Source organism: Enterobacter sp. Li2LvB3 (genome assembly GCF_056156645.1).
In genome coordinates this window covers 1-45,705 of record NZ_JBSICG010000035.1, presented here as the reverse complement: position 1 = coordinate 45,705, position 45,705 = coordinate 1, and the positions used below count along the sequence as shown (strand labels likewise).

The window sequence follows — 45,705 nt, the reverse complement described above, 5'->3', positions numbered from 1 at the left end:
CAAAGGGGCGAGGGGACTTAAAACACCCTCTCCCCAGGGAAGAGGGTATTAAGGACAATTACTCTTCGTGCTCTTCCCACGCCAGGGCGCGTTTCACCGCTTTTTTCCAGCCGCTGTAACGGACGTTACGCTCGGTGGTTTCGATCCCCGGACGGAATTCGCGTTCGATCACCGCTTTTTCCTGAAGTTCGTCCAGGTTCTGCCAGAAGCCCACTGCCAGACCCGCCAGGTATGCCGCACCCAGTGCGGTAACTTCACGGACTTCCGGGCGTTCTACACGTGTACCCAGAATGTCGGCCTGGAACTGCATCAGGAAGTTGTTGGCAACTGCGCCGCCGTCTACGCGCAGGGCGTGCAGACGAATGCCGGAGTCAGCCTGCATCGCTTCAAGAACATCACGCGTCTGGTAGGCGATGGATTCCAGCGTGGCGCGGATGATGTGGTTGGAGTTCACACCACGCGTCAGGCCGAAAATCGCGCCGCGAGCATACGGATCCCAGTATGGTGCACCCAGGCCGGTGAACGCAGGTACCACGTACACGCCGTTGGTGTCCTTCACTTTGGTCGCGAAGTATTCGGAGTCGAACGCATCGCTGATAAGCTTCATCTCGTCACGCAGCCACTGGATTGACGCACCCGCCATGAACACCGCACCTTCCAGCGCATAGTTCACTTCACCGCGCGGGCCACAGGCGATGGTGGTCAGCAGACCGTTTTCTGATTTCACCGCTTTCTCGCCGGTGTTCATCAGCATGAAGCAACCTGTACCGTAGGTGTTCTTCGCCATCCCTTCCTTAACGCACAGCTGGCCGAACAGCGCCGCCTGCTGGTCACCGGCGATACCGGCGATAGGAATACGCGTGCCGCCTTTACCACCGATGTTGGTCTGACCGTACACTTCAGAAGACTTACGCACTTCTGGCAGCATGGCGCGCGGGATGTCCAGCGCGTCCAGCATTTTGTCATCCCACTCCAGGGTGTTGATGTTGAACAGCATGGTGCGTGAGGCGTTGGTGTAGTCGGTTACGTGGACACGTCCCTGGGTCATCTTCCAGATAAGCCAGGTATCAACGGTACCAAACAGAAGCTCGCCACGTCTCGCACGTTCACGTGAGCCTTCCACGTGGTCGAGGATCCATTTTACTTTGGTCCCTGAGAAGTACGGGTCAACCACCAGGCCGGTTGCGCTACGCACATATTCTTCCATACCGTCGCGCTTGAGCTGTTCGCAGATTTCTGCGGTACGGCGACACTGCCAGACGATCGCGTTGTATATCGGCTTGCCGGTTTCGCGCTCCCACACCACGGTGGTTTCACGCTGGTTGGTGATACCGATAGCGGCAATTTCGTCGGAACTGATATCAGCTTTCGCCAGCACTTCTACCAGCGTGGAGCTTTGCGTAGCCCAGATTTCCATTGGGTCGTGCTCTACCCAGCCTGGACGAGGGTAGATTTGCTCAAATTCGCGCTGTGACACGCTGACGATATTCGCGTCATGATCCATTACGACAGCGCGGGAGCTGGTAGTGCCCTGGTCGAGCGCAACAATATATTTTTTTTCGGTCATGGTTTGAGTCCCGTAGTCAGATTACAGCGAAGCTTTTTGTTGTGCGGCAGAAGTCGTTTCCTTCTCCTCTTCCACACAGGTGTCGCACGGTAAGTGGCGACCAATTAATTTGCGATAGCCAAATGCACCCAGTGACGCCCCCACGATTGGCCCGAACAGCGGAACCAGGAAGTAAGGGATGTCTTTGCCACCGGTGAAAGCGACGTCGCCCCAGCCAGCGATAAAGGCAAAGGCTTTTGGCCCGATGTCACGCGCCGGGTTCATGGCGAAGCCAGTCAGTGGACCCATGGATGCGCCGATAACGGCAATCAGCAGGCCAATCAACAGCGGCGCCAGTGGGCCACGCGGAATGCCGTTGCCATCGTCGGTCAGCGCCAGGATAACGCCCATCAGGATAGCGGTAATCACCATTTCAACCACGAACGCCTGCACAAAATTGATATGCGGGTTTGGATAAGTTGAGAAGATGCCAGCCAGATCCAGACTTTCGACACTGCCGCGCACCATATGATGCGTCTGTTCGAAGTCGATGAAAAGATTGTAATAAAGCCCGTAAACTAATGCTGCTGCGCAAAACGCGCCAGCAAATTGAGAAATGATGAAAGGGACAACTTTGCGTCCATCGAAGCACGCGAACAACCACAACGCGATGGTCACCGCCGGATTAAGATGTGCACCAGAAACGCCTGCGGTCAGGTAAATGGCCATCGCCACGCCCAGACCCCAGATGATACTGATTTCCCACTGACCAAAACTGGCACCCGCCACTTTCAGTGCAGCGACACAACCCACTCCGAAGAATATCAACAACCCGGTACCAAGGAACTCGGCGATGCACTGGCCTTTTAAGGTTGATGTCTGACTCATAATCGGAATCCTGAAGAAATTGATGTTTATTGTTAGCATGGCCGCCCGTGACAGCCACGATGTCCTGTAGACATAGTGTTAATTTATCGTTAACGAGCAAAAACGAGAAATATCGAAATCAAAATGTGTGGTCTGTGTCAATAAAATGAGCGTTTTCGCGCTACAAAGCACATTTTTAACTCAACGGCGAAATGAGAGCTGAATCATTTCATTAACGAAAGAGTTAACAATTTAGGGGTATATGACGCGAACGCACCAGGACGAGGCCGAAAAGTGTTGCAAACCGCGATCTGCGCGGCATGTCGCTGGACAGGGGCGGCGGGGCTTCATACAATCGGCATATATGTTGTGCGCGTTTACGTTAAAGCGTCGCCTTGCAATTCAGGAGAGGTAGGATCATGTCTTTAGAAGTGTTTGAGAAACTGGAATCGAAAGTACAGCAGGCGATTGACACCATCACGCTGCTGCAAATGGAAATTGAAGAGCTGAAAGAAAAGAACAACAGCCTGGCACAAGAAGTTCAGACCGCGCAGCACGGCCGTGAAGAACTGGAGCGCGAAAACAACCAACTGCGCGAACAGCAGAACGGCTGGCAGGATCGCTTACAGGCGCTGCTGGGACGTATGGAAGAAGTTTAATTCCAGTCGGGAATGAACTGAACAGGCCGGGTATGGCGTCATCGCTACCCGGCTTTTTTGTGGTCGTTGCTTACTGGCGACAATGAACGCGATACAGATATAGCGTTTCATTATGCGGTCCCTGTGACTAACCGCTCCACCGTTCACCACCGGTGATAAGTCGGTGGACACAATCCCTGGTGCGGGCTGCTTTTATAGGGCGGTATGATAAATGTCCCTGGTGTGGGTCTGTAAGACCTCCCAACGGACCGCGAATCCCGAGGGACAAAAAAACCGCCACATTGCTGTTGGCGGTTTTTTTATGCTTCGCGCTTCCTGCGGGAAACGCGTTTATTACTCGATATCCAGCGGGTCTTCGGAAAGGATAATGCCGGTGTTATCGGCATAGAGATGGTCGCCGGAGAAGAAGGTTACGCCGCCGAAATTAACGCGAACGTCGCTTTCACCTATACCTTCACCCGCAGCACCCACCGGGATGGCCGCGATGGCCTGAATACCGATATCCAGCTCTTCCAGATCGTCGACCTGGCGCACTGAGCCGTACACCACTATCCCTTCCCACTCGTTTTGCATGGCCAGGCGGGCAAGGTCGGCATCAATCAACGCACGGCGCATAGACCCACCACCATCGACCAGCAAAATACGGCCACGACCGTTCTGTTCGAGCAGATCGTACAGCAACCCGTTATCCTCGAAACATTTCACCGTGATAATTTGTCCGCCAAACGACGACCGCCCACCAAAGTTGGTAAACAGGGGTTCTACGACGTTGACATCTTCCTGGTAGATGTCGCAAAGCTCGGAAGTATCGTATTTCATAGGCTTAATGTTCAGTTGCTGCGAGTGCTTTCAGTATATCGCGCGAAACGCATTGTTGGCAAAATCATCAATTGTTAATTGATATTTGTCAGTTAACGTAACGCCTGACTCAGAATAATACCCACTACGAACAACAGGTTAGTCAGTAATGCCCCTTTTACCGTTCGTTCGAGCATGGGCGGCATTGCAGCTGGATCATGTTCGCGCAGGACATACCGCGCCTGTTTTACCAGCAGCGGCGCGGCCAGAATAAACAGCCAGCCCCACAAACTGTGCAGTGAAATCAGGTTAAACAGCGCCAGACACACCAGCGCGCCCATCAGCAGACAGGCGTGGTAACGACGCGCATTAACCGTCCCCAGGCGTACCGCCAGAGTGTTTTTCCCGTTTTCGCGGTCGCTGTCGATATCGCGCAGGTTATTAATATTGAGTACCGCCGTCGCCAGCAGGCCACATGCCGTAGCAGGCAGGAACAGGGCAGGGATGAGCGTATGCGCCTGTAAATACCAACTGCCCATTACGCTCAGCCAGCCGAAGAAGACCAGCACGGAAATATCACCCAGGCCAATATAACCGTAAGGGCGCGTGCCGACGGTGTAGGTAATGGCGGCAATAATGGCAAGCAAACCCAGCACCATAAAACCAATGAAATCAGCCGTGGTTTTACAGGCGACAGACACCAGTGCCAGGCCGGACAAACAAATCAGTACCACGGTGATAATCAGCGCGCGTTTCATCTGTGCCTGGGTGATCACCCCCTTTTGCATCCCGCGCAGCGGCCCAATCCGATCGGGTTTATCGCTGCCTTTTACGGCATCACCATAATCGTTGGCGAGATTAGAGAGGATTTGCAGCAGCCCGGCGGTGACGAGTGCCAGACCGGCGACCAGAGGGTCGAAATAACCTTGCCACCATGCGAGGGCAGAACCAACGATAATCGCGGCAAAGGCCAGAGGAAGCGTTTTAGGGCGCAGACTTTCGAGCCACGCCTGAGTACGGCTGATATCAGTCATAGTTATTTAGCCAATAAAAATGGGGCTTTTCAGCCCCATTAACAGTGATGAGAATGCAGTAACCGCGATTATAGGATAAAACGGCTCAGATCTTCATCTGCCACTAACGCATCCAGATGTTTACTCACATATTCTGCGTCAATGGTAATGCTTTGACCGTTCAGGTCGCTCGCATCATAAGAGATATCTTCCACCAGGCGTTCCAGTACTGTGTGCAGACGACGCGCACCGATGTTCTCGGTGGTTTCATTCACCTGCCATGCGGCCTGGGCGATACGTTTGATACCGTCTTCGGTGAACTCAAGGTTAACCCCTTCGGTCGCCATCAGCGCTTTGTACTGTACGGTAGCAGAGGCGTTTGGTTCGGTCAGGATACGTTCGAAATCTTCCGTAGTCAGTGCCTGAAGCTCTACACGGATTGGCAGACGACCCTGCAATTCCGGGATCAGGTCGGACGGGCTGGCAACCTGGAATGCGCCTGACGCGATAAACAGGATATGGTCAGTTTTCACCATACCGTGCTTGGTGGAGACGGTGCAGCCTTCAACCAAAGGCAGCAGGTCGCGCTGAACGCCTTCACGGGACACATCCGGGCCGGAACTGTTGCCGCCACGCTTACAGATTTTGTCGATTTCGTCGATAAACACGATACCGTGCTGCTCAACCGCATCGATTGCATCTTGCTTCAGCTCTTCCGGGTTCACCAGTTTTGCCGCTTCTTCTTCGATAAGCAGCTTCAGTGCGTCCTTGATTTTCAGCTTACGCGCTTTCTGCTTCTGGCCGCCCAGGTTCTGGAACATGGACTGCAATTGGCTGGTCATCTCTTCCATACCTGGAGGTGCCATGATTTCAACACCCATCGGCGCGGCAGCAAGATCGATCTCAATCTCTTTGTCGTCCAGTTGCCCTTCACGCAGTTTTTTGCGGAATGCCTGGCGTGCGGCAGATGGCTCAGCTTGCTGTTCAGACTGGCCCCAGTTGTTTTTAGCCGGTGGGATCAGCACGTCGAGAATGCGCTCTTCAGCCATCTCTTCGGCACGATAGCGGTTTTTCTCGATGGCCTGGACGCGCACCATCTTGATAGCGGAGTCGGTCAGATCGCGGATGATAGAATCCACTTCTTTACCAACATAGCCCACTTCGGTGAACTTGGTCGCTTCCACTTTGATGAACGGCGCGTTGGCCAGCTTCGCCAGACGGCGGGCGATTTCGGTTTTACCGACACCGGTCGGGCCGATCATCAGAATGTTTTTTGGGGTCACTTCGTGACGCAGCTCTTCATCGAGCTGCATACGACGCCAGCGGTTACGCAGGGCGATAGCCACGGAACGCTTCGCGTTATCCTGGCCGATAATGTGTTTGTTCAGTTCGCTGACAATTTCGCGTGGGGTCATTTCAGACATGGGAGATCCTTACGCTTTGGAGGTCAATTCTTCGATGGTGTGGTTGTGGTTGGTATAGATGCAGATATCACCTGCAATATCCAACGCCTTCACCGCGATATCGCGTGCGTTCATGTCGGTATTTTCCAACAGCGCGCGGGCAGCAGCCTGGGCGTACGGGCCGCCAGAGCCGATAGCAATCAGGTCATTTTCGGGCTGAATAACGTCACCGTTACCGGTGATAATCAGCGAAGCGGTTTCATCGGCCACAGCCAGCAGGGCTTCGAGCTTGCGCAGCATACGATCGGTACGCCAGTCTTTCGCCAGCTCAACGGCGGCTTTCACCAGATGACCCTGGTGCATTTCCAGTTTGCGTTCAAACAGTTCAAACAGCGTGAAGGCATCAGCGGTACCGCCTGCAAAACCGGCGATCACTTTGTCGTTGTAGAGACGACGCACTTTCTTCACGTTGCCTTTCATGACGGTATTACCCAGCGTGGCCTGGCCATCACCGGCGATTACCACTTGGCCGTTACGGCGTACACTTACTATTGTTGTCACGAGCAGACCCCCTGGTTACAGATTCGGGAAACAGAAGCCCTGAGCCAGTGCTCAGGGCTGAATTAAATGATAAATGGGGGGGATTTTGGGGGTTTCAACCCCCGGAAGCGAGTCGAATGCAGTTTGTGTGACCGGCAACTTTCAAACGGGAGATAGTGCCATCGGCATTTTCTTTGCCTTTGACCGGGCCAATCACCACGCGGTTCCAGCCATTGTTGGTGGTGATGCGTGAATCAAATCCTTCAAATGCCAGCTGAGCACGTACCGTTTCGGCCTGCTCTGCACCTTTAAACGAACCGCACTGAACCATCCAACGGCGCTCGTCTTTTTTCTCAGCCGTTTGCTTAGGCGCTTCCGTCTCTTTGGTCACCGGGGCGGCCTGTTGCGTCTTCGGTTGCTGTGCCGTGGTGTGCGTAGGGGTCTGCAACAGATCCTGATACGCCTGGGCCTGAGTCGCCTGTTTCTGCGTTTGTGCCTTAGGCGCCTGAACAGGTTGTGCCTGTGCGGTACGCGTTTGCTGCTGTGGCTGCTGGTAAGGCTGCTCTGCCACACGCGGCTGCGTGCGAGGCTGCTGTACTGGCTGAGTTTGCGTCCACTGCTGTTGTGGTTGCTGCTGTTGCTGCTGTTGGCTCAGCAACTGTGCCTGGCGCTGACGTTGCAGCGTTTGCTGGCGTTGTGCTGGCGTTTGTTCATTCCACGGCACTTCGTTCAGCTGTGTCGGCTGCTGGCGCATGTCGGCCTGCATCTGGGCCAATAATTGACGCTGTTCGTCGGTCAGCTGATTTGCGTTCACGACTTCACCACCGGCAGAAGGCTCAGTAGGTGCGCGAACGCCTGGCTGGCGACTTTCCAGCTCTTTGATATAGCGCCAGCGCTCTTCAGGTTTTGGCGGTAAGCCATTCCCGGCAACCTTGTTGCCCTGAAGCGCCTCGGCATCTTCTTTCTTATGGTGAGTAATAAAGTACAGGCCACCGATAAAGGCTACCACTACGGCCGCGGCAATAGCGACCATCGCCGGGGAGACAGCAGGCAGGCTACGTTGCTTATTCCTTGAGCTACTCTTTTTGCGTCGCGAAGGTGCCGGCTGGCCGCGACGTACATAATCTCGTTGTGCCACTATCGTTTCGCTGTATTTATTCGTTCGTCAGCCCGCCATGTTACTTAAGCGGCGGGGCTTTGACCAGATAAGGGTGTCCTAAAGGCGTTTACTTTAAGTCAATGCCTGGGTAGTGCCGCGCACAATCAGTTCGCAATCCAGCAGACGTGACCCGCTACTAACTGTCTGACCATGCAGCTGATCCAGCAGAAGGAGCATCGCTTCGCGACCAATCTGGTAGCGCGGTTGCGCGACGGTTGAAAGCGGTGGATCGCAAAATTCTGAAAGAGAAATATTATCGAACCCGATAATTGACAGATCTTTTGGCACGCGCAGACCACGGCGTTTGGCATAAGACAACGCACCCAGCGCCATCACATCACTGTGGCAGAATACCGCCGTTGGCGGTTCCGGCAGCGCCAGCAGTTTTTCCAGCGCCAGCCCACCGGCTTCAAAGGTGAAATCACCGCGCGCAATATAATGCGGGTCGACCGTCGCGCCGGTACGGCGCAGAGCCTGAACGTAGCCTTGTAAGCGGTAGTGACACAGCGGCATCTCTTCTGGCCCGGCGATACAGCCAATACGTTTGTGCCCCAGATCCTGAAGATAGTTCACCGCGTTAAAGGCTGCGGTGAGGTTGTCGATATGCACCGTCGGCAGTTCCAGCTCTGGGGCGAATTCGTTCGCCATCACCATCGGCGGTAAATTGCGCTGTTCTTCAATGCTGGCATCAAAGGGCAGGCGTGAGCCGAGCAGTAACATTCCGTCGATCTGCTTGGTGATAATGAGGTCAATAAAGGTTTTTTCCTGCTGATTCTGGTGAGCGCAGTCCCCAATCAGCACCAGATAGCCTTGTTCGGCAGCGGTCACTTCAATACCGCGGATGATTTCGCTAAAGAAGGGATCGCAGATGTCCGGCACTATCACCAGTATCGTGCGCGATTCATTGCGCTTAACGTTACGTCCCATTGCCTGCGGGAAATAGCCGACTTCCAGCGCCGCCTGCTCTACCCGATTGCGTGTCGCCTGGGAGACTTTATCCGGGTTCATTAATGCGCGGGACACGGTTGCCGTAGATACCTGTGCTTTCTGGGCAACGTCTTTCATGGTCGCCGTGGCAACCTCTTTCCTGGACTTCACGTCTTCTCCTCGCATGAACACCGAACTTCTGACACCTCATTTTTACAGATAGTTTATGAGAGCGGTTACAGAATTTTCATAAAAAGTGTGAGGAAGGTTAAATTTTTTCGATCCGTCTCGCAACAGAGGCTTAGCCTTCAATGGGATCAACATCCAGGACCCACTTAACCTTACGCGCTTCCGGCAGGGTATTTATCAATGCCAGCGTACTGCTGACAACATGTTGTAAGCGTATACGCGAGGGGTGCTGCAATAAAATTTGCCAGCGGAAACGCCCACCCCGCTTGGGTGCCAGCGCAGGAACAGGCCCTAAAATCCACAGCTGGTTATCCACCAGTGGGCTGGCTTGCAGCAGATTGCGGAGCTGCTGGAGGAACAGCGGTGCCTGCTGATTATTATGATCTTCCGCGCGGATGATCACGTGGCTGGTCCACGGCGGCAGTTGCAGGGTCTGACGCTCAGCCAGGGCTTGTTCGGCAAACGCGTCATAGCCTTTATGCAGCAAAGTTTGCAATAGAGGGTGTTCCGGGTGGTGGGTTTGTAGCACCACTTCTCCCTGCTTCCCGGCGCGACCGGCGCGACCGGCCACCTGGGTATAGAGCTGGGCAAAACGTTCGGCGGAGCGGAAATCGGCAGAGAACAACGCGCCATCCACATCCAGCAGGGCGACCAGCGTGACATCCGGGAAGTGGTGCCCTTTGGCCAGCATCTGAGTCCCAATCAATATACGCGCACCACCGCGATGCACTTCCGCGAGCTGTTGCTCAAGCGCGCCTTTGCGGCTGGTGGTGTCCCGGTCGATACGTGAAATGGGAACATCCGGGAAGAACGGGGCCAGTGCTTGCTCCAGCTGTTCCGTCCCCAGGCCGACCGGCACCATGTGCGTCGAGCCACAAGACGGGCATTGGCGCGGGATAGGTCTTTGGCTGTCGCAGTGGTGGCAGCGTAAATGGCGTTGTGCCTGGTGAAGCGTGTAGTAGTGGTCGCAGCGTGGGCACTCCGCAATCCATCCGCAGTCATGGCAGAGCAGCGCCGGGGCAAATCCGCGTCGGTTCAGGAACAGGATCACCTGATTCCCGGCCTGCAAATGCTGGCGCATTCGGGTGATCAATGCAGGCGCTAACCCGGCCTGCACCTGCTGACCTTTCAAATCCAGCACATGCTGAATGGCCGGGCGGGCGTTCCCCGCGCGGCGTGTCAGGCGCAGCATGTGATATTTACGCTGGCGGACGTTGTGCAGCGTTTCCAGCGCAGGCGTGGCGGAGCCGAGAATAATCGGGATCTGCTCGCTGTGAGCGCGATAAACGGCCAGGTCGCGAGCATGATAGCGCCAGCCTTCCTGCTGTTTATAGGAGCTGTCATGCTCTTCATCTATTACGATGACGCCCAGATTTTTAAACGGGGTGAACAGCGACGAGCGCGTGCCAATGACAATGGCAGCTTCACCGTTTTTCGCTTTGAGCCACGCGCTGAGGCGTTCGCTGTCGTTCAGGCCGGAGTGCAGGACTTCCACCGGCGCATTAAAACGTTCACGAAAACGGGCGATGGTTTGAGGCGTCAGGCCGATTTCCGGCACCATGACCAGCGCCTGCTTGCCCTGAGAGAGCACATTTTCCAGCACGCTAAGATAGACTTCGGTTTTGCCGGAACCCGTAACACCTGCCAGCAACCAGGCGGAAAAATGGTCGGCGGCGCTGTGAATCGCCCCCACGGCGGTAGCCTGTTCGGTATTCAGGCGCAGACGATCCCCGGAAACGGAAAAACTGTCGCGCCAGTCATAAAGGGCGGGCGCTTCGCTTGCCAGCTCGCACAACCCTTTTTTACGCAGTGCCTGAAGTGCCGCGTCAGTAAAGTCCAGCTCTTCAACCTGATGGCGCCAGATGCGCCTTTGGCGCCAGATGCGCCTTTGGCGCAGGGCTGCCAGCGCCTGTTGCTGTTTAGGGGAACGCTTCAGACTGTTAATGTCTACCGCTTGCCCCTGTTCGGTGGCGAACCAGTACCACATCGGCGCGTGGCTGGCGCTCTTACCCTGGCGCAGTAAAATGGGTAGGGCATGGAACAGAACATCGCCAATCGGGTGGTGATAGTATTCCGCCGCCCACAGCAACAGCCGCCAGGTGCTCGTTGAGTAGACCGGCTCGTTATCCAGCACTTCTGCAACGGCTTTCAGCTCATTAACAGGAAGCTCACTTTTATCGCTGACGGAAACCACGATCCCCACGCGCTGCTGCTTGCCAAAGGGCACGGTCACGCGACAGCCCGCTTTGGCATTCATGCTGTTGGGCAGCAGATAGTCAAAGGTGCGGGGAAGCGGAACGGGCAGGGCAACGTGAGCGACGGGCATCGAATCTTCCTGACTTGAAAAGTGGCGCGTTAGTATACACATTAGTAAAAGCGGCGTGCGGATCAGTTTGCATACGCTGGTCAAATTCTGTATGATTCGCCGCCTTTGATGCGCTTTATGCAGTGTCAAAACCTATACTATTAACATCGCGTGGTGTCTGGCGTTAGGGCTGGAAGAGCGACGCGGCCTTAACTGAGGTTCTCCCATGAAAAAAGATATTCACCCGAAATACGAAATGATTACTGCAAACTGCTCTTGCGGTAACTCTATCCAGATCCGCTCCACCGTGGGTCACGATCTGAACCTGGACGTGTGCGGCAAATGCCACCCGTTCTTCACTGGTAAGCAGCGTGATGTTGCAACCGGTGGCCGTGTTGACCGCTTCAACAAGCGTTTCAGCATCCCGGGCGCTAAATAAGTTTCCCGAAAAAAAGGCACCGAAAGGTGCCTTTTTTGTCTCTGCAAATCAGTATTCCCACGTATCCGGGTCGATACCCAGTTCACGCATAATCACCTTTGCCTCTTCCGGGATTTCATCGCTGCGCTCTTTACGCAGGTCTTCATCATTCGGCAACGGTTGACCGGTAAACGCATGTAAAAATGCTTCACACAGCAATTCGCTGTTGGTCGCGTGACGCAGGTTGTTCACCTGACGACGCGTACGTTCATCGGTGAGGATCTTCAACACCTTCAGAGGAATGGAAACCGTAATTTTCTTTACTTGTTCACTCTTCTTACCGTGCTCAGCGTATGGGCTGATATATTCGCCGCTCCATTCAGCCATGAGATACCTTTAATCCTCTCAGTCATTAATCTAAAGGTGCAAAACCCTGTAATAAGGAGTGTTTTGGACCGTAATCTTGCGTAGTTTACCGTAGAGACACTACCGTGGCACGGATATTGGCACTGCGGCGTGCACTAAAGCATATAATTTTAACGGCTATTTGCGCATTGCTCAATCTATACGCAAAGAAGTTTAGATGTCCAGATGTATTGACGTCCATACTTTCAATGTTTACTCTGGTGGCTGACTTTTCACCTAATAAGCCAGGAAGCCTTCACCATGACGCGTAAACAGGCCACCATCGCAGTGCGTAGCGGATTGAATGATGACGAGCAGTACGGCTGTGTTGTCCCGCCGATTCATCTTTCCAGTACTTATAATTTCACCGGATTTAATGAACCCCGTGCGCACGACTATTCCCGTCGTGGCAACCCTACGCGCGATGTTACCCAGCGCGCGCTGGCGGAGCTGGAAGGTGGCGCAGGTGCGGTGTTAACCAACACCGGTATGTCTGCCATCCATCTGGTGACAACGGTCTTCCTGAAACCTGGCGATCTGCTGGTTGCGCCGCACGACTGTTATGGCGGCAGCTATCGTCTGTTCGACAGCCTGGCAAAACGGGGCTGTTATCGCGTGTTGTTTGTTGATCAAAACGACGAACAAGCCCTGAAACAGGCGCTGGCAGAGAAACCAAAGCTGGTTCTGGTGGAAAGCCCAAGCAATCCATTGTTGCGCGTTGTCGATATTACCAAAATTTGTCAGCTCGCAAGGGATGCGGGAGCGATAAGTGTAGTGGATAATACGTTCCTCAGTCCGGCCCTCCAGAACCCACTGGCACTGGGTGCAGATCTTGTATTGCATTCATGCACTAAATATCTGAATGGGCACTCTGATGTGGTGGCGGGCGTGGTGATTGCAAAAGATCCCGACGTTGTCACCGAACTGGCATGGTGGGCCAATAACATTGGCGTCACCGCAAGCGCCTTTGATAGCTACCTGTTGTTACGTGGCATTCGCACGCTGTCGCCGCGCATGGAAGCGGCTCAGCGTAATGCCCTGGCGATTGTCGATTTCCTGAAAACGCAGCCGCTGGTGAAAAAATTGTATCATCCATCGCTGCCGGAAAATCAGGGGCATGAGTTTGCCGCGCGTCAACAGAAGGGTTTTGGCGCGATGTTAAGCTTTGAACTGGATGGCGATGAGCAAACGCTGCGTCGCTTCCTGAGCGGGCTGTCATTGTTTACGCTGGCGGAATCATTAGGTGGGGTCGAAAGCTTGATCTCCCACGCCGCGACCATGACGCACGCAGGGATGGCACCCAAAGCACGTGCCGCCGCCGGTATTTCTGAAACGCTGCTGCGTATTTCAACCGGTATTGAAGATTCTGAAGATTTAATTGCCGATCTGGAAAATGGCTTCCAGGTCGCAGCCAAGGGGTAATCATGAGTGTGATAGCGCAGGCAGGGGCGAAGGGTCGTCAGCTGCACAAGTTTGGTGGTAGTAGTCTTGCTGATGTGAAATGTTACCTGCGTGTCGCAGGGATCATGACAGAGTATTCACAGCCGGGTGACATGATGGTTGTCTCTGCGGCTGGCAGCACCACCAACCAGTTGATTAGCTGGCTGAAATTAAGCCAGACCGATCGCCTTTCTGCGCATCAGGTTCAACAATCCTTACGTCGTTACCAGAGCGAACTCATTGCCGGCTTGCTGCCAGCCGAGGTCGCTGATGGGCTGATTTCCGCATTTACCCATGACCTTGAGCGCCTGGCTGCCCTGCTTGATAGCGGCATTACCGATGCGGTGTATGCCGAAGTGGTGGGTCACGGTGAGGTCTGGTCTGCGCGTCTGATGGCGTCCGTTTTGCAACACCAGGGTGTTGAAGCCGCGTGGCTTGATGCGCGCGACTTCCTGCGCGCTGAGCGTGCTGCACAGCCGCAGGTCGACGAAGGCTTGTCTTATCCGTTACTGCAACAGCTGCTGGTGCAGCACCCGGGCAAACGTATTGTGGTGACCGGCTTTATCAGCCGCAGCAACGCGGGTGAAACCGTGCTGCTGGGGCGTAATGGCTCTGACTACTCTGCAACACAAATCGGTGCGCTGGCCGGTGTTTCCCGTGTGACTATCTGGAGTGACGTGGCGGGTGTTTACAGCGCTGATCCGCGCAAAGTGAAAGATGCCTGCCTGCTGCCGTTGCTGCGTCTGGATGAAGCCAGCGAGCTGGCACGTCTGGCTGCTCCGGTGCTGCACGCCCGTACGCTTCAGCCGGTTTCGGGCAGTGATATCGACCTGCAACTGCGCTGTAGCTATACCCCGGATCAAGGTTCAACTCGCATTGAGCGTGTGCTGGCCTCCGGCACAGGCGCACGTATCGTTACCAGCCATGACGACATCTGCCTGATTGAGTTCCAGGTGCCAGCCGGCCAGGATTTCAAACTGGCACACAAAGATATCGACCTTATTCTGAAACGTGCGCAGGTGCGTCCGTTAGCCGTTGGCGTGCATAACGATCGCCAGCTGCTGCAATTCTGCTACACCGCAGAAGTGGCCGACAGCGCACTGAAAATTCTTGATGAAGCTGGCCTGCCGGGTGAACTTCGCCTGCGTCAGGGGCTGGCGCTGGTCGCGATGGTGGGCGCAGGTGTCACCCGTAATCCGCTGCACTGCCACCGCTTCTGGCAGCAGCTGAAGGGCCAGCCAGTTGAGTTTACCTGGCAGTCGGAAGAGGGCATCAGTCTGGTGGCCGTTCTGCGTAAAGGACCAACTGAGAGCCTGATTCAGGGTCTGCACACCTCTCTGTTCCGCGCGGAAAAGCGTATCGGCCTGGTGCTGTTCGGCAAAGGGAATATCGGTTCTCGCTGGCTGGAGCTGTTCGCGCGTGAGCAAGAGACGCTTTCAGCGCGTACCGGGTTTGAATTTATTCTCGCGGGCGTAGTGGACAGCCGCCGTAGCCTGCTGAATTACGAAGGTCTGGATGCCAGCCGCGCACTTGCCTTCTTTAATGATGAAGCAGTTGAACAGGATGAAGAGTCACTGTTCCTGTGGATGCGTGCGCACCCGTATGATGACCTGGTCGTGCTGGACGTCACGGCCAGTGAACAGCTTGCCGATCAGTATCTGGATTTCGCCAGCCACGGCTTCCATGTCATTAGTGCCAACAAACTGGCGGGCGCGAGCAGCACCGATAAATACCGTCAAATCCATGACGCGTTCGAAAAAACGGGCCGTCACTGGTTGTACAACGCGACAGTTGGTGCGGGCCTGCCGGTTAACCATACCGTGCGCGATCTGATTGAAAGCGGCGACAGTATTCTGGCGCTGAGCGGAATTTTCTCCGGCACGCTTTCCTGGTTGTTCCTGCAATTCGATGGCACGGTTCCTTTCACCGACCTGGTGGATCAGGCGTGGCAGCAAGGGCTGACCGAGCCAGACCCGCGCGTGGACCTGTCCGGGAAAGACGTCATGCGTAAACTGGTTATCCTGGCGCGTGAAGCTGGGTATGACATCGAGCCGGGCGCAGTGCGCGTGGAGTCACTGGTACCTGCGGGTTGTGAGGAAGGTTCTGTCGACCACTTCTTCGAAAACGGTGACGAGCTGAATGACCAGATGGTGCAACGTCTGGAAGCGGCACAAGAAATGGGCCTGGTGCTGCGCTATGTGGCGCGCTTCGAGGCGAACGGTAAAGCGCGAGTCGGTGTTGAAGCGGTGCGCCCTGAGCATCCACTGGCGGCCCTGTTGCCGTGCGATAACGTTTTTGCGATTGAAAGCCGCTGGTATCGCGATAACCCGCTGGTGATCCGTGGCCCGGGTGCTGGTCGCGATGTGACCGCCGGGGCAATTCAGTCCGACATCAACCGTCTGGCTAAGCTGCTGTAATCTCAATTATTCCCTCTCCCACCGGGAGAGGGACTTCTCTTCATCATGAACTTCCCTCATCTTCCCTGAGCAATCCTCACCGTTATTGTTGATTATTTCTGTTGACGCCACTCCGCTTTTCCGTCATTTTTACATCTGGACGTCTAAACGTATAGAAGTTCGAATCACAACAAACAACGACACGCGATTGATGAGGTAAGGTATGAGCTTTTTTCACGCCAACCAGCGGGAAGCCCTGAATCAGAGCCTGGCCGAAGTAAACGGCCAGATTAACGTCTCTTTTGAATTTTTCCCGCCGCGCACCAGTGAAATGGAGCAAACCCTGTGGAGCTCTATCGATCGCCTGAGCAGCCTGAAACCGAAATTTGTCTCCGTGACTTACGGTGCAAACTCCGGTGAGCGTGACCGCACGCACAGCATTATCAAGGGCATCAAAGACAGAACCGGTCTGGAAGCGGCTCCGCACCTGACCTGCATCGATGCTACCCGCGATGAACTGCGCGCCATCGCCCAGGACTACTGGAACAACGGGATTCGTCATATCGTCGCCCTGCGCGGCGACCTGCCGCCGGGCAGCGGCAAACCGGAAATGTATGCGGCTGACCTGGTGACGCTGCTGAAAGAGGTGGCGGACTTTGATATCTCCGTTGCCGCGTACCCGGAAGTTCACCCGGAAGCGAAAAGCGCGCAGGCGGATTTGCTCAACCTGAAACGTAAAGTGGATGCCGGGGCAAACCGCGCCATCACCCAGTTCTTCTTCGACGTAGAAAGTTATCTGCGTTTTCGTGACCGCTGCGTTTCTGCGGGCATCGACGTTGAAATCATTCCTGGCATTTTGCCGGTGTCTAACTTCAAACAGGCGAAAAAATTCGCTGACATGACCAACGTGCGCATTCCGCTTTGGATGTCTAAAATGTACGAAGGGCTGGACGATGACCCGGAAACACGCAAGCTGGTGGGCGCAAATATCGCGATGGACATGGTGAAGATCTTAAGTCGTGAAGGGGTGAAGGACTTCCACTTCTATACTCTGAACCGCGCGGAAATGAGTTACGCCATTTGCCACACGCTCGGCGTTCGACCTGGCGTGTAACAAATAAAAGCCCTCTTCGGAGGGTTTTTTGATTTATAAGGGTTTTATTTTCCTGCCAGTTCAGCAATGCTGCCTTTGACGTACAAAAGTCACATATTTTCAATGTAAAATTAAACGGAATTAACTATCGAATCTGTGGGTTATCCCAACTATACCTTATCAATAAGGGCGTATATCGTAACAGTAATACTGTAAAGGGAGCACAACGATGAGCACGTCAGACGATACCAATAAAGCGGCATCAGCCGGTAAGTGTCCGTTCCATCAGGGCGGCGTTGATCTTAGCGCGGGTGCTGGCACCGGCAGTAAAGAGTGGTGGCCTAAGCAACTTCGTGTTGATCTTCTGAATCAACATTCCAGCCGTTCGAACCCACTGGGTGAAGACTTCGATTACCGCAAAGAATTCAGCAAGCTCGACTACTCAGCCCTCAAGGGCGATCTCAAAGCACTCTTAACCGACTCCCAACCGTGGTGGCCTGCCGACTGGGGCAGCTATGCGGGCCTGTTTATTCGTATGGCCTGGCACGGTGCTGGTACTTATCGCTCCGTTGACGGACGCGGTGGTGCAGGACGCGGTCAACAGCGCTTTGCGCCGCTGAACTCCTGGCCAGATAACGTTAGCCTGGATAAAGCACGCCGCCTGTTGTGGCCTATCAAACAGAAATATGGGCAGAAAATTTCCTGGGCTGACCTGTTTATCCTGGCGGGTAACGTGGCGCTGGAAAACTCGGGCTTCCGTACCTTTGGCTTTGGTGCCGGGCGTGAAGACGTTTGGGAGCCAGATCAGGATGTGAACTGGGGTGATGAAAAAGCCTGGTTGACCCATCGCGATCCTGAAGCGCTGGCGAAGCGTCCTTTAGCTGCCACTGAAATGGGTCTGATTTACGTCAACCCGGAAGGGCCAAACGCCAGCGGCGAACCGCTGTCTGCGGCTGCGGCGATCCGCGCAACCTTCGGCAACATGGGAATGGACGACGAAGAGACTGTCGCCCTGATTGCCGGCGGCCATACGCTGGGTAAAACACACGGTGCCGGTGAAGCAACGCATGTGGGTGCCGATCCAGAAGCCGCACCAATTGAATCTCAGGGCCTGGGTTGGGCAAGCAGTTTTGGCAGCGGAGCAGGGGCTGATGCGATTACATCTGGCCTGGAAGTTATCTGGTCGCAAACCCCGACCCAGTGGAGCAATTACTTCTTCGAGAACCTGTTCAAATTCGAGTGGGTTCAGACCCGCAGCCCGGCAGGGGCGATTCAGTTTGAAGCCGTTAACGCGCCAGACATCATGCCTGACCCATTCGACCCGTCGAAAAAACGCAAACCAACTATGCTGGTCACCGACCTGACCCTGCGTTTTGACCCTGAGTTCGAGAAGATTTCTCGTCGCTTCCTCAACGATCCGCAGGCCTTCAATGAAGCCTTTGCGCGTGCGTGGTTCAAGCTGACCCACCGCGATATGGGGCCAAAATCACGTTACATTGGCCCGGAAGTACCGAAAGAAGATCTGATTTGGCAGGATCCGCTGCCGCAGGCGGTGTTCAATCCTTCTAAGGAAGACATTGAGAGCCTGAAAGCGGAAATCGCGGCATCCGGGCTGTCCATCAGTGAACTGGTTTCTGTTGCCTGGGCGTCTGCGTCGACCTTCCGTGGTGGTGATAAGCGCGGCGGCGCCAACGGTGCGCGTCTGGCGCTGGCACCACAACGCGACTGGGATGTTAACGCTGCAGCGGTTCGTGCCCTGCCAGCGCTGGAAGCTATTCAGCGCACGACCAACAAAGCTTCACTGGCCGATATCATCGTGCTGGCGGGTGTGGTCGGTGTTGAGCAGGCGGCGAAAGCCGCAGGGGTTTACGTTAACGTACCGTTTACGCCGGGCCGTGTTGATGCGCGTCAGGACCAGACGGATATCGAGATGTTTACCCTGCTTGAACCGATTGCCGATGGCTTCCGCAACTACCGTGCGCAGGTTGACGCTGCGACAACAGAATCGCTGCTGATTGATAAAGCCCAGCAGCTGACGCTGACTGCGCCTGAACTGACGGTGCTGGTGGGTGGTTTGCGTGTGTTGGGTGCTAACTTTGATGGCAGCAAAAACGGCGTGTTCACTGACCGTGAAGGTGTGCTGAGCAATGACTTCTTCGTGAATCTGCTGGATATGAATACCCAGTGGAAAGCGACTGATGCGTCCAGCGAGCTGTTTGCCGGTAGCGATCGCGCCAGCGGTGATGTGAAATACACCGCAACCCGCGCTGACCTGGTATTCGGTTCTAACGCCGTCCTGCGCGCACTGGCTGAAGTGTACGCCAGCAGCGATGCCAGCGAGAAGTTCGTTCGCGACTTCGTTGCTGCATGGGCGAAGGTGATGGATTTGGATCGTTTTGACCTGAAGTAAATAAAAATCCCCGCTTCGGCGGGGATTCTTTTGCCCGGCGGCTACGCCACCCGGCAATTTTTGTTACTCCCACTCCTGTAAGAACCGCTGTCCGTACTGGTCTGCAACCAGCAGCGCGGCGTAAACCTGATCCGGCGACACACCGCCCGGCATGTTGTGAATGGTTTCACCTTCGGCACAGGCCGCTTCAGCGATCAGACGCATTTTCGCCGGAATATTCTCTTTGATATCCAGCTGCGCCAGGGTAATTGGCAGCCCTACGCTGTGGCAAAGCGCGGCAACGGTTTCTATCTCTTCAACCGGTGCGTTTTCCAGAACCAGCTGTGTGAGTGTGCCGAACGCCACTTTTTCACCGTGATAGAAGTGGTGGGCTTCTGGTACTGCCGTCATCCCGTTATGAATGGCATGTGCTGCTGCCAGCCCGCCGCTCTCAAAACCGACGCCGCTGAGATAGGTATTGGCTTCGATGATGCGCTCCAGCGCCGGTGTGACCACGTGCTGTTCCGCTGCCAGCATCGCTTTTTCACCCTCTTCAACCAGCGTGTTGTAGCACAGTTCCGCCAGCGCTAAAGCAGCCTGGGTACATTTGCCGCCCGCCATGGTGGTTGCGCCGCTGCGGGAACAGGCGCGAGCTTCAAACCAGGTGGCCAGTGCATCACCAATACCCGCCGCCAGCAGGCGTGCTGGTGCGCCCGCCACCACTTTGGTATCGACAATCACCATGTTCGGGTTGTGTGGCAGCATCAGGTAGCGATCGAACTCACCGCTGTCGGTATAGATAACGGAAAGGGCGCTGCAAGGTGCATCGGTGGAGGCAATGGTTGGGGCGATAGCAACCGGCACGTCCATAAAGTGAGCCAGTGCTTTAGCGGTATCCAGCGTTTTACCGCCGCCAATACCCAGTACCGCCATGCAGTCGGCGCTGTCGGCCAGCTTTTTCAGACGGTCGATTTCATTTTGCGAACATTCGCCGCCAAATGGTGCGATTTCGACGTGCAGTTCCGCTTTTTTGAAGCTTTCACGCAGGGTCTCTTCGGCAAAACCCAGTACAAATTTATCGCCAACTACCAGCCAACGTTTTGCCAGCGGTTTCAGATAGTCGCCCAGACGGGTGAGAACATCAGCGCCCTGGATGTATTTCCCCGGCGATTGAATGATACGGTCCATAACATTTCTCCCTTAGAGGTTGAGGTTACCAAACGCGTTTTTCCAGTCTTGCTCGAACTTCTCTATGGCTGACTCTACCGCCGGAGTGCCGAGCATTTGTTGCGCTACATCTAAAGGAAGTGTGATTGCTTCACATCCGGCAAGCAGGCAGTCCAGCGCCTGTCGTGGTGTTTTAAAACTGGCGGCCAGCACCATGCTTTCTGGCGCGTGCAGTTCCAGCAGAGTCTGCAGCTCCTGAACCATGCGAATGCCATCACCGCCCTGTGCATCAACGCGGTTGACATACGGTGCGACATATTTCGCCCCTGCGAGTGCGGCCAGTAAACCCTGCGCGGCGCTGTAAACGGCGGTGCCTAGCGTGGTAATCCCCTCTTTTTTCAACGCTTTGATCGCGATAAGCCCCTGAGCGGTCACCGGGATTTTCACTACGATATCCGGTATGGCGTTACTCAGGCGTTTGGCCTCTGCCACCATGCCCTCTGCATCACGGCTCATGGTCTGGGCGAACAGCGTGCCTTCCGGCCCGATAGCTTTTTGCAGACGTGGCAGCACGTCCCAGATAGATTCACGGCTGGCAGCCACAATACTTGGGTTGGTGGTAACACCCGCAATCGGGAAGATGCGCGCCAGGCGTTCAACTTCCGCCACGTTGGCGGTATCCAGATACAGTTCCATTACTCTTCCTCGTTAAAGTTCTAATTCGTGCTGTAACAGGGAGGCGATTGCCTCTTCTGAGCTGGCGTTAACCAGTGCGCTGCGGAAATCTTCATGCATGATGCGACGAGCCAGGCGGGAGAAAATACGCATATGCTGGTCGCCTGCGGCGTGTTTGTTCAGTGTGAGCATAATGATGAATTGCGCTTCTTCATCGCCCCACATAACCGGGGATTTCAGGCGTGCAACGCTGATGGTGGATTGCTCAATATGTTCGGATTTGCTGTGCGGAATGGCGAAACTAAAGCCAAGCCCGGTGGAGAATACGGCCTCGCGTGCCCACAAATCGGCCTCCAGCTTGCGGGGATAGCGGCAACGCCCTGCGAGCAGCAGGTTGTCGGTCATTCCTTTCATGACCTCTTCCTTACTGTTCCAGTCGTTATGCAGTGAAATGCAGCGCGGCGTCACCAACGGTGTGTCCTGTTGATTCATGCGGAACTGCGCCAACAGGTGTTCTACTTCGAGTGAGGTGCGGCAAGCCATCGCCTGGTTCAGCAGCTGCCGACAGGCGCGGCTATCAAGTTGTGCCAGACGGGCTTTGGTGGCAGGGATGGCAGGCGAGCCCATGCTGAGTTCGTCCAGCCCCAGGCCAACCAGCAGTGGCAGCACCGAGCCTTTCGCACCCAATTCACCACACAAGCCAATCCATTTTCCCTGGCGATGAACGGCCTGCACGGCGTAATCCAGCGCCCGAAGAAATGCCGGGTTCAGACTGTTGTAATGCCGTGTGACTTTGGCGTTGTCGCGGTCGACAGCCAGCAGATACTGCGTCAGGTCATTGCTGCCGATGCTAAAGAAATCAATCTCTTCGCAGCACTGGTCAATGATGAACATCACCGATGGCACTTCCAGCATGATGCCGAGAGGGATTTTCTCATCAAACGGAATATGTTCGGCGCGAAGTTGCTGTTTCGCTTCGGCGAGTTTTTCTTTTACCCACAGGATCTCTTCCATGGAGGAGATCATTGGGATCATGATTTTTAGTTTGCCATGCGCGGAGGCACGCAGGATTGCCCGCAGCTGGGTAGCGAAAAGCACAGAGTACTCTTCATAAATGCGCACGGCACGGTAGCCGAGGAAGGGGTTGTTCTCTGCCGGAATGTTCAGGTAATCCACCGGCTTGTCGCCGCCGATATCCATGGTTCGCACAATAATGCTGCGCCCGTTTGCACATTCAAGCGCCTGACAGAAAATGTTGTATAGCTCATTTTCGCCGGGTGCGCTGGTGCGATCCATATACAGCATTTCGGTGCGGAACAGGCCAACCCCCTCTGCGCCGTTGCCGAATGCCGCCTGAGCCTCTGCCGCATGGGCAATGTTGGCGGCAATCTCGATTCGCAGTCCATCGGCTGTTCTGGCCTCACGGTTAAGCCAGAGACTTTGCTGCTCGCTTATCTTTTGTTGCACGCGCTCTTCCTGGCGGTAGTAGCGTGCCACTGCATCGCAGGCATTGACCACAACAGCGCCAGCATTGCCATCCACAAAGACGGGCTGGTTACGCCACTGAAGCAAGCTTTCACTATCAACGCCGACCAGCGTCGGGATATTAAAAGAACGCGCAAGGATCACGGTATGCGAGGTTGTTCCGCCGCTTTTTAACAGCAGCCCTTTGAGCATGGTTTTATCAAGTTCCAGAAACTGGCCGGGCGTTAAATCATCCGCGAGGCAAATGGTCGGCTGGATGAGTTGTCCCGGCGTTGGGAAACGCTGTTCCCCGTAGATTTGCTGTAAAAGCTGATAGCAGACATCGCGGACATCCAGCACACGTTCCTGCAAATAACTGCTGCTGGAACGGGAGAATTCGCCGCAGAAATGGTTCGCTGTTGCGATAGTTGCCATCGCACAACTCAACCCCTGGTTCACTCCTGCCAGCAGGTGTTGGCGTAGCGACGTGTCCGTAGCCAGCGAACGATGTGCTTCCAGAATGGCGCTGGCAGTACTGTCGGTGTCCAGCGCACGTAGCTCAATGTTTTTCACCAGCAGAATCAGGCCGTTATCCAGCGCAGACTGTTCTTCTTCCGGGCTTTTTGCATCGGGTAAATCGGACAGGGCGTTGAGATCCAGCGACGTTAATAATGTCAGGATGCCCTGTGCACTGCCGCTGCATACGGGCAGTGCACGGAACAGCGTGGGGTTAAGGCGGGTGAGTGATTCCGGCAATGGGTCAAGTTCGGTATTGATGGCTTCAGCAAGCGGGGCATCACAGTGCGGAAACTCATCCCGCAGCCATTGTGCCAGCCGCTGATGGGCGCTTTGTTCATCTTCGCCGCTGATAATCAGACGACAGGCATCGCCTGCCAGGGTATCAGTGCCAATAAGAGCCAGTGCACTCCTGGCATCGCCTTTACGGTCGTTACGCAGGTTGTGCCACTCAATTTGCGAGATAAACGTATTGCACAGCGTTTCAACATGACTTGCCGGACGCGCGTGAACGCCGTTAGGCAGTTCACAGGTAAATTCCACAACCAGAGCCATACACACACTCCTGAAACCAATAGTCATTTATTGCAGACAGCATACGAGTGTGGTGATGAAGAGCGCCATGTGACAAATCTGCCAAAAGCTGGACAAATGTAATATCCATTCGAAAGTGAGATTTGACTCACAGGTTGTGATGGTTTGCTTAATAGGACCTGGGTATGAAATGTCGAGGCGGATCGCATTTTTATTTCGACATTACAAAAATCCAGTAAATGGCCTTTTTGTCTCCTGTCCGGCCTCTTCCTGATTGCCTATTGTTTGCCACAACATCTTTATGGATATAGTCCAGGAGCGGCATATGAAAGAGTTGGTGCATATTCTCAAGAACACGCGGCAGCATCTGATGACCGGGGTGTCACATATGATCCCGTTCGTGGTCGCGGGCGGCATTTTGCTGGCGGTCTCGGTCATGCTGTATGGCAAGGGCGCTGTACCGGATGCCGCAACGGATCCCAACCTGAAAAAACTGTTCGATATCGGCGTTGCGGGGTTAACGCTGATGGTCCCCTTTCTGGCGGCTTACATAGGCTATTCCATTGCGGAACGTACTGCGCTGGCTCCCTGCGCCATAGCGGCCTGGGTCGGTAACAGCTTCGGCGCTGGTTTCTTCGGGGCCATTATTGCCGGGATCCTCGGTGGGATTGTTGTCTGGTACCTGAAAAAACTGCCGGTGCCAAAGATCCTGCGCTCCGTTATGCCTATTTTCATTATCCCTGTCATCGGCACCTTTATTACTGCGGGCATCATGATGTGGGGGCTGGGCGAACCTGTGGGTGCGTTAACGGCGGGCTTAACACAATGGCTACAGGGAATGCAGCAAGGCAGCATCGTGGTGTTGGCCGTCATCATCGGACTCATGTTGGCCTTTGATATGGGCGGCCCAATAAACAAGGTGGCTTATGCCTTCATGCTTATTTGCGTCGCTCAGGGTGTCTATACCGTGGTGGCGATTGCAGCGGTCGGTATTTGTGTTCCACCACTGGGTTTAGGCCTGGCGACGCTGATTAACCGTAAAAATTTTACTGATGAAGAACGTGAAGCGGGTAAAGCGGCGCTGGTGATGGGTTGTGTGGGTGTCACCGAAGGGGCTATTCCGTTTGCCGCTGCCGACCCTTTGCGTGTTATTCCTTCCATCATGCTGGGCTCTGCGTGTGGTGCGGTAACGGCTGCCGTGATGGGGGCACAGTGTTATGCCGGATGGGGTGGGCTGATCGTTCTTCCTGTGGTGGAAGGCAAGTTTGGCTATATCGCAGCGGTTGCAGTGGGGGCATTGGTGACGGCCATTAGCGTCAACGTGCTGAAGAGCCTTGCCCGCAGGAATGCGAAACAGGTCGAGAAAAAAGAGGATGACCTGGATCTGGATTTCGAAATTAACTGAATGAGGAAGAGAACATGGCCCGAATTATCGCAGTAACAGCATGTCCGTCTGGCGTTGCCCATACCTACATGGCCGCCGAAGCGCTGGAAAGCGCGGCTAAAGCCAAAGGTTGGGAGGTGAAGGTTGAAACACAGGGGTCGATTGGTCTTGAGAACGAGCTGACGAGTGAAGATATTGCCGCGGCGGATATGGTTATCCTGACCAAAGATATCGGCATTAAATTTGAAGAGCGTTTTGCCGGGAAGACTATCGTTCGCGTCAATATCAGTGACGCAGTCAAACGCGCCGACGCCATCATGAACAAAATTGATGCCCATCTGGCGCAAACCGCCTGATGCTCTCCCGCCCTTTGGGGCGGGCTGGTTTCCCGTTACAGGAGTTCCCTCATGACGAATCGTACCCAGCGTTTGAAAGACGCACTCTTTGCCAACCCGCGTGAAATCTCACTAGAACGTGCTTTGCTCTACACTGCCAGCCATCAGCAGACGGAAGGTGAGCCAGCGATTATCAGGCGCGCGAAAGCCACGGCGTACATTCTTGACCACGTGAATATCGCGATTCGTGATGAGGAACTGATTGCCGGGAACCGTACTGTCAAACAGCGTGCAGGTATTATGTCGCCTGAGATGGATCCCTACTGGCTCCTTCAGGAACTGGATCAGTTTGCTACCCGGCCACAGGACCGCTTCGATATCAGTGATGAAGATAAGCAGACCTACCGGGATCTGCTCTATCCCTACTGGGAAAAGCGGTCGATGAAGGATTTTATCAACAGCCAGATGACGGACGAGGTTAAAGCCGCGGTGGGGACGCAGATTTTTAGCGTTAACCAGACGGATAAAGGGCAGGGGCATATCATTATTGATTACCCGCGCCTGTTGAATAACGGCCTGGATGCACTGGTGGCAGAAATGCGTGACCACTGCACCCGCGATACCAGGAACACCTTCTATGCTGCGGCGCTGATCCTTCTTGAAGCGTCCCAGCGTCATATTTTGCGTTATGCATTACTGGCTGAGGAGTCGGCAGAACTCAGTGAAACCACCCGGCGTGAAGAATTACTGAAGATTGCCGAAATCTCGCGTCATAACGCACATCATAAGCCGCAAACCTTCTGGCAAGCGTGTCAGCTATTCTGGTACATGAACGTCATTTTACAGTACGAATCCAACGCCAGTTCCCTCTCAATCGGGCGTTTTGACCAGTATATGTTGCCGTTTTATCAGGCATCACTTTCGCAGGGTGAAGAGCCTGCATTCCTTAAAGAACTACTGGAATCACTGTGGGTGAAGTGCAATGACGTGGTGCTCTTACGTTCGACCAGTAGTGCCCGCTATTTCGCTGGTTTCCCGACTGGCTATACCGCGCTATTGGGCGGGCTGACCGAAAACGGGCGAAGTGCCGTTAACGTACTTTCTTTCCTGTGTCTGGATGCCTACCAGAGCATTCAGCTTCCGCAGCCGAACCTTGGCGTACGGGTGAATGAGCTTATCGACAGGCCATTTCTGCTCAAAACCGCCGAGACAATCCGCCTGGGCACCGGTATTCCGCAGATTTTTAACGACGAGGTTGTTGTTCCTGCCTTTTTGAATCGGGGAGTGTCGCTGGAAGATGCGCGTGATTACGCGGTTGTCGGCTGCGTTGAGTTGTCGATTCCGGGTAAAACGTATGGCCTGCACGATATTGCCATGTTTAACCTGCTGAAAGTAATGGAAATTGCCATGCAGGATAATGAGGGAAATACCGAGCTGACTTATGAGGGGTTGCTTGAGCACATTCGCGCGAAGATTAATCACTACATTGCGCTGATGGTTGAGGGAAGCAATGTCTGTGATATTGGCCATCGTGACTGGGCGCCGGTACCGCTACTCTCTTCCTTCATAAGTGATTGTCTGGATAAAGGAAAAGATATTACTGAGGGGGGGGCGCGCTATAACTTCTCTGGTGTTCAGGGGATCGGGATAGCGAATCTAAGCGATTCGCTTCATGCCCTGAAAGGACTGGTCTTTGAACAGCAACGCTTAAGTTTTGATGAACTTCTGGCAGTGTTAAAAGCTAACTTCGCCACCTCCGAAGGGGAAAAAGTACGTGCCCGCCTGATCAATCGCTTCGAGAAATACGGTAATGATATCGATGATGTCGATAACATCAGCGCTCAACTGCTGCGCCACTACTGTAAAGAGGTAGAAAAATACCGGAATCCGCGCGGTGGGCAGTTCACGCCGGGATCTTATACCGTATCGGCACATGTGCCACTGGGAGCCGTAGTTGGCGCGACACCTGATGGCCGCTATGCCGGTGAGCAACTGGCAGATGGCGGTCTTTCGCCGATGCTTGGGCAAGATATGCAAGGCCCAACGGCGGTACTGAAATCGGTGAGCAAGCTGGATAACTATCTGTTATCTAATGGTACGCTATTGAACGTGAAGTTCACCCCTGCGACGCTGGAAGGGGATGCCGGGCTGCAAAAATTGGTCGATTTTCTTCGCGCATTTACCCAGCTAAAACTACAGCATGTCCAGTTCAACGTGGTGAATGCGGATACATTACGAGAAGCGCAGTCACGCCCGCAGGATTTCGCCGGGCTGGTAGTACGCGTTGCTGGGTACAGCGCCTTCTTTGTTGAGCTGTCGAAGGAGATCCAGGATGACATTATCCGTCGTACAGCGCATCAGTTGTAACGTGGTTGAAGCGCGCGCCGATATGGCGCGCATTTTCAACATCCAGCGCTACTCGTTAAATGACGGACGTGGTATCCGCACGGTCGTCTTTTTTAAAGGCTGCCCTCACAGCTGCCCCTGGTGTGCTAATCCGGAATCAATCTCGCCGAAAATCGAGACGGTACGCCGGGAAAGTAAGTGTCTGCATTGTGCCCCCTGTCTGCGTGATGCTGATGAGTGCCCGTCAGGTGCGTTTGAGCGTATCGGCAGGGATGTGACCCTGGATGAGCTTGAACATGAGGTGATGAAGGACGATGTCTTCTTTCGCTCTTCGGGCGGTGGGGTCACGCTTTCCGGTGGCGAAGTTCTGATGCAGGCCTCTTTTGCGACCCATTTTTTCCAGCGACTGCGTCGCTATGGTGTACATACCGCCATTGAAACCGCAGGTGATGCGCCTTTGTCACGATTACTGCCTCTGGCCCGACAGTGCGATGAAGTGCTGTTTGATTTGAAGATGATGGATCCCGATCAGGCACGTGCCTCGCTGGCAATCAATTTGCCCAGAGTCCTGGATAACTTCTTACAACTGGTGGCAGCGGGTGTGAACGTAATCCCCCGCGTACCTCTTATTCCAGGCTATACGCTCAACGACACCAACATGGCGCGGGTGCTCGCGTTTCTGATACCTTCAGGGATACGGCAACTGCACCTGCTACCTTTCCATCAGTACGGAGAACCAAAATACCGTCTGCTGGAGCAGGAGTGGGGGATGCGGCAGGTGACTCCTCCGACAGAGGATGAGGTTGCATCGATGCGTCAAATGGCTGAACGTGAAGGGTTCCAGGTCACCGTAGGAGGTTAGGAATGACAGTGATAACGGGGCGTTATTTGGTGGCGGTGACTGCCTGTGTCAGCGGTGTGGCACATACCTATATGGCCGCAGAACGACTGGAAAAGTTATGTCAGCAGGAAAAATGGAACGTTCACATTGAGACTCAGGGCGCTCTGGGCGTGGAAAGTACGCTCACGGAAGACGATATTCGCCGTGCAGATGTCGTGTTACTCATCACTGATATTGAACTGGCGGGAAGCGAACGTTTTGAACATACCCGCTATGTGAAGTGCGGGATTAACGCTTTTCTGCGCGATCCGCAGAAGGTCATGGTTGCGGTGCGTAAAATGTTATCAGCACCGCAGCACACTCAGGTCATTCTGGACTAGCCGCTTTTCCGGTGAGCTGGCTGTGGTACTGGCGGCGATATTCTGATGGCGAGCGCTCCGTGTTTTTACGGAATAACCGGCAGAAGTAGTTACTGTCGACAAAGCCGCAGGCGTGAGCCACCTCTTTCACTTTTAAATCATACCCTTTCAACAACTGACGTGCGTGCTCCAGCCGGGTGTGTGTCAGGTATTCGTTAAAGCCCACTGCACCTGTTTTCTGAAAAAGATGCGACAGATAATTGGGTGAGATGTAAAACGCCTGGGCGACCGATTCACGGGTGAGTGGTGCGGCGTAATGTTCATCAATATAAATGCGAATGGCTTCAAACAGGGCCTGACTGCGGGAGGCGGTTTGGATCTGACTGCCCAGCAGGTCGATACAGTGACTCAGCAGGCTAGCCACAATCAGTCTTGCTGTTTGTTGCTCGTTCGGCTGCATTTGCATTTCATGGAGTGTTTGCAGCAGGAAGGAGCCAATCCGGGGGCCACGGCGGGCAACATGTTGCTTCGCGAGATTGCGGATTTCCACGCCGTCCCAGTGCAAAAGGCTAAACCCAAGTTGTTGTTTACCAAACAGAATGCTCAGCGTTGTCGCGGGTTCTTGCCAGTGTGGGTCATTCCAGCCTCCTGGCGGAACGTAGAGGACATCACGTGGCTGTAGAACGGAGGCCGCGCAATCTTCAACAGACCCTTCAAGAACAATCTCCAGACGTGGAAAATCGACCTGTAAGGCAAGTTCGGGTGCACTGGATGCCTGGGTTGAAAAATGCACCTGACCCAGCGGTAATACACCGTTAATCAGGTTAGTCAGGATCTGGGTGATATCGTGGTGCATGGTGTGGATACCGAAATTTGCCAGGCGGCGCAGCGCCGCCTGGCATCAAGCATTAGCCGGTGTTACGCATCCCTGCCGCAACGCCTGCAATTGTCACCATCAACGCCTGCTCAACGCGAGGATCAGGCTCTTTACCTTCCTCTTCGGCCTGGCGGGAACGGTGCAGCAGCTCAGCCTGGAGTACGTTCAGCGGGTCGGTGTAGATATTACGCAGCTGGATAGACTCGGCAATCCACGGCAGGTCTGCCATCAGGTGCGAGTCGTTGGCGATATCCAGTACCACTTTGATGTCGCCTTCCAGCAGTTCGCGCAGCTCTTTGCCCAGCGCCCACAGCTCAGGTTTCACCAGACGCTGATCGTAGTATTCCGCCAGCCACAGGTCGGCTTTGGAGAAGACCATTTCCAGCATCCCAAGGCGTGTGGAGAAGAACGGCCAGTCGCGACACATGGCTTCCAGCTCGCTCTGCTTGCCATCTTCCACCACTTTTTGCAGCGCCGCACCGGCACCCAGCCAGGCTGGCAGCATCAGGCGGTTTTGCGTCCAGGCGAAGATCCACGGGATAGCACGCAGAGACTCTACGCCACCGGTAGGGCGACGTTTGGCCGGGCGTGAACCCAGTGGCAGTTTACCCAGCTCCTGCTCAGGTGTCGCTGAACGGAAGTAAGGCACGAAGTCTTTGTTTTCACGCACGTAGCCGCGGTACAGATCGCAGGAGATATCTGACAGCTCGTCCATGATATGACACCAGGACTCCTTCGGCTCTGGCGGTGGAAGCAGGTTGGCTTCCAGAATGGCGCTGGTGTAAAGCGACAGGCTGCTGATAGTCACTTCCGGCAGACCGTACTTGAAGCGGATCATCTCGCCCTGTTCGGTTACACGCAGGCCACCTTTCAGGCTTCCCGGCGGTTGAGAAAGCAGTGCCGCATGAGCTGGCGCACCGCCACGGCCAATGGAACCACCACGACCGTGGAACAAGGTCAGTTCGATACCGGCTTTCTCGCAGGTCTTGATCAGTGCGTCTTGCGCCTGGTACTGAGCCCAGGATGCCGCCATCACGCCCGCGTCTTTTGCGGAGTCGGAATAGCCAATCATCACCATCTGTTTGCCCTGAATAAAGCCGCGATACCAGTCGATGTTCAGCAGCTGCGTCATGACATCGTTGGCGTTGTTCAGGTCATCCAGGGTTTCAAATAGCGGTGCCACCGGCAGGGCGTAGTCGATGCCGGCTTCTTTCAGCAGGAGGTGAACACCCAGCACATCGGACGGGGTTTTCGCCATCGAGATCACATAGGCCGCCACCGATCCTTTCGGCGCATCAACGATCGCTTTACAGGTGTTGAGCACTTCGCGGGTTTCGTTGCTGGGTTCCCAGTTGCGTGGCAACAGAGGACGTTTGGAATTCAGCTCGCGGATCAGGAAGGCTTGTTTGTCGGCTTCGGACCAGCTTTCGTAGTCGCCAATACCGAGATAGCGGGTTAGTTCACCCAGCGCTTCAGTGTGGCGGGTGCTTTCCTGACGAACATCGATACGTACCAGCGGCACGCCGAAGCACTTCACGCGGCGCAAGGTGTCGAGCAGTTCACCGTTGGCGATGATGCCCATACCGCAAGCTTGCAGAGATTTATAGCAGGCGTACAGCGGGTCCCAGAGCTGTTCGTTCTGGCTCAGCAGGCCTTCCGGCTTCGGCAGGCGCTGGCCTTTGAGGCGCGCTTCCAGCCAGGCCTGAGTTGCCATTAGCTGACCACGCAGCTTTTTCATCAGATAGCGATACGGCTCGCTGGCACCTTCTTCACCGGCCAGTTCACGCAGTTCTGGTGTCGCTTCAACCATCGACAGCTCAGAGATCAGCACCTGAATATCTTTCAGGAACAGGTCGGTGGCTTTCCAGCGGCTTAACAGCAGGACGTGGCGGGTGATCTCTGCGGTCACGTTCGGGTTACCGTCACGGTCACCGCCCATCCAGGAAGTGAAGCGCACCGGCACAAAATCCACCGGCAGGCGGTAGCCCAGGTTTTCTTCCAGCTGTTCGTTCAGCTCGCGCAGGTAGTTAGGAACACCTTCCCACAGGCTGTTTTCCACCACCGCAAAGCCCCATTTGGCCTCATCGACTGGGCTTGGGCGGTTCTTACGAATTTCGTCAGTGTGCCAGGACTGGGCAATCAGCTGGCGCAGACGGCGCATCAGCTGGTTACGTTCGTAGTCGGCGATGTCTTTGTTATCCAGCTGCTTCAGGCAGTTGTTCACTTCCACCATTTTGTGGATAAGCGTACGACGGGTGATCTCGGTTGGGTGAGCAGTCAGTACCAGTTCCAGAGAGAGCGACTCCACCGCTTTTTTGATGGTCGCTTCGTTGAGGTCTGGCTGGTCTTTCAGTTTACGAAGTGTACGGGCAATAACTTCCGGGTTGCTGGCCGCTTCGCCTTTTGGCGAAATGCTGTGGTATTGCTCAGCGGTGTTCGCCAGGTTCAGGAACTGGCTGAATGCGCGTGCAACAGGCAGCAGCTCATCGTTAGACAGGTTCTGCAAGGTGGTAAGCAGCTCCTGACGATTGGCCTCGTTTCCTGCACGGGAAGATTTAGACAGCTTACGGATTGTCTCAACGCGGTCGAGAATGTTCTCACCCAACGCATCCTTGATGGTATCTCCCAGCACCTTGCCGAGCATACTGACATTACTACGCAACGCGGAATATTGTTCGTTCATAAAAACCCAGTCACCCCATCATTTTTGTTTATGCCCAATCGAAAATCTTTTGGACAATATTTTGTCATCTCCCTTTATAAAGCCACGTAAAACCCCTGTCGTCAATTGCTGCGAAAACGGTTCAGCAAACGAATAAATGTGGGCAATTTACGAAATTTAATTCGCTTCGCGTCAGATAAGTGATGCTTATGGAAATGTGACGAAGATCGCGAGATTTTCCCCTCTCATTCGAGAGGGGAAAGGTCATTAATGCCAGCAGAAGTGATGCACAACCTGGGTAATCAGTTCACGGGTTGGTTTGATAAAGCGGGTTTCCAGGTACTCATCCGGCTGGTGGGCCTGGTTGATGGAGCCAGGGCCGAGGACCAGTGTTGGACACAGGGTCTGAATAAACGGCGCTTCGGTGCAGTAGTTCACCACGTCGGTTTTCTCGCCGAGCAGTTTTTCCACCACTTCGACCAGCTGGTGATCCGGCGGGCACTCGTAGCCCGGAATAGGCGGATGCAGATCGGAAACTGTCAGGCGGCCAGGCCAGCGTTCGCTCACTGGTGCCAGGGCTTCTGTCAGTAAACCGTTCAGGTCGCTCAGCGTCATACCTGGCAGCGGGCGGATATCCATATGCAGTTCGCAACAGGCGCAGATACGGTTGGAGGCATCCCCGCCGTGCAGGCTACCGAGGTTCAGCGTCGGGTAAGGCACGGTGAACGAATCATGGTGATAGCGCTCTTTCAGGGAATCACGTAGTTGCATGATGTGGCCGATGGCATCGTGCATCAGCTCAATGGCGTTCACGCCGCGAGCCGGATCGCTGGAGTGGCCGGACTGGCCCAGTACGCGCACCGCTGTAGAAATATGGCCTTTATGCGCACGAATGGGCTGCAAAGAGGTTGGTTCGCCGATGATGGCGCAATCCGGGCGAATAGAGGTATTTTCAGAGAAATAACGTGCGCCTGCCATGCTGGTTTCTTCATCGGCGGTCGCCAGGATATAGAGCGGTTTTTTCAGTTTCGTCACGTCCACGTCACGCAGCGCGTCGAGGATAAAAGCGAAGAAACCTTTCATGTCGGCGGTGCCCAGACCGTAGAGTTTGTTGTCGTGTTCGGTCAGGGTGAACGGGTCGCGCGTCCAGCGGCCGTCGTCAAACGGAACGGTGTCAGTATGGCCTGCCAGCAGCAGCCCACCCGCGCCGGTTCCGGTACTGGCCAGCAGGTTAAATTTATGACGTGTTCCGGGGACAGGCTGAACCTCAACGTTAAACCCAAGATCGCTAAACCAACCCGCCAGAAGATTGATTAAAGACTCATTGCTCTGATCCAGCGCTTCTTCGGTTGCACTGATGGACGGTGTGGCGATCAGGGCGCGGTAAATCTCGATAAATGGCGGTAAGTTCATTTTCATTGTTGACACACCTTAGGTCGTGATAGTATCAATATTCATGCAATAAATGTGAATAAAAATACATTAACGTTGAGCATAAAGGAACCCGATGTTGAATACGCTGATTGTAGGCGCTAGCGGTTATGCGGGCGCAGAGCTTGTAAGCTACGTGAATCGCCATCCACATATGACCATAACCGCTTTGACCGTGTCAGCGCAAAGCAATGATGCAGGAAAGTTAATTTCTGATTTGCATCCACAACTTAAGGGCATCGTTGATCTGCCTTTGCAGCCGATGTCTGACATCACCGAGTTCACTGACGGTGTCGACGTGGTGTTTTTAGCCACAGCGCACGAAGTCAGCCACGACCTGGTACCGCAATTCCTGGCGGCCGGTTGTGTGGTGTTCGACCTTTCTGGCGCGTTTCGCGTTAACGATGGCGCGTTCTACGAGAAATATTACGGTTTCACCCATCAGCACCCGGATCTGCTTGAAAAAGCGGTATATGGCCTGGCGGAGTGGAGCGCGGACAAACTGAAAGAAGCAGATTTGATTGCCGTGCCGGGTTGCTACCCAACGGCGGCGCAGCTTTCACTTAAGCCCTTGATCGACGCAGGTTTGCTGGATCTGAATCAGTGGCCGGTGATCAACGCCACCAGTGGCGTGAGCGGTGCTGGACGCAAGGCGGCAATTTCCAATAGCTTCTGCGAAGTGAGCCTCCAGCCTTACGGCGTGTTTAATCACCGTCATCACCCTGAAATCACCACCCATCTGGGCGCGGATGTGATTTTTACCCCGCACCTGGGCAGCTTCCCGCGTGGGATCCTCGAAACCATTACCTGCCGCCTGAAACCGGGTGTGACCAAAGAACAGGTGGGCGAGGTCTTTACTCAGGCATATGCTGATAAACCCCTGGTGCGTCTGTATGAAAAAGGTGTCCCGGCGCTGAAAAATGTGGTCGGTCTGCCGTTCTGCGATATCGGCTTTGCCGTGCAGGGCGAACACCTGATTGTGGTCGCCGCAGAAGATAACTTACTCAAAGGCGCTGCCGCCCAGGCAATGCAGTGCGCAAACATTCGTTTTGGCTTCGCTGAAACGCAGTCTCTTATTTAAGGTGTGATGATGAACCCATTAATTATCAAGCTCGGTGGTGTACTGCTGGACAGCGAAGAAGCGCTGGAGCGTCTTTTTACCGCACTGGTTAACTATCGTGAATCACACCAACGCCCGCTGGTGATTGTCCACGGCGGCGGCTGCGTGGTGGATGAGCTGATGAAAGGGCTCAACCTGCCAGTGAAAAAGAAAAATGGCCTGCGCGTAACGCCTGCTGATCAGATTGGCATCATTACCGGTGCGCTGGCGGGTACGGCGAACAAAACGCTGCTGGCATGGGCGAAGAAACACCATATCGCCTCTGTTGGCCTCTATCTGGGCGATGGCGATAGCGTAAAAGTGACCCCGCTCGACGAAGAGCTCGGACATGTTGGACTGGCGCAGCCAGGTTCGCCTAAGCTGATTAACACGCTGCTGGAGGGCGGTTTCCTGCCGGTGGTAAGCTCAATCGGTGTCACCGAAGAGGGTGAGCTAATGAACGTGAATGCAGACCAGGCGGCAACCGCACTGGCGGCAACGCTGGGTGCTGACCTGATTCTGCTCTCTGACGTGAGCGGTATTCTGGACGGTAAAGGCCAGCGTATTGCGGAAATGACGGCGGCGAAAGCCGAGCAGCTGATTGCGCAGGGCATTATTACCGACGGCATGATCGTGAAAGTGAACGCAGCGCTGGATGCTGCCCGCACGCTTGGCCGCCCGGTAGATATCGCCTCCTGGCGTCACGCGGAGCAACTCCCGGCGCTGTTTAACGGCACGCCGATTGGCACGCGTATTCTGGCGTAATCGATTTATTGTTTTGTAGGCCCGGTAAGCGCAGCGCCACCGGGCAATGAAATTCAAAGATATTAAGGAAGCATGTTATGGCACTTTGGGGTGGGCGTTTTACACAGGCAGCGGATCAACGGTTCAAACAGTTTAACGACTCTTTGCGCTTCGACTACCGCCTGGCCGAACAAGATATCGTCGGCTCTGTGGCCTGGTCCAAAGCACTGGTGACCGTAGGTGTGCTGACCGCAGATGAGCAACAGCAGCTGGAAGAAGCGCTGAACAACCTGCTGGAAGAGGTACGTCTGGACCCGCAGCAGATCCTGAAAAGCGATGCCGAAGATATCCATAGCTGGGTGGAAGGTAAGCTTATCGATAAAGTCGGTCAGCTGGGTAAAAAGCTGCACACAGGCCGTAGCCGTAACGACCAGGTCGCAACCGATCTGAAGCTGTGGTGCAAAGACACCGTAGTTGAACTGCTGGCGGCAAACCGTCAGTTACAGGCTGCACTGGTGGAAACCGCGCAGAACAACCAGGATGCGGTTATGCCGGGTTACACCCACCTGCAACGTGCCCAGCCGGTGACGTTTGCTCACTGGAGCTTGGCCTATGTAGAAATGCTGGCACGTGATGAAAGCCGTCTTCAGGATACCCTGAAGCGTCTGGACGTGAGTCCGCTGGGTAGCGGTGCGCTGGCGGGTACAGCGTATGAAATTGACCGTGAACAGCTGGCAGGCTGGCTGGGCTTTGCTTCTGCCACCCGTAACAGCCTGGACAGCGTGTCTGACCGCGATCACGTGCTGGAGCTGCTGTCCAATGCCTCTATCGGGATGGTTCACCTGTCGCGTTTCGCAGAAGATTTGATCTTCTTCAACTCCGGTGAAGCTGGCTTTGTTGAGCTTTCTGACCGTGTGACCTCTGGCTCTTCCCTGATGCCACAGAAGAAAAACCCGGATGCGCTGGAGCTTATCCGCGGTAAGTGTGGCCGTGTGCAGGGTGCGCTGACTGGCATGATGATGACCCTGAAAGGGCTGCCGCTGGCGTATAACAAAGATATGCAGGAAGACAAAGAAGGGCTGTTCGACGCGCTCGACACCTGGCTGGATTGCCTGCATATGGGCGCACTGGTGCTGGATGGTATTCAGGTGAAACGCCCACGTTGTCAGGAAGCTGCACAGCAGGGTTACGCTAACTCCACCGAACTGGCTGACTATCTGGTGGCGAAAGGTGTTCCGTTCCGTGAAGCGCACCATATTGTGGGTGAAGCGGTAGTGGAAGCGATTCGTCAGGGTAAACCTCTGGAAGAGCTGACGCTTACCGACCTGCAAAAATTCAGTGCGGTTATCGGGGATGATGTTTATCCGATTCTGGCGTTGCAGTCTTGCCTGGATAAGCGTGCGGCGAAAGGCGGTGTATCGCCTAAGCAGGTCGCGCAGGCGATCGCGGATGCGAAGAGCCGGTTGGTTTGAACCGTGCGGGCTGATGCCCTCACCCCGGCCCTCTCCCACAGGGAGAGGGAGAAAAACAGAGCCTGGCTTAGCGCCGGGCTTTTTTTACGCAAAAAAAATGCGGACCACGGGGTCCGCAAAAGTTCACGTTGGCTTTAGTTGTTCGAGTTTTGAGAGAAACTCGTCAGACGGTGGCGGGGTCGTTTTGGGTCAAACATGTGCCGCCCTGTCTATGTGGTGTATTATTCAACAGAATGCTTGATAGGGATAATCGTTCGTTGCTATGCTATCTATCGCCACGAACTATCGTGGCGACGGAGGATGAATAATGAATATTCGTGATCTTGAATACCTGGTAGCGTTAGCCGAGCACCGTCATTTTCGCCGCGCGGCAGATTCCTGCCACGTGAGCCAGCCCACGCTGAGCGGTCAAATCCGCAAGCTGGAGGATGAGCTGGGCGTAATGCTGCTGGAGCGCACCAGTCGTAAGGTTCTGTTCACCCAGGCAGGTCTTCTGCTGGTGGATCAGGCGCGCACCGTGCTGCGCGAGGTCAAAGTGCTCAAGGAAATGGCAAGCCAGCAGGGGGAAGCGATGTCGGGCCCACTGCATATTGGCCTGATCCCAACCGTTGGCCCGTACCTGTTACCGCAGATCATACCGATGCTGCACCAGACATTCCCGAAACTCGAAATGTATCTGCATGAAGCACAAACCCATCAGCTGCTGGCGCAGTTAGATAGCGGTAAGCTCGATTGCGCTATTCTGGCGCTGGTCAAAGAGAGTGAAGCCTTTATTGAGGTGCCGCTGTTTGATGAGCCGATGATGCTGGCTATCTATGAAGATCACCCGTGGGCGAACCGCGATCGCGTGCCGATGGCCGATCTGGCCGGTGAAAAGTTGCTGATGCTGGAAGATGGCCACTGTCTGCGCGATCAGGCGATGGGCTTCTGTTTTGAGGCCGGTGCGGATGAAGATACCCATTTCCGCGCAACCAGTCTGGAAACGCTGCGTAACATGGTGGCGGCGGGAAGCGGTATCACGCTGCTGCCTGCGCTGGCTGTTCCGCACGAGCGTAAACGTGATGGTGTGGTCTATCTGCCGTGCATTAAACCAGAGCCGCGTCGTACCATTGGCCTGGTTTATCGCCCGGGCTCGCCACTGCGCAGCCGCTATGAGCAGCTGGCAGAGGCCATCCGTAGTTCCATGGATGGCCATTTTGACGGCGCGTTAAAACAGACGGTTCAGACCGTTTAGTGCCGCTACCCGATAGGCTTCCGCCATGGTCGGGTAGTTAAAGGTGGTGTTAACGAAGTACTCGATGGTGTTACCACCACCTTTTTGCTCCATTATCGCCTGGCCGATATGAATGATTTCCGCCGCGCGTTCACCAAAGCAGTGAATACCGAGGATCTCTTTCGTCTCGCGATGGAATAAAATCTTCAGCGTTCCCACACTCATTCCCACGATTTGCGCGCGCGCCAGATGTTTAAACTGTGCACGACCCACCTCGTAAGGCACTTTCATGGACGTCAGTTGCTGTTCGGTTTTCCCGACGGAGCTAATTTCCGGGATGGTGTAAATCCCTGTCGGAATATCTTCAATCAGATGTGCGGTAGCTTCGCCTTTCACCAGCGCCTGAGCCGCGATGCGCCCCTGATCGTAGGCCGCTGACGCGAGGCTTGGATAACCAATCACATCACCCACCGCGTAAACGTGCGGCAGCGCGGTCTGGTACATGCTGTTGACCTTCAACTGGCCACGGCTGTCGGTCTCAAGCCCGATGTTTTCCAGCGCCAGCGAATCGGTATTACCGGTACGGCCATTGGCATACAGCAGGCAGTCGGCTTTCAGCTTCTTGCCGGATTTCAGATGCATGATCACACCGTCATCGCAGCCTTCGATTTTCTCGTACTCTTCGTTGTGGCGAATCACCACACCGCTGTTCCAGAAATGATACGAGAGGGAATCCGACATCTCCTGGTCGAGGAAGGCCAGCAGGCGATCGCGAGTGTTAATCAGGTCAACTTTGACCTCCATACCCCGGAAGATCGACGCATATTCGCAGCCAATCACTCCTGCGCCATAGATAATCACATGGCGTGGTTCGTGGTGCAGGCTGAGGATGGAGTCGCTGTCGTAGATACGTGGGTGCGAGAAGTCGACATCGGCCGGATGGTACGGGCGCGAGCCGCAGGCAATCACGAATTTTTCGGCGGTGATGGTTTCAACCGAACCGTCATGGCATTCGAGTGCCAGGGTGTGCTCATCGACAAAATGCGCGTTGCCCTGCAAAATTTCGCAGTGGTTACGCTCATAAAATCCCTGACGCATACGTGTCTGCTGGTTAATGACGGTATCCGCATGATTCAGGATGTCGGCAAAGGAAGAACGAAGAAGTCGGGAGTGGTCGCTGTAAAGAGGGTTCTGGTTAAATTCAATAATACGGCTAACGGCATGGCGGAGGGCTTTGGAAGGGATGGTGCCCCAGTGGGTGCAACCGCCGCCGACATTATGGTAGCGCTCAATGACCGCTACTCTGGCTCCCTGTTTCACCAGACCCATAGCAGCACCTTCGCCGCCGGGGCCGGAACCAATAACTATTGCGTCGTAATCGTAGGAATGTGGCATGGCAAGGCTTACCTGTTCTTATACATAAAAGCAACAGAATCATAACATCATTGCCAGAGTAACCCAATTATCGTTGTGCTTTTTTCCGGCAGTGGAGCACAAACCGCGCGTAAACAATCATTCACAAAGCCAGGCAAACAGATTAATTTTATTCTCTGGTATAGTGCCATCAGGCCTTTGGAAGGATTCAACTATCGTGATGGGCGTAAGAGCACAACAAAAAGAGAAAACCCGGCGTTCGCTGGTGGAAGCCGCATTCAGTCAGCTGAGTGCTGAGCGAAGTTTTGCCAGTTTGAGCCTGCGTGAAGTAGCACGTGAGGCCGGGATTGCGCCAACGTCCTTCTATCGTCATTTCCGTGATGTGGATGAACTGGGCCTGACCATGGTCGACGAAAGTGGTCTGATGCTGCGCCAGCTGATGCGCCAGGCACGTCAGCGTATCGCAAAAGGCGGTAGTGTTATTCGCACGTCCGTATCGACCTTTATGGAGTTCATCGGCAATAACCCCAACGCATTTCGCCTGCTGTTGCGTGAACGTTCCGGGACATCGGCCGCATTTCGTGCCGCGGTCGCGCGTGAAATTCAGCACTTCATTGCGGAACTTGCCGACTATCTTGAACTCGAAAACCATATGCCGCGTGCATTCACTGAAGCGCAGGCCGAGGCGATGGTGACCATTGTCTTTAGTGCGGGTGCCGAAGCACTGGATGTGAGCGTTGAACAGCGCAAGCAGCTCGAAGAGCGACTGGTATTGCAACTCAGGATGATCTCCAAAGGGGCATATTACTGGTATCGCCGTGAACAAGAAAAGTTGGCACATCAAACCGATGAGTGAAGGGTGAGTAATGAAACAGTCAGGTCAGGATAAAGGTACGTTGTTGCTGGCATTGATCGCTGGCTTATCAATTAATGGCACGTTTTCGGCTGTTTTCAGCTCTATCGTACCATTCTCAATTTTCCCGCTAATTGCACTGGTGCTGACGGTGTACTGTCTGCATCAACGCTATCTGAACCGCACGATGCCTGTGGGGTTGCCGGGGCTTGCTGCAGCATGCTTTATTTTAGGCGTGTTGCTGTATAGCACTGTGGTACGTGCAGAGTACCCGGATATCGGCTCAAACTTCCTGCCGGCGGTGCTGTCTGTGGCGCTGGTATTCTGGATTGGCTCGCGGATGCGTGGCCGTAAGCACGAGCTGCCGGAGTAAGTGAATTGGGGGTTGTAGGCCGGATAAGCGCAGCGCCATCCGGCATACAGATTACTTCGCGGTAAGCAATACACCGCACTCCATGTGGTGCGTATACGGGAATTGATCGAACAGAGCCAGACGTTCAACGTTGTGCGTCTGGCTTAATGTTTCCAGATTCTTGCACAGGGTTTCCGGGTTGCAGGAGATATACAAAATACGCGGGTACGCCTGCACCATCTTCTCGGTTTCGCTGTCCAGACCACTGCGCGGCGGATCGACAAAAATCGTCTCACACTGGTAACTCTTCAGGTCGATACCTTGTAATCGATTGAACTCACGCACGCCGTTCATCGCCTGCGTAAACTCTTCTGCCGCCATACGAATGATCTGCACGTTGTCGATATGATTAGCGGCGATGTTGTACTGGGCGGCAGCGACCGACGGCTTAGCGATTTCAGTTGCCAGCACGCGCTCAAAGTTACGCGCCAGCGCCAGTGAGAAGTTACCGTTACCACAGTACAGCTCAAGCAGATCGCCCGTTGACCCTTCTGTCGCCTTCAGCGCCCACTCCAGCATCTGCACGTTCATCGCGGCGTTTGGCTGGGTGAAGCTGTTTTCTACCTGGCGGTAAATCATCTCTTTACCCGCCACCGGCAGACGCTCGTCGATGTAATCCTGGTCCAGCATGATTTTGGTTTTGGTGGCACGGCCAATCAGGTGAACATTGATATTCTGCGCGCGCAGGGCATCGCGCAGGGCTTCTGCCTGCTCGCGCCACTCGTCGTTCAGTGCTTTGTGATACAGCAGGGAGACAATCGCCTGGTTGCTTTGCGTGGTCAGGTAGTCAATCTGGAACAGCTTGTTGCGAAGCACCGGGTTGCTGCGCACGCCATCCATAATGAGGGTCATCAGCTGGTTAATCAGCTCGCTCGCCGCCGGAAAACTGTCTACGCGGATACGGGATTTTGTCTGCTGATCGAAAATGATGTGGTACAGGTCGTCCCCATCGTGCCAGATGCGAAATTCTGCACGCATCCGGTAATAGCTGACTGGGGAACGGAACACCTCTGGAACGGGCGCATTGAAAGGCGTCATCATACTTTGCAGGCGGACAACTTTCTCTGCCAGCTGCGCGTCGTACTGTTCTGTCGGGAGGTGTTCGGGGGTCATGATGCGTCCTGAGTGATAAAGAATTACGCGGGGATTGTAGGCATTGTTCAGGGGATGTCCAGATTTAATGGCTAATAGCTATCTGGACATCTATACGTGTCTAATTGTAGCATTCTGTTTCCGGTCTCCTGAGAGTGAAAAGGGAATCCAGTGTAAATCTGGAGCTGACGCGCAGCGGTAAAGACTGGCGGGATGAGAGTTGTAGACACTGTGAGAACGGGAAGTCTTCATCCATTAAACGCCACCTAGCCCGAAGACCTGCCGGTAACACGTCGCATTTGGTTTCATCATCGCGTGCTATAGATGAGGCCTGCGGCATCCTTCTTATATTGTGGATGCTTTAACAATGATTAAAAAAGTATCGCTGTTGACGGCGCTTTCCGTCACGGCATTTTCGGGCTGGGCGCAGGATAGCTCAGACTCGTTGGTGGTGACTGCAAACCGTTTTGAGCAACCTGTTAATACCGTTCTCGCACCGACGTCAGTGGTGACGCGTGAAGATATCGAACGCTGGCAGGCAAAGAGTGTGGTGGAAATCATGTCACGACTGCCAGGCGTGGATATCGCGCAAAGCGGTGGTATGGGCGCGACCTCTTCTACCTTTATACGCGGGACCGAATCCCGTCATGTTCTGGTGCTGATCGATGGTGTCCCTCTGAATAATGCAGGGATCAGCAACGTTCCTGACCTCAGCCAGATCCCGACTTCCCTGATTCAGCGTATTGAATACATTCGTGGCCCACGTTCGGCCCTGTATGGCTCCGACGCGATTGGCGGTGTAATCAACATCATCACCGGGCGCGACAAACCGGGGGCAGAAATTTCTGCAGGGGTGGGGTCTAAGGGTTACCAGACCTATGATGGCTCTTTCCAGCAGGTGCTGGATAAAACCAAAATTACAATGGCGGGCAACTATACCTATACCCGTGGTTTTGATATTGGCGCAAACGATGCACCGCGCCAGCCTGACCGTGACGGCTTTATGAGTAAGTCACTCTATGGCTCTGTGGAGCAGCAGATCACCGACAGCGTGAGCGGTTTCTTCCGTGGCTTTGGTTACGATAACCGCACGGCGTACGATGGTTACGATACCTACAATGATGATTACACGGCTATAACCGGCACTCCGGATACACGCCAACTGTATAGCCAGAACTGGGATACCGGGCTTCGCTATAGCCAGGGGATTTATCAATCTCAGCTGGTCGCGGGCTATGGTCGTAGCAAAGACCTTAACTATGATCCGAGCAAAGGCCGTTATGCAGCATCTTCCAGCATGGATGATGTTAAGCAATATACCGCTCAGTGGATGAACAACGTGGCCGTCGGTCACGGCAATATCGGCGCAGGTCTGGACTGGCAGAAACAGAAAACCCAGTCGGGAACGGCATCTCTGGATAAAGGCTACGAGCAGCACAATACGGGTGTTTTCCTCTCCGGTATGCAGCAGTTTGATAGCGTGACGCTGGAAGCCGCCGCTCGTAATGATGACAACTCGAACTTCGGCAACCACAGCACCTGGCAAACTAGCGCGGCCTGGGAGTTTATCGAAGGATATCGCTTCATTGCCTCCTACGGTACAGCCTATAAAGCGCCAACCATGAGTCAGATCCACAGTGCGAAGTACGGCAACCCGGATCTTAAACCTGAAGAGAGCAAACAGTGGGAAGGCGGCTTTGAAGGTTTAACCGGCCCGGTGAACTGGCGTGTTAGCGCTTACCGTAACGATGTCGATAATCTGATTGGTTACGATCAGATGAACCGTCCATACAACGTGAACAAAGCACGTATTGAGGGGATAGAGGCCACTGCTCAATTTGATACCGGCCCGATTAGCCATCAGGTCTCATATGATTATGTGGATCCACGCAATGCAAACACCAATGAAGTGCTCAAGCGCCGCTCTAAGCAGCAGGTGAAATATCAACTTGACTGGCAAACCTGGGATGTTGACTGGAATCTTGCATATCGCTATTTGGGTACGCGCTATGACGATGACTTCAGTAGTTTCCCGTCTCGTGAAGTCAAAATGGGCGGTGTAAGTTTGTGGGATGTCGCAGTTTCATATCCTGTCACCTCTCACCTTACAGTTCGTGGTAAAATAGCCAACCTGTTCGATAAAGATTACGAGACAGTTTATGGCTACCAAACTGCAGGACGGGAATACACCTTGTCTGGCAGCTACACCTTCTGATCCGCGTCCCACCGTGCTGGTGTTTGATTCCGGCGTAGGTGGGCTTTCGGTCTATGATGAGATTCGGCATCTCCTGCCGAATCTCCATTACATCTATGCTTTCGATAACGTCGCTTTCCCTTATGGAGAAAAGAGCGAAGAGTTCATTGTTGAGCGTGTCCTTGAAATCGTGACTGCCGTGCAAAAGCGCTATCCTCTGGCGCTGGCCGTTATCGCCTGCAATACGGCGAGTACGGTATCCCTTCCCGCATTACGCGAAAAGTTTCCGTTCCCGGTTGTGGGTGTTGTGCCTGCGATTAAACCGGCCGCACGTCTGACGGCGAATGGGATTGTCGGGTTGCTGGCTACGCGTGGCACGGTGAAGCGTCCTTATACGCGTGAGCTGATCGACCGCTTTGCTAATGAATGCCAGATTGCGATGCTCGGATCTGCGGAGCTTGTCGAAATGGCGGAAGCGAAGTTGCATGGACACGCTGTTCCACTGGAAGAGCTGCGCCGCATTTTGCGTCCGTGGCTGCGGATGCCGGAGCCGCCGGACACCGTTGTCCTGGGATGTACCCATTTCCCTCTTTTACAGGAAGAGCTTCTGGCGGTTCTGCCAGAGGGGACCCGGCTGGTGGATTCCGGTGCGGCAATTGCGCGTCGTACTGCCTGGCTGCTTGAACATGAAGCGCCAGATGCAAAATCTAGTGATGCCAATATCGCTTTTTGTATGGCGATAACAAAAGAGACTGAACAACTTTTACCCGTTTTACATCGTTACGGCTTTGAAATGCTCGAAAAACTAGCGTTGTAGCACGGTTTTGAGCAAAAAAGAGACGGTTGAAAGTTTTTTTCAAAAGAGGGGTTGTCAACGTCTGAGAACTCCCTATAATGCGCCTCCACTGACACGGAACAACGGCTTACAAGCCGCCGGGTTAGCGGGGTTCAGAGATGAACGCCAACAGAGAAAAGCGAAAATAAACGCTTGACTCTGAATGAGGAAAACGTAATATACGGGACCTCGCAACGGTGAGCTGAAAGCCACGTTGCACTGCTCTTTAACAATTTATCAGACAATCTGTGTGGGCACTCAAAGTGACATGGATTCTTA

The 45,705-nt window shown here is 54.4% G+C and carries 37 protein-coding genes and 1 riboswitch; of the genes, 19 read left to right on the top strand and 18 right to left on the bottom strand.

Features of this window, described 5'->3' with window-relative positions:
• Nucleotides 1-58: 58 nt before the first annotated feature.
• Nucleotides 59-1,567, bottom strand: a complete 1,509-nt coding sequence (gene glpK / locus ACS603_RS21955) for a glycerol kinase GlpK (RefSeq protein ID WP_315687344.1) — start codon at nt 1,565-1,567, stop codon at nt 59-61.
• 21 nt (nt 1,568-1,588) lie between these two features.
• The gene (locus tag ACS603_RS21950; protein WP_182062997.1) at nt 1,589-2,434 is read right to left on the bottom strand and encodes an MIP/aquaporin family protein; all 846 of its coding nucleotides are present in this window, start codon (nt 2,432-2,434) and stop codon (nt 1,589-1,591) included.
• 398 nt (nt 2,435-2,832) lie between these two features.
• On the opposite strand from ACS603_RS21950, the gene zapB reads away from it, so the two are divergent.
• The gene (zapB, locus tag ACS603_RS21945; RefSeq protein WP_014072349.1) at nt 2,833-3,072 is read left to right on the top strand and encodes a septal ring assembly protein ZapB; all 240 of its coding nucleotides are present in this window, start codon (nt 2,833-2,835) and stop codon (nt 3,070-3,072) included.
• 333 nt (nt 3,073-3,405) lie between these two features.
• Here zapB and rraA read toward each other — a convergent pair whose 3' ends face one another.
• The 7 genes from rraA to priA all read right to left on the bottom strand — a co-directional run bounded on the left by rraA (nt 3,406) and on the right by priA (nt 11,427).
• Complete coding sequence (rraA, locus tag ACS603_RS21940) at nt 3,406-3,891, bottom strand: ribonuclease E activity regulator RraA (RefSeq protein WP_182062996.1); 486 nt, start codon at nt 3,889-3,891, stop codon at nt 3,406-3,408.
• 92 nt (nt 3,892-3,983) lie between these two features.
• Nucleotides 3,984-4,910 (bottom strand): 1,4-dihydroxy-2-naphthoate polyprenyltransferase, encoded by a 927-nt coding sequence (menA, locus tag ACS603_RS21935; protein ID WP_182063494.1) that lies wholly within the window; start codon nt 4,908-4,910, stop codon nt 3,984-3,986.
• 62 nt (nt 4,911-4,972) lie between these two features.
• On the bottom strand, nt 4,973-6,307 hold the full coding sequence (gene hslU, locus ACS603_RS21930) for an HslU--HslV peptidase ATPase subunit (RefSeq protein WP_182062995.1): 1,335 nt from the start codon (nt 6,305-6,307) through the stop codon (nt 4,973-4,975).
• A 9-nt stretch (nt 6,308-6,316) separates the two neighbouring features.
• Nucleotides 6,317-6,847 carry an ATP-dependent protease subunit HslV gene (gene hslV / locus ACS603_RS21925; RefSeq protein WP_014072345.1) on the bottom strand — a complete coding sequence of 177 codons (531 nt, stop codon included), beginning with the start codon at nt 6,845-6,847 and terminating at the stop codon, nt 6,317-6,319.
• A gap of 94 nt (nt 6,848-6,941) precedes the next feature.
• Nucleotides 6,942-7,964: a cell division protein FtsN gene (gene ftsN / locus ACS603_RS21920; protein ID WP_182062994.1), complete on the bottom strand. Its 1,023-nt coding sequence runs from the start codon at nt 7,962-7,964 to the stop codon at nt 6,942-6,944.
• Between the two features lie 93 nt (nt 7,965-8,057).
• Nucleotides 8,058-9,083 carry a DNA-binding transcriptional regulator CytR gene (cytR, locus tag ACS603_RS21915; RefSeq protein ID WP_182062993.1) on the bottom strand — a complete coding sequence of 342 codons (1,026 nt, stop codon included), beginning with the start codon at nt 9,081-9,083 and terminating at the stop codon, nt 8,058-8,060.
• A gap of 130 nt (nt 9,084-9,213) precedes the next feature.
• On the bottom strand, nt 9,214-11,427 hold the full coding sequence (gene priA, locus ACS603_RS21910) for a primosomal protein N' (protein WP_474944929.1): 2,214 nt from the start codon (nt 11,425-11,427) through the stop codon (nt 9,214-9,216).
• A gap of 205 nt (nt 11,428-11,632) precedes the next feature.
• Between priA and rpmE the strand changes: the two genes are divergently transcribed.
• Nucleotides 11,633-11,845, top strand: a complete 213-nt coding sequence (rpmE, locus tag ACS603_RS21905) for a 50S ribosomal protein L31 (protein ID WP_014072341.1) — start codon at nt 11,633-11,635, stop codon at nt 11,843-11,845.
• Between the two features lie 48 nt (nt 11,846-11,893).
• Here rpmE and metJ read toward each other — a convergent pair whose 3' ends face one another.
• Nucleotides 11,894-12,211: a met regulon transcriptional regulator MetJ gene (gene metJ, locus ACS603_RS21900; protein ID WP_007369220.1), complete on the bottom strand. Its 318-nt coding sequence runs from the start codon at nt 12,209-12,211 to the stop codon at nt 11,894-11,896.
• 279 nt (nt 12,212-12,490) lie between these two features.
• On the opposite strand from metJ, the gene metB reads away from it, so the two are divergent.
• From metB to katG, 4 genes are all read left to right on the top strand, one after another.
• Nucleotides 12,491-13,651 (top strand): cystathionine gamma-synthase, encoded by a 1,161-nt coding sequence (gene metB / locus ACS603_RS21895; RefSeq protein ID WP_474944928.1) that lies wholly within the window; start codon nt 12,491-12,493, stop codon nt 13,649-13,651.
• A gap of 2 nt (nt 13,652-13,653) precedes the next feature.
• Nucleotides 13,654-16,086, top strand: a complete 2,433-nt coding sequence (locus ACS603_RS21890) for a bifunctional aspartate kinase/homoserine dehydrogenase II (protein WP_315687336.1) — start codon at nt 13,654-13,656, stop codon at nt 16,084-16,086.
• A 202-nt stretch (nt 16,087-16,288) separates the two neighbouring features.
• Nucleotides 16,289-17,179, top strand: a complete 891-nt coding sequence (gene metF, locus ACS603_RS21885; protein WP_014072337.1) for a methylenetetrahydrofolate reductase — start codon at nt 16,289-16,291, stop codon at nt 17,177-17,179.
• Between the two features lie 208 nt (nt 17,180-17,387).
• The gene (katG, locus tag ACS603_RS21880; RefSeq protein WP_182062988.1) at nt 17,388-19,568 is read left to right on the top strand and encodes a catalase/peroxidase HPI; all 2,181 of its coding nucleotides are present in this window, start codon (nt 17,388-17,390) and stop codon (nt 19,566-19,568) included.
• Nucleotides 19,569-19,631: 63 nt separating this feature from the next.
• Here katG and gldA read toward each other — a convergent pair whose 3' ends face one another.
• From gldA to ptsP, 3 genes are read right to left on the bottom strand one after another with little or no spacing between them, the layout of a single operon-like run.
• Nucleotides 19,632-20,735: a bifunctional L-1,2-propanediol dehydrogenase/glycerol dehydrogenase gene (gldA, locus tag ACS603_RS21875; protein WP_166718501.1), complete on the bottom strand. Its 1,104-nt coding sequence runs from the start codon at nt 20,733-20,735 to the stop codon at nt 19,632-19,634.
• Nucleotides 20,736-20,747: 12 nt separating this feature from the next.
• Nucleotides 20,748-21,410 (bottom strand): fructose-6-phosphate aldolase, encoded by a 663-nt coding sequence (gene fsa, locus ACS603_RS21870; RefSeq protein ID WP_182062986.1) that lies wholly within the window; start codon nt 21,408-21,410, stop codon nt 20,748-20,750.
• Between the two features lie 12 nt (nt 21,411-21,422).
• Nucleotides 21,423-23,924: a phosphoenolpyruvate--protein phosphotransferase gene (ptsP, locus tag ACS603_RS21865; protein WP_474944927.1), complete on the bottom strand. Its 2,502-nt coding sequence runs from the start codon at nt 23,922-23,924 to the stop codon at nt 21,423-21,425.
• 304 nt (nt 23,925-24,228) lie between these two features.
• On the opposite strand from ptsP, the gene ACS603_RS21860 reads away from it, so the two are divergent.
• The 5 genes from ACS603_RS21860 to ACS603_RS21840 are packed head-to-tail and all read left to right on the top strand — an operon-like array spanning nt 24,229 to nt 29,189.
• Nucleotides 24,229-25,308: a PTS fructose transporter subunit EIIC gene (locus ACS603_RS21860; RefSeq protein WP_315687332.1), complete on the top strand. Its 1,080-nt coding sequence runs from the start codon at nt 24,229-24,231 to the stop codon at nt 25,306-25,308.
• Nucleotides 25,309-25,322: 14 nt separating this feature from the next.
• Nucleotides 25,323-25,643 (top strand): PTS fructose-like transporter subunit IIB, encoded by a 321-nt coding sequence (locus tag ACS603_RS21855; protein WP_166718497.1) that lies wholly within the window; start codon nt 25,323-25,325, stop codon nt 25,641-25,643.
• Between the two features lie 51 nt (nt 25,644-25,694).
• The gene (locus ACS603_RS21850) at nt 25,695-27,989 is read left to right on the top strand and encodes a formate C-acetyltransferase (protein ID WP_474944926.1); all 2,295 of its coding nucleotides are present in this window, start codon (nt 25,695-25,697) and stop codon (nt 27,987-27,989) included.
• Nucleotides 27,955-28,830, top strand: coding sequence for a [formate-C-acetyltransferase]-activating enzyme (locus ACS603_RS21845; RefSeq protein WP_474944925.1), 876 nt, complete (start codon nt 27,955-27,957; stop codon nt 28,828-28,830). Before ACS603_RS21850 ends, ACS603_RS21845 begins: the two co-directional genes overlap by 35 nt.
• Before the next feature lie 2 nt (nt 28,831-28,832).
• Entirely contained in the window at nt 28,833-29,189 is a 357-nt protein-coding gene (locus ACS603_RS21840) for a PTS fructose-like transporter subunit IIB (RefSeq protein ID WP_315687326.1), read from the top strand.
• Here ACS603_RS21840 and ACS603_RS21835 read toward each other — a convergent pair.
• The 3 genes from ACS603_RS21835 to argE all read right to left on the bottom strand — a co-directional run bounded on the left by ACS603_RS21835 (nt 29,176) and on the right by argE (nt 34,126).
• Nucleotides 29,176-30,024, bottom strand: a complete 849-nt coding sequence (locus ACS603_RS21835; RefSeq protein WP_474944924.1) for a helix-turn-helix transcriptional regulator — start codon at nt 30,022-30,024, stop codon at nt 29,176-29,178. The two genes, ACS603_RS21840 and ACS603_RS21835, sit on opposite strands and share 14 nt — an antisense overlap.
• Before the next feature lie 52 nt (nt 30,025-30,076).
• Entirely contained in the window at nt 30,077-32,728 is a 2,652-nt protein-coding gene (gene ppc / locus ACS603_RS21830) for a phosphoenolpyruvate carboxylase (protein ID WP_182062979.1), read from the bottom strand.
• Nucleotides 32,729-32,974: 246 nt separating this feature from the next.
• Nucleotides 32,975-34,126, bottom strand: a complete 1,152-nt coding sequence (gene argE, locus ACS603_RS21825; RefSeq protein WP_182062978.1) for an acetylornithine deacetylase — start codon at nt 34,124-34,126, stop codon at nt 32,975-32,977.
• An 88-nt stretch (nt 34,127-34,214) separates the two neighbouring features.
• Between argE and argC the strand changes: the two genes are divergently transcribed.
• The 4 genes from argC to oxyR all read left to right on the top strand — a co-directional run bounded on the left by argC (nt 34,215) and on the right by oxyR (nt 38,687).
• Nucleotides 34,215-35,219, top strand: a complete 1,005-nt coding sequence (gene argC / locus ACS603_RS21820) for an N-acetyl-gamma-glutamyl-phosphate reductase (protein ID WP_182062977.1) — start codon at nt 34,215-34,217, stop codon at nt 35,217-35,219.
• Between the two features lie 6 nt (nt 35,220-35,225).
• The gene (argB, locus tag ACS603_RS21815; protein WP_182062976.1) at nt 35,226-36,002 is read left to right on the top strand and encodes an acetylglutamate kinase; all 777 of its coding nucleotides are present in this window, start codon (nt 35,226-35,228) and stop codon (nt 36,000-36,002) included.
• A 77-nt stretch (nt 36,003-36,079) separates the two neighbouring features.
• Complete coding sequence (gene argH / locus ACS603_RS21810) at nt 36,080-37,453, top strand: argininosuccinate lyase (RefSeq protein ID WP_182062975.1); 1,374 nt, start codon at nt 36,080-36,082, stop codon at nt 37,451-37,453.
• Between the two features lie 307 nt (nt 37,454-37,760).
• The gene (gene oxyR / locus ACS603_RS21805; RefSeq protein ID WP_182062974.1) at nt 37,761-38,687 is read left to right on the top strand and encodes a DNA-binding transcriptional regulator OxyR; all 927 of its coding nucleotides are present in this window, start codon (nt 37,761-37,763) and stop codon (nt 38,685-38,687) included.
• Here the strand turns inward: oxyR and sthA are convergent.
• Complete coding sequence (gene sthA, locus ACS603_RS21800) at nt 38,661-40,061, bottom strand: Si-specific NAD(P)(+) transhydrogenase (protein ID WP_315687317.1); 1,401 nt, start codon at nt 40,059-40,061, stop codon at nt 38,661-38,663. The genes oxyR and sthA overlap by 27 nt on opposite strands.
• 196 nt (nt 40,062-40,257) lie before the next feature.
• Between sthA and fabR the strand changes: the two genes are divergently transcribed.
• Together fabR and ACS603_RS21790 are read left to right on the top strand one after the other, a co-directional pair.
• Entirely contained in the window at nt 40,258-40,896 is a 639-nt protein-coding gene (gene fabR / locus ACS603_RS21795; RefSeq protein ID WP_014072319.1) for an HTH-type transcriptional repressor FabR, read from the top strand.
• A gap of 10 nt (nt 40,897-40,906) precedes the next feature.
• Complete coding sequence (locus ACS603_RS21790; protein WP_014072318.1) at nt 40,907-41,266, top strand: YijD family membrane protein; 360 nt, start codon at nt 40,907-40,909, stop codon at nt 41,264-41,266.
• Nucleotides 41,267-41,317: 51 nt separating this feature from the next.
• Here the strand turns inward: ACS603_RS21790 and trmA are convergent, their stop codons facing one another.
• Nucleotides 41,318-42,418, bottom strand: a complete 1,101-nt coding sequence (gene trmA, locus ACS603_RS21785) for a tRNA (uridine(54)-C5)-methyltransferase TrmA (protein ID WP_474944923.1) — start codon at nt 42,416-42,418, stop codon at nt 41,318-41,320.
• Between the two features lie 104 nt (nt 42,419-42,522).
• A riboswitch (cobalamin riboswitch) is annotated at nt 42,523-42,698 on the top strand.
• Between the two features lie 66 nt (nt 42,699-42,764).
• Here trmA and btuB point away from each other — a divergent pair.
• Nucleotides 42,765-44,612, top strand: coding sequence for a TonB-dependent vitamin B12 receptor BtuB (gene btuB, locus ACS603_RS21780; protein ID WP_182062972.1), 1,848 nt, complete (start codon nt 42,765-42,767; stop codon nt 44,610-44,612).
• On the top strand, nt 44,557-45,408 hold the full coding sequence (gene murI / locus ACS603_RS21775; RefSeq protein ID WP_474944922.1) for a glutamate racemase: 852 nt from the start codon (nt 44,557-44,559) through the stop codon (nt 45,406-45,408). The genes btuB and murI overlap by 56 nt, the downstream gene beginning before the upstream one ends.
• Nucleotides 45,409-45,705 lie beyond the last annotated feature (297 nt).

Excerpts from the sequence above, each read along its gene's own strand:
- murI (WP_474944922.1), top strand. The coding sequence starts at position 44,557 with ATGGCTACCAAACTGCAGGACGGGAATACACCTTGTCTGGCAGCTACA.
- katG (WP_182062988.1), top strand. The coding sequence starts at position 17,388 with ATGAGCACGTCAGACGATACCAATAAAGCGGCATCAGCCGGTAAGTGT.
- ACS603_RS21890 (WP_315687336.1), top strand. The coding sequence starts at position 13,654 with ATGAGTGTGATAGCGCAGGCAGGGGCGAAGGGTCGTCAGCTGCACAAG.
- rpmE (WP_014072341.1), top strand. The coding sequence starts at position 11,633 with ATGAAAAAAGATATTCACCCGAAATACGAAATGATTACTGCAAACTGC.
- metF (WP_014072337.1), top strand. The coding sequence starts at position 16,289 with ATGAGCTTTTTTCACGCCAACCAGCGGGAAGCCCTGAATCAGAGCCTG.
- fsa (WP_182062986.1), bottom strand. The coding sequence starts at position 21,410 with ATGGAACTGTATCTGGATACCGCCAACGTGGCGGAAGTTGAACGCCTG.
- sthA (WP_315687317.1), bottom strand. The coding sequence starts at position 40,061 with ATGCCACATTCCTACGATTACGACGCAATAGTTATTGGTTCCGGCCCC.
- ACS603_RS21790 (WP_014072318.1), top strand. The coding sequence starts at position 40,907 with ATGAAACAGTCAGGTCAGGATAAAGGTACGTTGTTGCTGGCATTGATC.
- metJ (WP_007369220.1), bottom strand. The coding sequence starts at position 12,211 with ATGGCTGAATGGAGCGGCGAATATATCAGCCCATACGCTGAGCACGGT.
- argH (WP_182062975.1), top strand. The coding sequence starts at position 36,080 with ATGGCACTTTGGGGTGGGCGTTTTACACAGGCAGCGGATCAACGGTTC.
- glpK (WP_315687344.1), bottom strand. The coding sequence starts at position 1,567 with ATGACCGAAAAAAAATATATTGTTGCGCTCGACCAGGGCACTACCAGC.
- hslU (WP_182062995.1), bottom strand. The coding sequence starts at position 6,307 with ATGTCTGAAATGACCCCACGCGAAATTGTCAGCGAACTGAACAAACAC.
- ppc (WP_182062979.1), bottom strand. The coding sequence starts at position 32,728 with ATGAACGAACAATATTCCGCGTTGCGTAGTAATGTCAGTATGCTCGGC.
- rraA (WP_182062996.1), bottom strand. The coding sequence starts at position 3,891 with ATGAAATACGATACTTCCGAGCTTTGCGACATCTACCAGGAAGATGTC.
- ACS603_RS21860 (WP_315687332.1), top strand. The coding sequence starts at position 24,229 with ATGAAAGAGTTGGTGCATATTCTCAAGAACACGCGGCAGCATCTGATG.
- ACS603_RS21855 (WP_166718497.1), top strand. The coding sequence starts at position 25,323 with ATGGCCCGAATTATCGCAGTAACAGCATGTCCGTCTGGCGTTGCCCAT.
- argB (WP_182062976.1), top strand. The coding sequence starts at position 35,226 with ATGATGAACCCATTAATTATCAAGCTCGGTGGTGTACTGCTGGACAGC.
- priA (WP_474944929.1), bottom strand. The coding sequence starts at position 11,427 with ATGCCCGTCGCTCACGTTGCCCTGCCCGTTCCGCTTCCCCGCACCTTT.
- argE (WP_182062978.1), bottom strand. The coding sequence starts at position 34,126 with ATGAAAATGAACTTACCGCCATTTATCGAGATTTACCGCGCCCTGATC.
- metB (WP_474944928.1), top strand. The coding sequence starts at position 12,491 with ATGACGCGTAAACAGGCCACCATCGCAGTGCGTAGCGGATTGAATGAT.
- ACS603_RS21840 (WP_315687326.1), top strand. The coding sequence starts at position 28,833 with ATGACAGTGATAACGGGGCGTTATTTGGTGGCGGTGACTGCCTGTGTC.
- argC (WP_182062977.1), top strand. The coding sequence starts at position 34,215 with ATGTTGAATACGCTGATTGTAGGCGCTAGCGGTTATGCGGGCGCAGAG.
- ACS603_RS21950 (WP_182062997.1), bottom strand. The coding sequence starts at position 2,434 with ATGAGTCAGACATCAACCTTAAAAGGCCAGTGCATCGCCGAGTTCCTT.
- gldA (WP_166718501.1), bottom strand. The coding sequence starts at position 20,735 with ATGGACCGTATCATTCAATCGCCGGGGAAATACATCCAGGGCGCTGAT.
- trmA (WP_474944923.1), bottom strand. The coding sequence starts at position 42,418 with ATGACCCCCGAACACCTCCCGACAGAACAGTACGACGCGCAGCTGGCA.
- oxyR (WP_182062974.1), top strand. The coding sequence starts at position 37,761 with ATGAATATTCGTGATCTTGAATACCTGGTAGCGTTAGCCGAGCACCGT.
- ptsP (WP_474944927.1), bottom strand. The coding sequence starts at position 23,924 with ATGGCTCTGGTTGTGGAATTTACCTGTGAACTGCCTAACGGCGTTCAC.
- zapB (WP_014072349.1), top strand. The coding sequence starts at position 2,833 with ATGTCTTTAGAAGTGTTTGAGAAACTGGAATCGAAAGTACAGCAGGCG.
- ACS603_RS21845 (WP_474944925.1), top strand. The coding sequence starts at position 27,955 with ATGACATTATCCGTCGTACAGCGCATCAGTTGTAACGTGGTTGAAGCG.
- btuB (WP_182062972.1), top strand. The coding sequence starts at position 42,765 with ATGATTAAAAAAGTATCGCTGTTGACGGCGCTTTCCGTCACGGCATTT.
- ACS603_RS21850 (WP_474944926.1), top strand. The coding sequence starts at position 25,695 with ATGACGAATCGTACCCAGCGTTTGAAAGACGCACTCTTTGCCAACCCG.
- ACS603_RS21835 (WP_474944924.1), bottom strand. The coding sequence starts at position 30,024 with ATGCACCACGATATCACCCAGATCCTGACTAACCTGATTAACGGTGTA.